Source organism: Confluentibacter lentus, assembly GCF_002806995.1.
Taxonomy (GTDB): Bacteria; Bacteroidota; Bacteroidia; order Flavobacteriales; family Flavobacteriaceae; genus Confluentibacter; species Confluentibacter lentus.
The window spans coordinates 115,344-173,014 of sequence record NZ_NIHE01000009.1; the positions used below are offsets into that span (position 1 = coordinate 115,344).

The window sequence follows — 57,671 nt, forward strand, 5'->3', positions numbered from 1 at the left end:
GAAAGGGATGGTTTAAACACGTTTCAAAACAAATGCGCATCATGTCATGCAACTGATTTGTTTTCTGATCAATCTTATAGGAACAACGGACTTTCAATTAATCCGCGACTTAATGATAAAGGGCGTTTTGGAGTTTTAGAAAACCCAGAGGATTTATACAAATTTAAAGTGCCCAGTTTAAGAAATGTTGAGGTGTCGTTTCCTTACATGCATGACGGCAGATTTGCCACTTTAGAAGCCGTATTGGATTTTTATGATTCGGGTATGACAGATAATGGCAATGTGGATGCATCCTTAAAACGAGAAGATAATTCTTTTGGTATATCCCTTTCAGCTTACGAAAAAGAAAGTGTCATTGCTTTCTTAAAGACATTAACAGATAACGAATTTTTAAATGATAAACGTTTTTCAGAATTTTAAAATAAAAACCATTTTGTTAAGCTTGCTTGGATTGTTTTTTTCACAACAACATCAAGCAGCCGTTATACCGCCACATGAGCACAGTCCGTTAAAAGTTTTTTGCGATTTGTGTGGTTGTTCCACAAGTAGCGGTAGTTCTGGTTTTGGCACTTTAGATAATCTAAGCTTTGTTGGTTTGAGATACATTTACCAAGATTATGAATCGAGAGATGGTATTTTTAGCAATTCGCCCACAAGCAACGAACGTTTTAACACTTATCAAGTTTGGGGAAGAGTTCCCGTAAATGAGAAATTATATTTTAATGCCATTGTTCCTTACCAAGATTTATATAGGCATTTTGAAGATAGAACCGAATATATTAATGGTCTTGGCGATATCACGGTAATAGGTTGGTACCAATTTAAATTTTTCAAAAAGCATAAAGACCACGAAGTAGATTTTAATCATGTGGAAGGTGAGGATGAAGAAAATGAATTATCTGGTCACCGATTGAATTTAGGTATTGGTGTAAAATTACCAACAGGTGAATTTGAAAATAGGTTAACAGATAGAATAAATCCAGGATTTCAAGTAGGTACCGGAAGTTTGGATGGCATTTTTTCTGTGTTGCATTCCTATTCAAAAAACAGGTTAGGTGTTAATTCATCAGCTACCTATTATTTAAAAACTGAAAATAAAAACGAGTATCGTTTTGGAAATCAGTTTAGTTTTTCATCGAATGTCTATTATAATGTGCCTTTAGAGAAATCGGCTTTTAGTCCGTTTTTAGGCATATCCGGCGATGTATATAATTCCATTAAGCAATTTAATGAAGCATTACCAGAGACTAATGGGAACATTGTAAATGGTGCTTTTGGCTCAGAATTTATGATAAATAAATTTATTGTTGGCGCCAATTATACGTTTCCCATAAGCCAGAATCTTTTTGGGGATAATGTAACGTCTAAAAATAGATTTATGGTCTATTTGAATTATGTTTTATAAAATTTAAAACCTATCAAAGTAAACTTTAATGTCAGTTTGAGCGCAGTCGAAAACCTTAATTAATTAGATTACTAATGCATTTCGACTGCGCTCAATGTGACATTTACTTCTAACAGTCTTTTTACTTTGCAGGCAGCGGACTAATAATTTTCACATTCTGAAACGCTATTGCTCCTCTTATAATTCCGGAAATAACACTTTGCATGGCCTCAATGATTTGAATTTTCAGTTCACTTTTATGGTAAATGATACTGACTTCCCTCGCCGGACTTGGTTCATTAAAATAGTGTAAATTCTTTTTGGCCTTATCGTTTAAATCCAATGTATGCAAATAGGGTAGTAGTGTCATGCCCATACCTTCATCCGATAATTTTATAAGCGTTTCTATACTGCCGCTTTCCAACTGAAAGGTTTCTTCGGTTTGATTTTTAAAAGCTTTACAAAGGTTTATAACACCATCTCTAAAACAATGGCCATCTTCCAATAAAAGCATATCATCAATTTCTAAATCAATGGTGTTAATTTTTTGCTTGGTATGCAATCTGTGGTTTTCAGGAATATAACCTACAAAGGGTTCGAAATACAATACGCGTTCTTTTATAAAGTCAATTTCCAAGGGTGTTGCAGCAATGGCGGCATCTAAGTGGCCTTCTTTTATTCTATTTATAATTTCATCAGTGGTTAATTCTTCAATTTTAAGCTTGATTTTTGGGTATTTTTTTATGAAGGCTTTTAAGAACATTGGTAATAAGGTTGGCATGACGGTTGGAATAATCCCCAGTTTGAATTCGCCACCTATAAATCCTTTTTGCTGATCTACAATGTCTTGTATTCTATACGATTCGTTTACAATGTTTTTTGCTTGAATGACTATTTTTCTACCAACATCAGTCAATTCAATGGGCTTTTTACTTCTATCGAAAATCTGGATGTTCAATTCATCTTCCAATTTCTGGATTTGCATGCTTAAGGTTGGTTGCGTTACAAAGCATTTTTCCGCAGCCTTTGTAAAGTTTTGGTTTTCTGCTACCGCCAAAACATAATATAATTGTGTAATTGTCATTGTGCATCGATTTAGACTATAAAAATATAAAAACTATCAATAAAACTTATGGTTATAATCGTTAATTATAAACTAAATTTGTAGTAATAATAAAATACAACATTATGATAGTTAATAGTATAGGTTTAGATACCTCAAAAACTAAAGATTTAGTAAAAGATTTAAACAATTTGTTAGCAAATTTTCAAATATATTATCAGAACCTAAGAGGTATCCATTGGAACATCAAAGGAAAGCGCTTTTTCGATTTACATGTTAAGTTTGAAGAACTATATACCGATGCCAATATGAAAGTGGATATGATCGCAGAGCGTATTTTAACGTTGGGTGAAACGCCTTTTCATACGTTCAGTGATTATGTTGAGAATGCCCAAATACCTATCGGAAAAAACATTTCACAAGATGAAAAAGCGGTTGCTTTGATTGTGGATTCCCTTTCGGGATTATTAAAAATAGAACGTGCGATTTTGGATAAATCTGACAAGGCCAATGATGAAGGAACAAACTCGATGATGAGTGACTTTATTACCGAACAAGAAAAAACCGTTTGGATGATGAAAGCTTGGTTGAACGAAACGGTTTAAATAAATTTGATTAATAGCTTTAAAGGCCTTCAATAATTTGGGGGTCTTTTTTATTAATATGCTTTTAATTTATAATTTCAACTTTCCGAATATAAATATTCTTCAAAGGCCAATCGCCATCATCTGTTTCCACTGCAGCAATCTTGTCAACAACATCCATGCCTTTGGTGACTTCGCCAAAAATGGTGTAATCGCCATCCAAAAAATGGGCACCTCCTTGTTGTTGCACAATAAAAAACTCATATGGAGAAGCTAGTTTATGAGGATTATCAATATCACTGCTGGGCATAGAAATCACTCCTCTATTGTGTTTGTAGCCTTTTTTAGTGTCGGTAGGTAGTAAGTATTGACCTATTTCAGAGCGCTTTTTGGCTGTTTTTTTATCATCGCTATTGCCTGCCTGTATCATAAAATTATCAATAACGCGATAAAATTGTGTGCCATCAAAATAATGGCGCTTTGTTAAATAGATAAAATTAGAGCGATGATACTTTGTGTCATTATATAGTAAAATATCAATAGTTCCGAAATCTGTGGTTATGCGTACCTTATTTTCTTTATGCTTTTTATTATATTCAGCAAAAAAGGGCACAGCATTTTTGTCATCTAAAATAGGGAAATTGGTTTCAGTTGCTTTGGATGTATTTTCAATGGGTATTTTAGAAAGCGTATCTTTAGTTTCAGTCACTTTCATATCCATTTTCTTTTTTGATTGTTTATCTTCACAATTCAGAAATAAAATAGAAACACATAACAATAAGATAACGCGCATAAAGAATGGATTTTAATGAATTTTTGGGATTATCTTCAAAAATAAAAAATATACAGCTTCCAGCCGAAGAATCCCATCTTAAAATGATACCGCCCTCTCGTAAGGCTTTGTTAAATGTTCAAATTGAAGCTGTTAATCTAGCTAAAAAAGCAGGTGTTTTGGCATTGTTCTATCCAGATGAAAACAACCAAACAAAATTTATTTTAATATTAAGAAAGACTTATGAAGGCATTCATTCGGCACAAGTCAGCTTTCCAGGAGGGAAGTTAGAAGTTCAAGATACCTCATTAAAAGAAGCAGCTATAAGGGAAACATTTGAAGAAGTTGGCGTTTCAAAAAATGCTATTGAAATTTTAAGGGCATTAACACAGGTTTACATTGCACCTAGTAACTTTTATGTGCATCCATTTATGGCAATTACGCCAAAAACGCCGTTTTTTAAACTTCAAGAAGATGAGGTTGAAGCACTTATTGAGGTGGATTTACGGCATTTTTTGGATGATAACATCGTTACGACCAAACGTGTCAAGGCATCCTATAACATTGATGTTGAAGTTCCTACATTCCTTTTAAACGATCACATTGTTTGGGGAGCAACCGCTATGATATTAAGCGAAATAAAAGACTTGCTAAAAGAATTAATGTAGTTTATAGATTTATTACATTTGTAATCTCTAACTAATTGAAGCATGATGCATGGGATTGTTTAAGCGAAATCCATTCGGACATATACTTTTTGTAAAAAAATGGCTCATACGCATTTTGGGTGCTATGACTCACAGACGCTTTCGTGGGTTCAATGAATTGCAAATTGAAGGTTCTGAGGTTATTAAAAATTTACCAGAAACCAACGTCCTATTTATATCCAATCACCAAACTTACTTTGCTGATGTTGTTGCCATGTTCCATGTGTTTAACGCTAGTTTAAGCGGTCGTACAGATTCCATAAAAAATGTGGGTTATTTATGGAATCCCAAACTTAATATCTATTATGTTGCTGCCAAAGAAACCATGAAAGCAGGTTTATTGCCAAAAATTTTAGCTTATGTAGGCTCCATTAGTATAGAGCGTACTTGGCGAGCCGAAGGTAAAGATGTAAACAGGCAAGTTAAAATGAGTGATATCTCCAACATTGCTAAAGCGTTGGATGATGGTTGGGTCATCACCTTTCCGCAAGGTACCACTACGCCTTTTAAACCTATAAGAAAAGGAACAGCGTTTATTATTAAAAACTACAGACCTATTGTGGTTCCTATTGTTATAGATGGTTTTAGACGTTCTTTTGATAAAAAGGGACTTCGAATTAAAAAGAAAAATATTTTGCAATCTATGGAGATTAAAGAGCCGTTGGTGATTGATTATGAAAACGAAACCACCGATGATATTGTAAAAAGAATTGAATACGCCATAGAACAACATCCTTCCTTTTTAAAAGTAATTCCACGAGAAGAAGTGGAAGCCCAAGAAGCTTTAAATAAACTCCGAGAGTGGTAGTAAAGCCTTGTTATTCCTAGAAAAATAAATAATAATCATTTTCTTTTTTTGATTCATCTTGCGTGAAATTTAACTAACTTCGTAATTAACTGATTCTTTATTTTAATAATTTGAATATCAGTAATTTAAAGTTATTTATTCCGCGATGAAAAAAGAATTTACCCCCAAATTATTTTCTCTTATAAAAGAAGGCATTTCTAAGGGAACTATTGTAAAGGATGTGCTTTCTGGAATTATCGTAGGTATTGTAGCGCTTCCTCTTGCTATTGCTTTTGCCATTGCTTCTGGAGTGTCACCAGAAAAAGGTATTATAACGGCTATTATAGCTGGAATCATCATCTCAACCTTTGGTGGTAGCCGTGTACAAATAGGTGGGCCCACAGGTGCTTTTATTGTCATAGTTTATGGGATTGTTCAGGAATTTGGAATCAACGGATTAACCATTGCCACTTTTATTGCTGGGTTTATAATTATAGGATTGGGCTTGGCACGTTTGGGTAATTTGCTGAAGTTTATTCCATATTCGCTTATTGTTGGTTTTACAAGTGGCATTGCTTTAATTATTTTTTCTTCTCAAATCAATGATTTTTTTGGTTTGCACATTGACAAAGTCCCTGCTGATTTCATAGATAAATGGAAAGTCTATTTTGAGAATTTCAATCATGTGAATTGGTATGCCATCGTCATAGCAGCCGGAACCATTCTTATTACCTTATATTTTCAAAAACTTATAAAAAAAATACCTGGATCTATTGTTGCTATTTTGGTGTCGACTATTATAGTCAAGCTGTTTGAAATCCCTGTTGATACTATAGAAAGTAACTTTGGTAATATTCCCAATCATTTTAGTTTGCCATCACTACCAAATGTAGATTTCGAAACAATAAAATTACTGATAGCACCCGCTTTTGCCATTGCTTTATTGGGCAGTATAGAATCATTGCTTTCGGCAGTCGTATCCGATTCAATGATTGGAGGGAAACACCGCTCTAATATCGAATTAATAGCGCAAGGTGCTGCAAACATTGTGGCATCATTATTTGGTGGTATACCCGCCACAGGTGCTATCGCCAGAACGGCAACCAATGTTAAGAATGGCGGCAGAACACCTATTGCGGGCATCACGCATGCATTGGTTTTATTATCCATTATGCTGTTATTTGCGCCTTATGCTAAATTAATTCCACTTTCCTGTCTTGCTGGGGTTTTAATGGTCGTGGCTTATCATATGAGCGAATGGCGGCAATTCAAATCCATTTTAAAAGGTAATAGAATGGATATCATCATTTTATTAACCACTTTTTTTCTCACGGTCATTTTCGATTTGGTCATCGCTATTGAAATTGGTATTGTACTTTCCAGCTTTATGTTTATGAAACGCATGAGTGAATCGGTGCTTGTTGAAAACATATCAACAGACCATATAAATGGCGAACATTTATTTGATGAAGAACAATTGGACTTGCCTAAAGATGTGTTGTTATATGAAATAAATGGGCCTTTATTTTTTGGAGCGGCACGCCAATTTCAAGAAACCATAACCAATACACATTTACAGCCCAAAGTTATTATTATTAGGATGCGTTACGTTCCCTTAATAGATGCTACAGGGTATCAAAGCTTAAAAGAAATCATTAAATCTTATCACACAAGAAACATAAAAGTTATTTTGTCTGGCATACTCGAAACATTAAAAATCGATTTCGAAAAAAATGGTATGTACGCCGTTTTAGATAGTCAATATATAGTAGGAGATATCAAAGAAGCCATTAGAATAGCAAGTGAACATTAAAGTATTTATGATGTGTATTGACCGTGCCGAGATTTAAATTTCTTAGTTTTATATATTTCTAATCAAACGAATGCCAACTAAAACCAATTAAGATGATTAAAAAAGTAAATCAAATTATATTTATGCTATGTGTATTAATAGCATTTATATCTTGTAAGGATAAATCTCAACCTCAATCAGAAACGTCTAATGAAGCACCTAAATATGAGGAGACTTGGAAATCGCTCGCAACCAACGATCGAGAGCCAGAATGGTTTAAGGACGCCAAGTTCGGTATTTATTTTCATTGGGGACTTTATAGTGTTCCAGCGTTTGATAACGAATGGTACCCAAGATGGATGTATGTGCCTGGGAGAACAGAATGGGGCGGAAAGATCTTTGAGCACCAACAAAAAACCTATGGGCCTTTGTCCGAATTCAATTATCACGATTTTATTCCCATGTTTACGGCGGAGCATTTTGATGCCAAGGAATGGGCAGATTTATTTAAAAAAGCGGGGGCTAAATTTGCAGGTCCCGTAGCGCAACACCATGATGGATTTGCTATGTGGGGCAGTAAGGTAAATCCTTGGAACGTTAAGGATATGGGGCCTAAAAAAGATATTTTAGGTGAATTATATGTCGAATTGAAAAAGAACGACATGAAAACCATTGCCACATTCCACCATGCCAGAGTGTTGCAACGTTACGCGCAAGATACGTTACAATGGGCTAAGAATTCATCTAATCCAGGATGGGATAGCCATTATCCATATCATCCAGATTATGTCACTTCTACAACCGACCCAAAACTCAGGATGCTTTATGGAAACATGCCAGAGGATGAGTTTCATGAGTATTGGTTAAATCAAGTGAATGAGGTGGTGGATAATTATGCGCCCGACATCATTTGGTTTGATTCGTGGCTAGATAAAATTCCAGAAAATTACCGTCAAAAAATGGTAGCACACCATTTCAACACAGCCGTTTCTAGAGGTCAACAACCCATTGCCGCTTATAAGCAGGAAGATTTACCTGCAAATGTTGGGATGTTGGATATAGAGCAAGGTGGAAAAACGGGTCTTTCAGACGATTATTGGCTAACGGATATTACCATAAGTAATTATAGTTGGAGTTATATTACAGGACAAACTTATAAAAAACCAGATTTAGTTATCAGAAACATGATTGATGTGTGGAGCAAAAGAGGTATCGTATTGCTGAATATTTCACCAAAAGCAGATGGTACCATTATAGATGAGCAAAGACAAGTATTGTTAGCTATTGGTAAATGGATTGATAAGCATAAAGAAGCTGTATATGAAACCAGGGCCTTTACCACATTTGGTTATGGTGAAGCAGCATTTGAAAAAGGGGAGTTTGGAGGACAATCGGCTACCATGGATTATAATGAAAAAGATATTCGTTTCATGGTATCGAAAGATAATAAGCATTTATATATTTTCTCATTAGGACTTCCTAAAGCCGAATCAAATATCGAAATTCGTACACCTATAACATCCAAAATAAAAAACGTATCCGTTGTTGGTAGTGGAGTAGATTTAAAATGGACTTTTTTCGATAACAAATTAACGCTTACAACACCAAGTGTATCACAAATGGATGATATAGCAACGGTGTTTAAGGTCGATTTTGAATAATGCGTTACAAATTGCTACCGCTAGCTGAAAGCTAGCGGTATATAGTACAAAAAGTAAAAAAACCACAATCATTTTTATGAAGATTGTGGTTTTTTACGTTATTAGACAAATACAATATTTGTGTTATAAGCATACGACTTCATCAAATTACCCTATGTTTTTTTACGAGATATTAAAAGAATTATAGTAAAAATAGCAATTAAGCAATACTGTTCATAAGCTTGGTAAGGTGTTAAAAAAAAACTATTTTTATTCAAAACTGACGGATTTCATTAAAAAGAAAACAACATTTTTTGTTCGGTTTATGTAATATTTAATTCAATATATATTTAAAATATATGATTCAGAAAGGTGCTGAAGCAGAGAGACTAGCTGTACCCGATACATACAAATACTGGAAAAAATGGGGGCCTTATTTGGCCGAAAGACAATGGGGAACCGTTCGCGAAGATTATAGCGAACACGGTACTGCTTGGGAATTTGTTGACCACGAAAAAGCACGTAGCAACGCTTACAGATGGGGAGAAGAGGGTATAGCGGGTTTTTGCGATACTCGAGAAATATTGTGTTTAGCGCCAGCATTTTGGAATGGTAAAGATGCCATTTTAAAAGAGCGCTTGTTTGGACTGACCAACAATCAAGGGAATCATGGTGAAGATGTTAAAGAGCTTTATTTTCATCAAGTGTCGTCACCCACTCATTCCTATTGCAAGTATCTTTACAAATATCCGCAAAATGAATTTCCTTATGGCGATTTGGTCAAAGGTAATCAGCGGGGTCGCGATCAATTTGAATATGAATTATTGGATACGGGAAGCTTTAAAAACAGCGCATATTTTGATTGTTTCATTGAATATGCCAAAGCTGATGTAGATGATATTCTCATGAAAATCACCGTAGTAAACAGAGGTTCTAATATGGCCGATATTCATGTATTGCCACATTTGTGGTTCCGTAATTTTTGGAAGCATAACAAGCGGCATACACGCCCCAATATGAAATCCATTTCCAATACCACTGTGCAATCCAGAAGCACCAGAAATGGTCGGTATTATTTATATCACGAAGAAGCTGAGCAGCTATTTTGTGAAAACGAGACCAACAATAAGCGTATTTATAATTATCCTAATGAAGTCGATTATGTGAAAGATGGTATCAACGATTATGTGGTACATAGCAAACCGACTGTAAACCCAGAAAAAAACGGTTCGAAATTCGCTGTGTGGCATCATTTTAAACTGAATTCAGGTGAAGAAAGAACCGTAAAAGTGCGCCTTAGCAAAACCAAATTAGAACAGCCTTGGGCAAATTTTGATACCGTTTTTCGCCAACGAATCACAGAATGCGAACAGTTTTATAACGAAACTATCAAAACCAACATTCCAGAAACCCATCAAGCCATTGCTAAAAGTGCGTTTTCTGGGTTGTTGTGGACCAAGCAATTCTATTATAACGATGTATTTAAATGGTTATTTGGTGGCCCAGGCGAACCCACGCCACATCGAGCAAACATGCGTAACCACAGTTGGCAGCACCTCACCAACAGACACGTAATTTCTATGCCCGATAAATGGGAATATCCATGGTATGCCGCATGGGATTTGGCCTTTCACATGGCGTCCTTTGTAGAAATAGATCCCTTTTTTGCCAAGGAACAATTGTTGTTGGTACTGCAAGAGAGCTATATGCACCCTAACGGACAAATTCCAGCCTACGAGTGGAATTTTAGCGATGTGAATCCTCCTGTCCATTCTTGGGCGGTTTGGAGCGTTTACGAAAAAGATAAAAGTCACACAGGTAAAGGCGACATACCATTCTTAGAAAAAGCCTTCCAAAAATTGCTCATTAATTTCACTTGGTGGGTCAATCAAAAAGATAAAAGTGGTACTGACCTTTTTGAAGGCGGTTTTTTGGGCTTGGATAATATTGGGGTGTTCGACCGCAACCACATGCCACCCGGTATCAAGCGCATGCAACAGGCCGATGCCACCAGTTGGATGGCGATGTTTACGCTCAATATGCTGCGCATGTCCTTAGAGCTTGCCAAAACCAATAAAATTTACGAAGAGTCCGCTGCCAAGTTTTTTAGGCACTTTTTAAATATTGCTTGGGCGATGCATCATATAGGTAAAAAGGATATTTCCCTTTGGGACGATGAAGATAATTTTTACTATGATGTTGTAGAAATGGCAACTGGAGCTACCGATCGTTTGCGGGTGCGCTCTTTGGTGGGCGTGATTCCTATGTTTGCGGTTGAAATCATTCATAAAGATCTTTTTGAGGAATTAAAGGAATTCAGGATTCGTGCCAACGAAATTATAAGGACCCGCCCAGACCTTGCTTCATTGATATCCAATTTAGATGATAGCAATATTGATGGCAATTATTTATTCTCCATCATGCGCGGATTTAGGTTGGAAAAATTACTCATACGCTTGTTGGATGAAAGCGAATTTCTATCAGATTTTGGAATTCGTTCCCTATCCAAATACCACGAAAAACATCCATTTGTGTTCCAACATCATGGTCACCATCAAATCCAGTACGAACCTGGGGAGAGCCGTTCCAATATGTTTGGTGGCAATTCCAATTGGCGAGGCCCTATTTGGCTGCCCATTAATTATATGATTATCCAGTCATTACGCAAGTATTACACCTATTACGGCAATACGTACACCTATGAGTTTCCAACGGGTTCAGGTAATAAACTTAATTTAAAGGACATTGCCAATCAGCTTACCAAACGCTTAATTAAACTATTTGAAGCTAATTCAGATGGTAAGTTTCAATACCATGCAGACGACCCCGACCATGTGTTTTCAAAAGACGAACACTTTAAAAATCTGCACTTATTTTACGAGTTTTTTGATGGCGACACCGGTAAAGGATTGGGCGCGTCGCATCAAACAGGTTGGACAGCCCTTATAGCCAATTTAATTATGGAAATGGAAGACAGTAACGCCAAGTAAGATGTTGGTTATCAAAAATATGGAATATTGAAAAGTTTGACTGCTAAATTCAAGTTTTGACGAATATACCTCATTAAATTTTTTTTAATCCTAAAAAAGATTTAGTTTCAGTCTCATTTTTTTTGTTAATAAATGAAAAGAAACCTGTGTTGTCTTTTTTTTGCTTTCTTGATGCATTCTATTGTTTTCTCGCAATGGGTACAAACTAATGGTCCAATTGGAGCTTACACAAACCACATAGTTAGGTCTGGATCTTATTTAGTTTTAAATGCAGGCAATGCAGGTATATTTAGGTCATCTGACAATGGGGCTACATGGGAATGGAGTGGTTGGGGCTTGCCTTGTGATGAACAAGTGCTTGCTTTGGCAGAATACAATACAACTTTATATACTTCAATTTCTAGAAGCGGCATATTTTTTTCTACAGATAATGGTGCTTCTTGGAGGCCTATAAATTCTGGTATTCAGGATAAAACATTCTATTCCTTATTTGTGGATAGAATAGAACTTTTTGCGGGAAATTCTCAAGGCGGTATGTATTATTCTGGTGATAATGGTACTACTTGGACTGATAGAAGTATAGGAGTTACAGATATGGGCTTCACCAGTTTTTTGTATTTTAACTCAAAGCTTTATGCTGGAGGTCGTTCATCTGCCCTTGACCCATCTCGTGCGCTATTTGAAACATCTGATAACGGGATATCATGGCAACCAGTAATCATTCCCGGTATTGGGCCTAATGGCGTACAATCCATGGTTGTGAAAGATGGGTTATTTTATGTAGCCAATGATGATACCGTTTTTATTTCTAGTGATGGTGTTAATTGGAATTCTACCTCAGTCAATACAAATGCTTCCATTGTAAGTATGGGCGTTACAGGTAATTCAGTGTATCTAACAACTTCAGCAGGGAGGTATTATATATCGCCAGATAATGGGGCCACCTGGAATTTGGTGCAAAACACGTCTACTAATGCCATGGCTAATCATCTTATTTTTTTAAATAATAAAATTATTATGAGCACCAATCAAGGACTTTACGAGTCCTTTGATTCTGGCGCTACATGGCAACTCAATAATACAGGAATTACGGGTTTGGAAATTGAATCATTTGGAGAAAATAGTGCCTATATATTTGCTGGAACAGATAATCAAGGCGTTTTTAGATCGTCTGATGGTGGACTAAACTGGGAGTTAATCAATACGGGCATTAATACATTTAATTCTTTACATGTTACTAGCATTATTAATGTTAATGACGATATGTATTTGGGAACAGGCGATGGGGTTTACAAATCCACAAACAATGGAAATAGTTGGGACTTTATATTTAATCCAGGATTAAATATAGCAACCCATGCTTTAGACTATGATAATGGTGTACTTGTAACAGGAGCTAGTGGTATTGGTATTTATATTTCCCAAGATTTTGGTGTGACATGGACCTTAACTTCAACAAACGGGATTAGTACCAATGTAGATTATGAGAGCATCGAAATTATTGGAAATACAATCATAGTAAGTACAACTAATAGTGAAATATTCGTTTCTGAGAATCTCGGTGCAAGCTGGAACAACAGATCCATTCCCGGAGGGTTTTCAACAACTTCAGATTTACAATTGATTAATAATAAATTATACGCAGCTACTAATAGGGGTTTGTTTATAAGTGATAATCTTGGAGTTAGCTGGCGTTTGTATAATACAGATATAAAATCAATTAATGGTATCGCGATTGATGGGGATAAAATATATGCGGCCACTAGCACTGGAGTATATGTTACTAACCAAACTTTAGGTGAATGGTATCCCTTATGTGAAGGTTTAGGGCTTAAATATACGAATGAAATCTACGTTAAGGAAAGTATCTTGCTGGCAGGAACTTTTTCATCCAGTGTATGGAGACGTTTTAAAATTATTGGAGGATTGCCTCCAATAGAGGATGAACGTACAATTGGTATTGATGATCTGGTTTTATGTCCCGACAGTGCAGAGGTAAATTTAGCCTCATACGTTGGTTTGTCATCTAGTGCTAGAGGACAATGGATGCCAAGCCTGTCAAGAAATGGGTTTTTCTCCCCAGGTATTGATGCTGAAGGAATCTATACGTTTGTCTATGAAAATGATGTATGTGGATGTGAAGCTTATATAAAATTAAATATTTCTCTTGAAGGGCTTTTTGCAGGTAACGATAATGATATCACATTGTGTACCGTAAGTGCCCCAGTCGATTTATTTGAAAGGCTTGGGCCATTTGCAGATCAAGGAGGTGTTTGGAGCCCGACCCTAGCAAGTGGAACTGGGGTTTTCGACCCGAAAATAGATGCTCAGGGCATATATACCTATACTGTTACAAATAATGGGTGTCCCAACGATTTTTCAGAAGTAAACGTTACTGTTACAGATAATTTTAATGTGGGTATTGGTGGGGACGTAGTTATTTGTTATTCCGATACACCAATAAATTTATTTACTTTATTAGGAGGAACGCCAGATGTTGGAGGCGAATGGATTCCGGAATTATCAGGCGGGATTGGTTTGTTCAATCCGGCCATAGAAAAATCAGGAACCTATACGTATTATTTTCCGGATTCAGAGTGTTCAAATGACAAATCAGAGATACGTGTTACTTTGGTAACTAAAGCAAATCCAGGGATAAGTAGTGGGTCTGTTCAGGTTTGTATCAATAGTGGAGGTATCGATTTGTTTAGTACATTAGGTGCAAGTCCAGATAGCGGAGGTGTTTGGAGTCCATCACTTGCTAGTGGCACAGGTTTTTTCAATCCTAGAACAGATGCCCCAGGAATGTATACGTATACTGTTGAAAATAGTTGTGGAATAGATATCGCCAATATAGAAGTTTCAATTTATGAATCTATTCAAATGGACAATTATTCCATTACTATTGAAGCATCCGAAAACAATAGAAATACGGTCAAAATAAATGTCGATTCAGCCTTAACTTATGAATTTTCATTAGATGGCATACATTTTCAAAGAGAGCCTGTTTTTTACAATGTTTCAGGTGGCGTATATACGGTTATGGGTAGGGAAATGGGTGGTTGTAGATATTTTGAAGATAAACTATTGCTTGTTGGTTATCCAAGCTTTTTTACGCCAAATGGCGATGGTGTGAATGATACATGGTTTATTAAAGGCACTTCCAATCAAAATTATAATTTATATATATACGATCGCTACGGCAATCTATTAAAAAGTTTGCTAACTGCCCAACGATGGGATGGCACATTTAATGGTCAGCCTTTGCCTTCCACAGACTATTGGTTTAAATTGGTTTTTGAAGATGGCACAAGTAAAATGGGACATTTTACTCTAAAAAGATAAAAGTCTCATTGGGAGCACCAAGCAATCTCATGATGTGTAACTAAAAACAAACAGATTGCTTCACATGACATGTCATTAACAATGTCAATCCCTATAATTGTATATCAAAATAAATTTCCTCAACTTTGAACTTCAAAAAATAAAATAAAAGTATGAGCAAAACAAAACTTATCATAAACAGCAACGGGTCAGTAAAAATAGATGGCGATTTCGAAATAGTAGATAGCCAAGGGAATGTGTATGGATTACAAGGTAGAACCATAGTAAGTATTTGCCGTTGTGGACTATCAAACAACAAGCCATTTTGCGATGGCGCGCACCGCAACCATTTTGAACACGATGCCAAAGCGTTTGATTTGCCACCTATGAAAACAAGTTAATAACTCCTAACAATTCCTTTTTAAAACCAACTTCTAAATTCCTATTTTGCATCCCCAATAAATAAGAATTTAATGAAAGTCTGTATTGCCGAAAAACCCAGTGTAGCCCGCGAAATCGCCTCCGTTTTAGGAGCGAACACCAAGCGTGATGGTTATTTTGAAGGCAATGGCTATGCGGTCACTTACACGTTCGGACATTTATGCACCTTAAAAGAACCCAACGACTATAAACCGCATTGGAAAAGTTGGGACTTAAATAATTTGCCCATGCTTCCCGAGAAATTTGAAACCAAAGTGGTAGCGAATTCGGGGATACAAAAGCAATTCAACATTGTAAAAAGTCTGTTTGCCAAAGCTGAAGTAGTCATTAATTGTGGTGATGCTGGGCAAGAAGGGGAACTTATCCAACGTTGGGTAATGAACGAAGCCAAATACAAAGGCGAAGTTAAACGGTTGTGGATTTCATCCTTAACTACTGAAGCCATCAAAGAAGGTTTTGAAAACCTAAAACCATCCAGCCAATACGATAATTTATTTTACGCCGGTTTTTCCAGAGCCATTGGTGACTGGTTATTGGGCATGAACGCCACCAGATTATATACTTTAAAACACGGTGCTAATAAACAAGTGTTGTCCATTGGGCGTGTGCAAACCCCAACTTTGGCGATGGTGGTAAACCGCTTTAAGGAAATAGAAAATTTTAAACCACAACCATATTGGGAATTACAAACCTTGTACAGGGATACGCTTTTTAGTTATGAAGAGGGTCGTTTTTTAGATAAAGAAGCGGGTGCCGTTTTAGCCAATAAGGTCAAGGAAAGTGATTTTGAAATTGTGTCCGTTGACAAGAAAAAAGGTAATGAATATGCACCCAAGCTGTTCGATTTAACAGGTTTGCAGGTGTATTGCAATAATAAGTTTGGATTTTCGGCAGACGATACGCTAAAAATTGTGCAAACATTATATGAACAAAAAGTAGTGACCTACCCAAGAGTCGATACCACGTTTTTACCAAACGATATCTATCCAAAAGTATCGGGTATTTTACAAAAGCTCACCAATTATACAACCTTAACGCAACCACTTTTAGGAAAAAAGATTAAAAAGTCGCCTAAAGTGTTTAACGATAAAAAAGTTACCGATCACCATGCCATCATTCCCACAGGCATGCAAACCAATTTGCAATACAATCAGCAACAAGTATATGATATCATCGTACGGCGATTTATTGCGGTTTTTTATGAGGATTGTGATGTGGCAAACACCACGGTGATGGGCAAAGCAGCAGAGGTTCCTTTTAAAGCTACTGGAAAAGAGATTTTGAAAAAAGGCTGGCGTGTGGTTTTCGAGGATGCGAACTCCAAAGAAAAAGAGCCAGATATCTTGCCAACTTTTGTAAAAGGGGAGACGGGACCACACGAACCCTCATTTTTAGAAAAGGAAACCAAACCGCCGAATCAGTTTACCGAAGCCTCGTTATTGCGTGCCATGGAAACGGCAGGGAAAGAAGTGGACGATGACGAGTTACGCGATTTAATGAAGGAAAACGGTATTGGGCGACCATCTACACGAGCCAACATTATTGAAACGCTTTTTAAACGCAAGTATATTGTCAGGAACAAAAAACAAGTCTTACCAACCCAAACGGGCATTCAGTTGATTGATACGATTCAGAATGATTTGTTGAAATCCGCTGAACTGACTGGCTCATGGGAAAAGCAATTAAAGGATATTGAAAAAGGCACGTTTACGGCGGGCGCGTTTATCAATAACATGAAACATATGGTGGATGCCTTGGTGTCTGATGTACGTCGAGAAGTGGTTCGTGCCAATATTTCGCATGCTGCTGCAACGCCAAAACAAGCGTTTAAAGAGGCGAAAACGAAAGCGACAGGTATAAGTACCGAAACATGTCCAAAATGCAAGCGAGCGACTTTATTAAAAGGGAAATCGGCTTATGGATGCAGTGCTTATAAGTCTGGTTGCGATTTTGTGTTGCCGTTTATCTATGCTGGCAAAAAAATATCGGAGAACCAATACATGAGATTGCTTCAAAAAGGCAGCACGGTCAATTTAAAGGATTTCAAAATCGATGCTGGAACGGTGGAAGGTTTGCTGCGTTTTGATCCTGATTTCAAATTGGTGTTAGAACCTAAGAAATCTTTCACGAAAGCGATACCTGAAACATTGGTTTGTCCGAAATGCAAAAAAGGAACGGTCATGAAAGGGAAAACCGCTTATGGGTGTAGCAACTATAAATCAGGATGCGACTTTAGGGTGTCTTTTGAAATAGTGCGACATAAAGTAAACGGACATATTCCAACTAAAGAGCTTGTATATAATATTTTAACCGAAAGCATTTAAAATAATGCATAAGCCAACGAATGTCGCTTCGAGTGGTTTTCGAAGTATGAGGAAATTGTATCGAGAAGCATCGTGACTTAAAAGGTTCTCGATACAAAATATTTCGTGCCTCAATATTTCACTCGAACTGACAACTGATAAATATTATAATGGCTTTTAATAAATCATGAGTTTAGATAAAATCAATCACTGCCACTTTATCATCTACAAGCCTTATGGTTATTTGAGTCAGTTTGCCAGTAACGCCAGCAAACAACAGTCGAAAAAATTCTTGGGTTTACTGCATGATTTTCCAGAAGGTATTATGGCGATTGGTAGGTTGGATGAAAAATCGGAGGGTCTTTTATTATTGACTACCGATGGTAAAATGAGTGATTTTATCAACAGTCAAAAAGTAGACAAGGAATATTATGCCTTGGTGAATGGTGACATCACACCAGATGCTATTGGGCAACTTTCAAAAGGTGTGGAAATTGGCTTTGAAGGCAAGAAATACCAAACCAAACCTTGTGCTGTTTTTAAGTTGGAACAAGATCCCAATTTACCCGAACGTTCTAAAAAAATACGTGATGCCCGTCACGGACCAACATCATGGATTTCCATAACCCTAAACGAAGGCAAGTTTAGGCAAGTCCGCAAAATGACTTCGGCGGTGGGTTTTTCAACCTTGCGGTTAGTTCGGGTTCGGGTTGGAACCATTCATCTAAACACGATGCAGGTTGGTGAAGTTATTGCCGTTAATGGATTTTAATTTATTCATCCAACTTCTGTAATTCCTTGTAATTTCTGTTTAAACGTTTTAATAATAAACCATAAACTGCCCAATAAAACAGTAGTAAAACCCCAATAGCAACAACTAGCAGTATAAGGACCGTTATTATAAACAAGACGTAGAATTTTAATGCTTGGCCATTGGCCGTGGCTTGATTTACTTGCTCTATGAATATAGAGTCTTTATTGAATTCAAAAATTAAGATGATTATGGTGGAGATTACTAAGTAAATTAAATTAAAAGCAACGTATTGTTTAACCGTTTTGCGGGTTTTAAGAATATTTTCCATGAGCACTTTGGCATTGTCGGTTGCCGAAATGGTTTTGTAGTTTTTAAAAAAACAATAAAAGAAATATGCTAGTATAACATAGCCGATAGCCATTAAGGGGATGAAAACAGCATCACTGTTAAATTGGTCAAAACGCTTCATGCTTTCAGTGTCTTTTAGCAATAGCGAGATGAATGTCCAGAAAATAAATTCTAGCAAGCTTATGATAAATATCCACTTAACAATGGAAGAAGACCTTTTTAAAATCATCTTATAAATTTCATTATAAGTTAATTTAGGATACTTATTATCTTCTTTATTCCAATCTTTTTTTAATAATTCTAATTCATCCATAAATTAAGGATTTAGTATGGTTTTAAGTTTTGTTTTGATCCTGTTCATTTTCACTCGGGCATTCACTTCGCTTATCCCCATGGTTTCACTAATTTCAGTATAGTCTTTATCTTCTAGGTATAAAAAAACCAGTGCTTTATCAATGTCGTTTAATTGGTGTAAGGCATTATATAATGTTTTAAGTTGTTGCTCTTCGGTATCATCATAATCTTCTGCCTTCATTTTGAATTCAACACCATCAAATTGTTGGGTATTGATGCTGCGTTTAGATTTTCTATAAAGTGTGATAGCGGTGTTCAAACCCACCCGATACATCCAAGTGCTAAACTTAGCATCGCCCCTAAATTTTGGGTAGGCTTTCCAAAGTTGAATAGTGATTTCTTGAAACAAATCGTTATGCGCATCATAATTATTGGTGTACAAACGGCACACCTTATGGATGATGTTTTGATGCTTTTCAAGCAATTCAACAAAGCTATGTTCTAGTTCTTTATTCAATGTTTTGGTTTGGTTACTTTATTAGTATTCTAAATGTTTTAAATGTTACAAATAGGAGTGGGGGTTAATCAAAAATAATCATTTTTTAATGGTGCATATTTCCGGATTTTTTACTTGCTTTTTTCGCATATTTAGTTGATATATTTTAATGATTTCTTTAGAATTTATGATTTCAGTATCTATTTTTAAAAATATAAACTAAAACTTTATATAAAACTTTTAAAATATTGATAATATGATTTTTAAATGTACAGTATAGATAAAATCTATATAGTGTTTTTTGATGTATTTTAGACTTAAATGTAAGTTTTTATTTGCTAATATAACAAAAATATAGTTACTGCAAATGATGTGTAAAAAATTGAAAAATCTATTGAAGAATGAGCTATTTTATAATTAATATTTTGCTGAAATATTTTCAAAAAATACCGGTTGAATCATTAAGGTTTTATAAAAATAAATTAAAATTTTTTGTCTAAAATTGAACCCTAAAACTAACATTCGGAGTAATCCCTAGAGATAGATTTTCAACTTTAGTAATCATATCGTCATTGTCTAAAGTGTAGTACGTATTGATGGTGTTTTTTTTGTTTAAAACATTCCAGATAGATGCACCGATGGTCGCTTTAGAATTTTCGGAAATATCAAACGCATAGGTTGCTGAAAAATCGGTTCTTAAATAATCATCTAAATTGGAACTGTTAGGCGATTCGTAATTTATGATGCCGTCGGTACTATCAATAGGCAATGTGGTTGGTCTTCCAGAATGCCAATTTAATCCTAAAGCGAATTTAATATCATTTATAGAGTAAGTGCCGGAAAGAGCCAACGTGTGTCTTAAATCGGCATTATTTGGGAAGGATTCACCATTGTTTAAGTCATCAAACATATAATCATTTTTGCTGTACGAATAACTTAGCCATGTACTAACAACATCATTGAATTGCTTGTTGATTAAAAAATCAAGACCTTTAATAGTGTAACTTCCTATAGCTTTTACAAATTGATATTGGTTTTGAAATCCTTGACTTCTGGTGGTGATGCCATCTACTTTTTTAACATACGTTTCGGCACTTATTAGCAGTTTATTTTTGTTGTAATGAAGTCCGATAGAAGCTTGTTTGCTTTTGATTACGGGAATATCGTTGTTGTTGCTTAAAATCCAACGGCGTTTTTCAATACCTAAAAAATCGTTTTGTAAGTCGATGATTTGTGAGGTGGTCTGGCTTTTTATTTCACCTAAAACTTCAAAACGAAAATCGTTCAAAAACCGTTGACTGAAACTTAAGCGCGGCTCCACCAAAAACATATCAAACTTATTAAAATAGTTTAATCGTGTTCCGAATTTTAATTTTGTTTTAGCATTGTTTGAAAGCAGTGACGTTTCGGCATAGAAGGCATGGCTTCTAATCACTTCTTTTATATAACTTCTGAAAATAGGGTTATTGACATCCTCAAGATTGCTGATGCCAACCTCGATAAATTGATAACCGGCATTTATTTTGAATTGGTTGTTTGGAGTGTAATCAATATCGAATTTTGCAGAACCATCATACACTTCATTTTCCTGTATTAAACGTTGGTCGTTTGAAATATCGTAATTGGTAGCATCTAAATCGTAATTAGAAACATATACTTGTGAGGTGGTGGATAAATATTCATTCCAACCTCTAATATAAGTAATGCCACCAGCCAGATTTTGTTGCGAAAGTTTGCTATTGAAAGCCTCACTTTGGTTATTGGCAGTTGATTGTTCTTCATAAACCAAATCATTATTGACATTTAGGAAATGAAATCGAACCTTATCTTTTTTAGTAATGTCATATAAAAATTTAGCGGCAATATCATAAAAATAAAAATCCTCGTTCTTGGAAATGGAGCTGCTATTTGATTTACTTAAATCGGAATCCTGAAAAATACGTTTGAAATATTGGTCGTATGTCGGCGTAATGAATAAATCGGTTACAGAACGACGCGCGGATAGTTGTAATTCGGTTTTATTTGATAAAGGTATTTTGGCATAGGCATCGGCATTTATTAAATTAAAACCCGCGCCAACTCTGAGTTCATTATCTATAGTATTTGAAAGTTGCATATCAATAATACTGGAAATACCATCACCATATTTTGCGCTTGTGCCATTTTTAGACACGTTAACAGATTTTGTGGTGTATGGATTGAAGGCAGAAATTAAACCGAAAAAGTGACCCGATTGATACATTTTGATGCCATCCCAAAGCAATAGGTTTTGGTCATGCGTGCCACCACGAACGTTAATATTGGAAACGGTTTCGTCTATACTAAAAACGCCAGGAAGCGCTTGAATGGTCTGTAAAATGTCAGGTTCTATAAGTCCAGGCAAAATGCCAAAGGTTTCTGGTTTTATAGAAATGGAACCATCATTTAATTTGGTAATACCAGAAGTCAGGTAATTTGTAACTACGACTTCTTCTAGACGTTGGGTTGTTAGAGTGGCTTCTTTATTATCAGATTCGTTTTTTTTTATTACAATAAAGCGATTGTTTAATATTTCAAAATCTAATTCGGTATTTCTTTTGATGCTATTTAAAGCGTCATTAAGCGTTAAATTTTCAGCAGGAAGCATCGCTTCTTTACCTTCAATGGCAGCATCAGCGTAAGAGAAACTAATGTTGTAACGTGTTTCAAGAATTTTTAAAATGCTACTAAGAGGTTGCTTTTCTTCTTGAATAATTTGGGAATTAATCTTGCCCATATTCAAAAAAAACAAGGAAATAAAAATAGAAAGAATCCCTTTTCTACTCACTTTTTAAAGTTATAGTATGGTTGGTTTTACTATATGTTAACTGTAAGGGTAAGGTAATGGATTTTAATGCAATATCAATATTCTCATGGGTAAAATTACCTGTGAATAACTGTTTGTTATCAATGTTTTGTTGATTAAAAGTAACGCCATATTGTCTTTCAAATTCAGCTAAAACTTCTTTATAAGGCATACTTTTAAATTGACTTTCGTTATTTAGCCACGAAGGTGTTGTGCGGTTTTCTTTTTCTTTAGCAATTATTTTCCCATCGATAATTAAAAAACTGTCGCCAGCTTTTAATTTTGTTTCTTCGGAATTATAAATAACGCCAACTAACCCTTCGTAGCAAATAACCTCAAAATAATTGTCCCGTTGTTTTACATTAAATTGAGTACCATAAACCGTCACGGTTCCTGATTTTGTTATAACATGAAATGTAGGGCCTTTAGCGACCTTAAAAAAAGCTTCGCCTTCAAGTTCTACATCGCGTTGGTTTTTCCATGATTTTTTATTGAAAGCCAAGAGGGATTTTGCATTTAAAATGGCGGTAGATTCATCTGGTAAATCTACCGTTGTTTTTTGGGCAACTTCTGTAGTGATGTTCGTATTTAAAGTGGTTGTGTAATAATATAAACTGAAACAAATAGCAAGAATGGCTGCAACACGCATGAATGGTTTTAACCAATGTGTTTGTTTTTTGGCGTCAACAGCTTTTTTGGCCTTTATGGTAGATAATATGTTTTCTAATTCTTTAGAAGTATCAAAATCATCTACCTTAAAAGCTTGTAAGCCATTATTTAACTTAACCAAATCATCATAGTCTTCAAGGTTTTTAAACGCTTCAAGTTCTTGATCATTTAGATTGTTATCAAGCCATTTCGATATGAGTTCTTCTCTTTTCATAATGCGTATTCATGTATATAACAGTTATGTTTTATTTTTTCCTACCCTCTTTTTTGAAAAAGTTTAAAAATTCAAGATTCAGGGTAATGGGTTCTAGGTTTAAAAGTTTAGTTTTCCAACACCTATCTACTAAAGCTCCTTAATATCCTGTCTCAATTTTTCCAAAGCACCATAAATACGTTTTTCGACCGCTTTGGTAGAAATATCTAAAATTTTGGCAATTTCCTTAAAACGTTTGCCTTCAACGCGGTTCATCATAAAGGCTTCACGTTGTGCTTCGGTTAAATTAGAAAGAGCTTTTTGGAGTTTATCCATATATTCGGTTTCCTGCATTAAAAACTCCGGACTTTCATTGGTGTGCATTTTTGGTTTGGTTTGTTGATGCTTTAAGATCACTTTTTGATGAGCGACATCATTCAGCATTAAATTATTGGCAGTGGTAAACACAAAGCTTTTTGCTTTATCTGGAGAAATCTTGGCGCAATTTTCCCATAGTTTTACAAATGCTTCCTGTACTTTGTCTTTTGGGTTTAACAATTCGCCATACCTATAATATAAAAAGTTGTGTAAATCTTTAGAGTATTTATTAAAGATGGAAGAAAATAGTCGCTCTTCACAAATATGCTCTTGTAGTTGTTTCTCCATAATCATGGGCAAGTTGGTAATGCTAAAGTAAAAAAAATGCGAATAAGGGGTAGGAATTTTTAAAGGTATCTTGTTTTATATACAAAATGCTATGTTGAACCCAAAACTAAATATCATGAAAACGAAAATGAAAACACTTTTACTACTACCTTTTTTTGCCCTTTTATTGTTTACATCTTGTCAAGATGAAGTTACGGACATTACGCCGCCAAGTGAGGCTGAAGCTTTAACGGCAAATTCTGAGTTAACCACATTTATTGGCGCTACTGCCAAAATGGACGGTTCTAAAGACAACATCATAGACAGAGCAAATTGTTTGTCTGTTGAATTGCCTGTAACGGTTATTGCAAATGGTCTTGAGGTTACTGTGGATTCCACCGAGGATTACAAAGTTATCAAGGCCATTTTCAATGAGTTTGATGATGATGATGACACTTTGGAAATTATTTTCCCAATTACAGTTATTATGTCTGATTACACCGAAGTGACAATAGAAAATAGAGATGCTTTGGAAAATCTTATTAAAGAGTGTAAAGGTGAAAATGAAGAAGATGACGATATAGAATGTATCGATTTTCAATACCCCATATCGTTTTCAGTTTATAATACACAATTTCAAGTCATTGACGTGGTTACTATTGAAAGCGATAGACAATTATATCTGTTTATTAAAAGAGTTAAACAAGGTGAAGTTTTTGCAAGTCTTAATTTCCCTGTAACCATGGAGTTGGCTGATGGTTCGACCATTGAGGTAAACAATAACCTAGAGCTACATAACACGATTAGGGAAGCTAAGGACATTTGTAATGAAGACGATGATAACAACTATAATGATGATGATTTTACTCAAGATCGTTTAGAGGAACTGTTAAAAACCTGTCCGTGGGTGGTTTATGAAGTTAATAGAAACCTAAATAATTTAACTGATATCTATTTAGAATATGTTATGGTGTTTAAAGAAGATGGTGTTGTTAAAGTTCACAAACGAGGAGGGGACATATTAACAGGTGCTTGGAGTACCCGTGTTACCGATAATGGTGTTGCTCTTAAATTAGAATTTGACACCTTGGTAGATTTCACTTTGGAATGGTTTGTTTATGAAATCGAGTATGGAAGAATCAAGTTGTATACCGAAGGTGGTAATAAAATCATCTTAAAGAAAAACTGTGATATTGTTGTAGATATCACAAAAGAGCGCATAGAAAACTATTTGCAACAATGTTTTTGGAGAGTTGCCCGTTTAAGTATCAATGGTACGGATAATGAAAAAGATTATATAGGAACACCTTTAAAATTCTTCCCAAACAACGAGGTTAAAATACGTGTAAATGGAGAGTTTGTTGTAGGTACTTATCAAGTACTTGTTAGAAATGTTGGTTTCATTTTACAAATAGATTTAGAAGGAAGGCCAGATTTAAAGCTGGAATGGTTAGTAACATTTTTGGAGCCTGGTTTAATTAAACTTGAAAATGCCAATAATAAAATGGTGTTGGAAAGACATTGTCCTGATGTTGATGATGACTTAAAGTTTATTGATGCATCACTTATTGCAGGAGCATGGGAAGTTGCAAAATACCAAGCTGGCGACATTGATAAAACTGAAAATTATGCCATGTACACTTTAGACTTCTTAATATCAGGAAGAGTTAAGGTTACAGATCCAAATTTTGGCACCATCAACGGTTCGTGGTTGGCTTACAGAAAAGAAGGCTTGTATTTAGGAATGCTTTTTGAAAATATTGCACCATTTAATGTGTTAAGCCATCGATGGAAAATAACAAGTATTACAGCTGGTAGAATTGAGTTAAAAGAATTCGGTACTGCTGGAACTATAGAGAGTATATTAGTCCTTGAAAAGAAAATTTAATACTGTTTTTGGTTAAAAGGAGAATTTATCTTCAGTTTTTAGGTTAGTTAGCTAAGTTTCCTTTATAAGCTGTCAAATTAATTTTTGACAGCTTTTTTTTATTTTCGTTTTTGTGATTTGATGCTTCTATAATAAACATCAAATCACTAAATTTTCATTCCCGTGAAAACGGGAATCTTTCTAAAGAAAAACAAAATATTTCTTTATTTTTGCGTCTTTGTTTATATGAGCAAAGGTTAGTTAAAATTTGAAGAAATATTATGTTTAATAATTTAAGTGAAAAGTTAGATAAGGCGTTACATGTTTTAAAAGGGCATGGTAGCATTACAGAAGTCAATGTTGCAGAAACACTTAAAGAAGTGCGTCGCGCTTTATTGGATGCCGACGTCAATTTTAAAATAGCAAAAGATTTTACCACAACCGTTAAGGAAAAGGCTTTAGGACAAAACGTATTAACAACGTTACAGCCAGGGCAATTAATGGTTAAGATTGTTAAGGACGAACTTACCGAACTTATGGGTGGTGATGCCGAAGGTATTAATTTATCGGGAACGCCAAGTGTTATTTTAATGTCTGGGTTACAAGGTTCTGGAAAAACAACCTTTTCTGGTAAACTGGCCAATTATCTTAAAACAAAAAAATCCAAAAAACCATTATTGGTAGCTTGCGACGTGTACCGTCCAGCGGCGATAGACCAATTACATATTGTTGGAGAACAAGTTGGTGTGGAGGTTTTTAGTGATAAAGGAAATACAAATCCCGTAGCTATTGCACAAGCGGGTATCGCTCATGCAAAAGCAAATGGTTATAATGTGGTAATTATAGATACCGCAGGTCGTTTGGCTGTTGATGAAGCGATGATGACCGAAATATCAAACATCCATAAAGCCATTAAGCCACAGGAGACTTTGTTTGTTGTGGATGCCATGACGGGGCAAGATGCCGTTAATACTGCAAAAGCGTTTAACGATGTCTTGAATTTTGATGGTGTTATCCTAACTAAATTAGATGGTGATACCAGAGGTGGAGCGGCAATTTCTATTAAATCGGTTGTTAATAAACCTATCAAGTTTATTGGTACAGGCGAGAAAATGGAGGCGATTGATGTGTTCTACCCATCCCGTATGGCCGATCGTATATTGGGAATGGGAGACGTGGTGTCTCTTGTGGAACGTGCTCAAGAACAATTTGATGAAGAAGAGGCTAGAAAACTTCAAAAGAAGATTGCTAAAAACCAGTTTGGATTTGACGATTTCTTGAAACAGATTCAACAAATCAAGAAAATGGGAAATATGAAAGACTTAGTAGGCATGATTCCTGGTGCTGGAAAGATGATGAAAGATGTTGATATTGACGATAATGCTTTTAAAGGTATTGAAGCCATCATCCATTCCATGACACCAAAAGAACGAAGCAATCCAGCTATTATTAATGCCAGCAGAAAAAAGCGTATTGGCGATGGTTCTGGAACCTCGGTGCAACAAGTGAATCAGCTTCTGAAACAGTTTGACCAAATGAGCAAAATGATGAAAATGATGCAAGGAGGCGGTGGCAAACAGATGATGCAGATGATGAAGAATATGCGTTAATTTTTTAAGTTAAAAGTTAAAAGTTAAAAGTTAAAAGTTAAAAGTTAAAAGTTAAAAGTTACCTCCACTAAACAACTAACACCCAACAACCAACAATGATAATTTTAGACGGTAAAAAAGTTAGTAACGATATTAAAGATGAAATTGCTGAGCACGTAAAAGCAATGATTTCCAAAGGTGAAAAAGTGCCACATTTGGCCGCTATTTTAGTAGGAACTGATGGTGCGAGTATGACTTATGTGAATGCTAAAGTGAAGGCTTGTGAGAAGATTGGTTTTAAATCTACGTTGATTGATTTACCTGAATATACTTCAGAAAAAGAATTATTGGAAAAAATAAATGAACTGAATACCAATGATGATGTGGATGGATTTATTGTTCAATTGCCGTTGCCAAAACATATAGATGAACAAAAGGTTTTAATGGCTGTGCATCCTGATAAAGATGTGGATGGCTTTCACCCAACAAATGTTGGAAAAATGGCTTTGGATTTGCCTACTTTTTTACCAGCAACTCCTTATGGCATTCTTGAATTATTGGAACGTTATCAAGTGGAAACCTCTGGAAAACATGTGGTTGTTATGGGAAGAAGCCATATTGTGGGTCGACCTATGAGCATTTTAATGAGTCAGAAACGAAAAGCGGGCGATGCCACGGTTACCGTTGTTCACAGTCGCACCAAAAACTTGACTGAGATTACCAAGCAAGCGGATATTATTGTGGCCGCCATTGGTATTTCAGAATTCTTGACGGGTGATATGGTTAAGGATGATGTTGTGATTGTTGATGTGGGTATTACGCGTGTTCCTGATGCTACAAAATCTACAGGGTATAGATTAGCGGGTGATGTGGACTTTGAAAGCGTTAGTAAAAAAGCGAGTTACATTACGCCAGTTCCTGGTGGTGTTGGTCCCATGACGATTGCTATGTTATTAAAAAATACACTATTAGCTTGCGAGAGAGGTAGTTCTAATTAGGAGTTAAAGCGTTTTGCTTTACTTGCAAACAAAAAGTTTAATTAAATTTTCTATTGGATTAATTGCCTGGTTCATCTTTTCTGTATTTTAGCATGGATACACCAGCAATAAAAAATACACCACCTAATATAGTTAATGCCCAAGGACTGAGTGTTACAAAGTTATTTCCAAAAATACCTAAAACTCCTAAAATTAAGGCTATCATACCACCAACGGTTAAAATCAATGCTAATATTCGTATCATAATTTCAATATTTATTATGATGCTAAAATAGAGGCAAAGGGTGTGATTGATATTATAGAATTAAGTGAGAGCTTTTTAAAATACCCATATTAGTTAAAGAATTTGTTTAATTGTTTGGTTTAACTTCGGCGAAATGTATTGGGTTTATACTCTTTTGTTGAATCACTAATCAGTCTGCTTAATTCGCTAAATTCTTCTTTGGTAAGTTCCCGGTATTTACCAACTGGCATATCCATTTTAATATTCATGATACGGACCCGTTTCAGTGTTTCAACTTCATAATTTAAATATTCGCACATGCGACGGATTTGTCTATTTAAACCTTGGGTCAATATAATTTTGAATTCATAAGTGCTCAATTTTTCAACCACACATTTTTTCGTAACTCTATCCAAATCTTCCAAGGGAATACCACCAGCCATCCGCTCCACAAACGTTTGGGAAATGGGTTTATCTACTTTTACAATATATTCTTTTTCATGATTGTTACTGGCACGCAGAATTTTATTTACGATGTCGCCATCGTCTGTTAGAAGAATTAGGCCTTCACTGGGTTTATCTAACCGCCCGATTGGAAAAATACGTTTAGGATAGTTGATAAAATCAATAATATTATCTTTTTCAACAGTGGTATCTGTGGTACAAACAATGCCTACAGGTTTGTTGAATGCTAAATAAACAAAGGATTTATTGGTGTTACTGATTTCTTTTCCATCAACATGAACCACATCATTTGGTGCGACTTTTGTGCCCATTTCTGGAATGACACCGTTGATAGTGACCCGCCCAGCTTCAATCAATTTATCGGCTTCCCTGCGTGAACAATAACCGACTTCGCTTAAATATTTATTGATTCTTTTTAAATCTGCTTCCATAGCCCAAAAATACAACAAACTATTGGTTGATAAAGTCTAAAATATACGTATTAATTTCCTTGGATTTTAAGCCATGACCCAACCCAGAAGTTGATATAAGTATAGAATTTTTATAATGTTTTTGATAATCTAAAGCATCATCATAAGGAATAACCCGGTCTTCTTCATCATGAATTATGAGGCCTTTTGGATGCATATTTTCTGAAAAATTACTAATATGATAATAGCTAGGTAAATGTCCGAAACGTTTAAGCACAAATTGCTCAATCCCATTAAAAACCTTTTTGTTATAACCCATCATGGTTTTATAACGATCAAAAATACCAGTGAAATTTGAAGGAGCACCCAGCAATACCAATTTTTTAACTGAATCCAGATTGTATTTGTGTTGAAAAATGACAGTCGCTATACCGCCAACGGAATGTCCTATAATAACAGTTGGATTTACTTTTTTTGCGACTATATGAATACATTCAGAATACAGTACCGTATTAAATAATGCGCCTCCAGAATTTCCATGCGCAGGAGCATCTAAAGCAATGATATTATAATCCAATTTTTTTAAAACATCAATTAATTTTTTCCATCTTGAGGTGTTACTCTCCCAACCATGAACCAGCAAAATGGTTTCCTTTTTCCCAATCCATTGGTAAGTCATAATATTTATGTCTTTATATGGTAATCCTTGTTGGATTGAGGTATTAAGAAATTCAGCATCCATTTTTTTAGCTTTTCCTTGGGGTCTGGAAAACAATTGAAAAGCCAAATGCACCGCAAATGGTGTTGATATATAACTGATAAAGTTTATGGAAGAACCAACAATTCTTGGTAGATATTTATTCATTTAAAAGAATGGATTCACTAATTACTAAATGCAAAGAGTTTTATATTATATATTTTTCAGCAACAAATTCATTAATCTTTATTACCCAGCACCCTAGATATAAGACCCAGCACCTATTTCAGCGGTTTCCTCTTAATCATTCCTCCTTTCAAATCTTTTACAATACCCATGATGATAAACGCCCTTTTGTCAATCTTATCAATTTCAGTCTGTAATCTTGCGAGTTCCAAGCGTGTCACTACGGTATAAATAATATCTTTATCATAGCTTTCACCATTTGTTCCAAAACCTCCTTTACCAGCATATATGGTACAAGCTCGTCTTAAATTCTTAATAATCATGTTCCTTAAATCTTCATGCTTTTCTGAAATAATGGTAACACCTACATATTCTTCAACACCATCTACCACAAAATCTACCGTTTTGGCTGCTGATAAATACGTTAATATCGCATAAAGCGCTGTTTCAACAGAAAGAATATAGGCACCCACAGAAAATATGAGAAGGTTAATTAAAAGTAGGACGTCTCCAATAGTAAGGGATAATTTTTTACTTAAAAAGATAGCTAGCACTTCCGTACCATCAATCACACTTCCGCCTCTCATAGACATACCGATACCCAGACCTAAAAAGAATCCTCCAAAAACAGAAATCAATAATTTATCATCGGTTACAGTTGGGTATTCTACAAAATGCACAACAAAAGCCAAAAGTGCAATGGCCGCAATACTTCGTATGGCAAATTTGATGTTGAGGGTTTTAGAAGCTAAAATGATGAAAGGAAGATTGACAAGAATTAAAAAATAACTTAAATCTAAATTGGTCACATTTTGAAGTAATAACGACATACCCGTTGCGCCACCATCAATAAACCGATTTGGCAATAAAAATCCTTTTAATCCAAATCCAGCCGAAAATACGCCAATTATAATAAAAATGTATTCTTTTATGGCATGCGATATTTCTACTTCAAATCTCCTAACTATAGGTACAATTTGCTTGTTACTAACAGGATTGTCAGTTTTTTGCTTCGATTTTATGCTCTTTCGAGCAATTTCTACTAAAATCTTTGATATAAAAGAATTCATGGGCAGGACTTATATGTTATTCCAAAATATTAAAGAGATTGGTGCTTTTTATAATTAACTGAATCATTAAGGCAAACATTATCTTTTCATAACTCTTGTTAAAATCCCAAACACACTACGAATAAACGTGGCACTTGTTAGCACTTTTACAACAGGATTCATAGCGGTGCTTTTTCTTGCTGGTGCAGACGTTTTTTGTTTAGAGGCAGCTTTTTCAAAAGCTTCTCGTTCTTGTTTCGCTTTTTCCTTGGCTTCTTCTGCTTCTGCCTGTTCTATTTTTTTATTTAAAAGTTCATAAGCACTTTCTCTATCAATGGTTTCATTGTATTTTTTTACGAGCTTGGATTGGGAAAGCAAGGTGTTTAATTCGCTTTCTGTTAGCACATCCATGCGGCTCATAGGTGCACGCATCATAGTTGCTGCCAATGGGGTAGGTCGACCTTTTTCATCTAATGCAGATACCAAAGCTTCGCCGATACCAAGCGATGTTAAAACAGTTTCCGTATCATAATACTCGGAATCGGGATAATTTTGAGCCGTCATTTTAATAGCTTTTCTATCGTTGGCAGTAAACGCTCTAAGTGAGTGCTGAATTTTTAAACCTAACTGACTTAAAACGGCTTCGGGCACATCAGTTGGGTTTTGGGTTACAAAATACAAGCCGACACCTTTACTTCTAATTAACTTGACAATACTTTCAATTTGGTTCAATAAAGCTTTGGACGCCTCATTAAAAATTAAATGGGCTTCATCAATAAAAATAACCAATTCTGGTCGGTCGCTATCACCTTGCTCAGGAAAGGTGGAATATATTTCAGCCAATAAACTCAACATAAACGTTGAAAATAATTTAGGTCTATCTTGAATATCGGTCAAACGGATGATATTTATATAACCTCTACCATCTCTATCAATTCTTAATAAATCGTCGACATCAAAAGAGGTTTCCCCAAAAAACAAATCAGCTCCTTGTTGTTCCAATTCTACTATTTTCCTTAAAACAGAGCCTGTTGAAGCTGTAGAGATATGACCATAAGCCTCAGCAAATTTACTTTTACCTTCTTGCGTGGCGTATTGCAATATTTTTTTGAAATCCTTTAAATCGAGAATCGGTAATTTATTATCGTCACAATATTGAAAAATAACCGCCACAACGCCAGACTGTGCTTCAGATAAATCTAAAATACGTGATAGTAAAACAGGTCCGAATTCACTAATAGTCGCCCTAAGTCTAACTCCATCTTGTTCCGATAAGGTTAAAATTTCAACAGGAAAACTTTTAGGTTCATAAGGCAAACCAATTAGCGCATGACGTTCATCAATTTTTGGATGGCCTGCACTGGCCTGCGCCAAACCACTTAAATCACCCTTAATATCCATGAGTAATACAGGAATTCCTTTATCGCTCAAATTTTCCGCCAATACCTGCAACGATTTTGTTTTGCCAGTACCTGTGGCACCAGCAATTAAACCATGACGATTCAGGGTTTTTAATGGAATTTTTACATAAGCGTTTGTAATGGTTTCACCGTCTAACATGGCGGCACCCATAGGGATAAAATCACCTTTGGTAGTGTTGCCTTCATTGATGTAATTAAAAAAGGTTTCTTTTTTATCCATGGGTATTTATTTTGCATAAAAATACACGAAAAATGAAGAAGAAAAAAATAAGGCTTCATTTTATAAAATGGGTTTTATGTTTTTCTTTTCTAACTATTCTAAACAAGAAATTAAAATTTTGAGTTGAAAATGTTTCGGGTAACTACCAAAGGAAATTTAAAAAAACCTAAATCAAAAATCGTAAATCGTAAATTTTAAAAAGTATCTTTGCAAACTATGAATAATGACTTGCAAATATTGGTTGATAAAGGTGAAATGTTGCCTTTAATGGAGGAGTTTTATACCATACAAGGGGAGGGTTTCCATAAGGGAACGGCCGCTTATTTTATAAGAATTGGAGGGTGCGATGTGGGTTGCCATTGGTGTGACGTTAAAGAAAGTTGGAATGCTAATTTACACCCACCGACAGAAGTTTACAAAATCGTTGAAAATGCCAAAAAACATAGTGATACCATTGTGGTTACGGGTGGCGAACCATTAACTTGGGACATGACTATTCTAACAAATGCACTAAAAGCTGAAGGTTTGCAAATACATATTGAAACCTCTGGGGCTTATAAATTAACTGGTATTTGGGATTGGATTTGTTTGTCACCAAAAAAGATGAAATTACCGACTCAAGAAGTTTATGAAAAAGCAAATGAGCTGAAAATGATCATTTATAATAAAGATGATTTTCGTTTTGCTGAAGAACAAGCTGCTAAAGTTAATAAAGATTGTATTTTATATTTGCAGCCTGAATGGAGCAAACGCGATAAAGTGATTCCGGAAATTGTAGCTTATGTGATGGCGAATCCTAAATGGAAAGTGTCTTTACAAACGCATAAGTATTTGAATATTCCTTAAAAAAAATACCCTTGAAAAACTTCAAGGGTATTTTTTTTAAGGAATATTCAAATAAAATGAATCTTATTTACTAACTGGTACAGCAACTCTAGTTGTGCCCCAAGCTAAGTACATGTTATTGTTTTCAAAAACAATTGAAAAATCATCAACAGCTTCTCCAGTACTTGCAGGAACATTGACTCTTAAAACATCATTCGCTTCTTTATAGCTAAAAGCGCCCCAAACATCTAAGTCACTATTTAAAATGATAGTCCATTCTGTTTCACCTGGGATAGAAAATAAGGAGTAAGTGCCAGCTTTTACTGGTTTTCCACCAAACGTCATGTCTTGAAAAAATTTAATTTCCGTTGCTTCATTAGCGCCAGTTCTCCAAACTTTACCGATAGGTGCCAATTTACTTAACTCCCTTCCGTTAAGTTGAGGTCGGCTATAAATAACTTTAATCATTGGCGGAGCAGTTCTTTCGGTTCTATAATAGGTAATGTCTAAAGGACTTTTGTCCACACTAGCAAATTTTTGTGCATGGGTATTTATTGAGAATAGCATACCAAAAACTAAAGCAATAGTTGTTAAGAAAGTTGTTTTTTTCATTTGTCGAATTATGGATTAATTTTTTTTAAAATTAATATAAATAATCTTAATGATAATATAAAAGTTGAATGGGAATGTTAAAATTTAAGATTTGATGGATTGTTTTCTCGGTTATTCAATTCGTTTAGCCATTCCATATTTCTTTTATCCATGGCTTCTTGAGAAATTAATTTCCCTTTTTTGATATCCTGCTCACTCATTTCCAACATGGTTTTTTGCTCATTTGTCAATTCAACGATTTCAGATTTATATGAATTTAATGTTGACATTTGTGTTGATTTTGATTTTAAATATCTGAAAAATTAGTTGTTTTTCCTAATTGCATAAAACGTTTTTCTTTTGGAAAGGATTCGCACGGCAGCAGGGTAATTTATAATTTCTGCTCATGTTTACTTTTATTTAAAAATATAAAATATTTCTTTTAAGCAAGAACCACGCGAAAGGATTCGCGCGGAAACCGGGGTACTTGATGGCTTTATTCTTTTATTTCCTTTAAATATTTATAATCATTTCCTTGTTTTAGCAAAACATATTGATTCCAAAATTTTTCGTCATTTAGGTTGTCAACAGAAAAATTCCATTCGGTTAGAGAACCAATTTGGTCAACAACTTCGCTTCCAAATAAATTACCTTGAATAGCTAAAGGTTCAAAATAGTTCCATTCATAAATTTTTTTGGAATCATTAAAAGCTACAAAATAGTGAAGTTTTTTTATTCCTTCCTTATCGGTTACTAATACGGGATTAATTGCTAAATCTCTGTTTTCTGAATATATTAAGGAATGAACGGATAATTTTGAATAACTGTCAGGATTATTTTTCTTTAAAATTTCATATTTTGGTTTAAAAACATTCTCGTTTAGTTGTTCTTCAAAAGAAGTGTTTTTTGATTGCTTTTCTCTCCTTAAAGAGTCTGCGATAATTTCGTATAGTCCAATATAATTTCGATTATTAACTTCATCTGTTTTCCAAATAGATTCTCCATATTTATCCCAATCTGGGTCTTTTTTTAAGTCAGAGACTTTTTCAAATAAGTTAGTCTCCCAAAAATCAGGATTTAATTCTGTTGAATTTTCTTTGAAAAAATTCCATTTTTGAAGATTATTAAAATATTGTTTTTCTCCTTCATTTATTGAGTTTGCTTGAAAATAAGTGACTTTTGATTTTTCGTAATACCATTTATCATTGTATTTCACGGCTTTTATGATGTAAGCATAAGTTCTTGGAATTTCTTCCAGAAACTCCTTGTCTTTAATGTCATTTGGTGAAATGATTTTTACGTTTTTATCTTTTTTATTTTTAGTTAAATCTTTAAAGTCTTGAGAAGAAGCTTGCTCAATAAAAAAAGCTACAAATTTTGTTTTGTCATCATTTAGCAATAATTGAAAAGGCTTATCATTACTATTAGATAAAATGGTTCTTAAAAATTGTTCATCAAAATCTTTTCTTAAATATTTATTTGAAAGAACATTTAATCTTTCTTGACTTAATTGTTTTTCTTTTTTTAATGTCGGGCTATTAATTGCAATTGTATGAATAATATCACTCAATGCTTTGGACAAAGCATTATTAATTGTACAATTAATTGATTCATTTGCACAGGCAAACTCAAATCCTGGATTATTCCAATCTCCTATATAAGATTTGTCTATTGCTATTGAGTTTGATATGTTGTCAAATAATTGAATTTTAATTTCTGCATAAGCAACATTATCTTTTTTGTACAACTCAATTTTTGAGAAATTAAGGACATATTGAAATTTCTCGTTTTCAGATATATTTTTTAAATTAGTTAAAGAACCATCACTTTTTTGGTCTTTTAGAATAATTAATAGATTTGGGAATTTTTCAAAAAAACGATATGCTAAAAATTGCTCGGAAATGGAACTTGCATTTTTGAAAAAATCTATATTTTTAGCAAATTCTATTTCACTTTTTATCATTTCTCGGATGTTTTCGGGTTGTGATAAAAAATCTTCAGATTTAAGGTAAGTTTCTGTTTCTAAAGTATTGTTTTTTTTAACAATACTGTCGTTGTATTCCGTTACTTCTTTCTTGAATGATTTATCGTATTTTATTTCATTTGGGGAAAGTATTAGAATCGTTGGTTCAAGTTTTTCCTGTGCAAAAGTTAAGATTGAAACAAATAGGATTATTAAAGTAAATAATTGTTTTTTCATTTGTGTTTTGTTGAGTTTAGCTTGCTGGTAACAAGTAAATATAATCAATATTTCCTACGAAAATAAAAATCCCGACAGCTACCTATCGGGATTTTGTAAATCTATTTTTTATAGTCCAAAGTCTCTAGTCTCCAGTTTAGAGTCTTTCATCTATCGTCTTTTATCTTACTTCTTAAGTACCCTCACATTCATTTCCTCAATCTTTTTATCGGATAGGATGGAAGGTGCTCCAAATAATAAATCGTCGCTCGTGCCTGTTTTTGGGAATGCCATCACTTCACGTATGGATGCTTTTTTCTCTAAAATCATCATCAATCTATCTACGCCCCAAGCAATACCGCCGTGTGGTGGCGCACCATAGTGGAACGCTTTGTACATGGTACCGACGCTTTTTAGCATCTCCTCTTTGTTGTAGCCCATGTTTTTATAGGTGGCTTCCAAAATTTCGGGTTTGTGCGCACGAATAGATCCACCGCCGATTTCATAACCATTTAATATTAAATCGTATTGTTGGGCAATGATGCTGCCAATTTCTTCTTCTTTGCCGTTCATGTGTTTTTCAATATCATAAACTGCTGGCATGGAGAATGGGTTGTGGGTAAACGTCCATCGGCCTTCATCCGTTTTTTCAAACATGGGGAAATCAATCACCCACGCCGGACGTAATTCCTTCGGATTGATTAAATGCAACATACTACCCAATTCTTGACGCACCGCATCCAAAGCTTTGTTGGACGTGGCGTAATCAGCAGCCGAGAAAAATACGATATCGCCCACTTGAGCATTGGTGGTTTTTATGATTCCTGCTGCAATATCTTCACCTAAAAATTTAATAATAGGTGATTGCAAATCGGTTTCATTAACAATGATATATGCCAAACCACCTAAGCCATGTTGTTGCGCTGTGGCCGTTAATTTTTCAATTTGTCCTTTGGATAAACGCTTGTTGCCTTGTTCTTCAGCAGACACTTTGATACATTTTACAATACCGCCTTCTTCAATCGGTTTGCTAAATACTTGAAACGTCGTGTCTTTTACAATATCCGTAATGTCTTGAAGTTTTAATCCGAAACGCAAATCGGGTCGATCGCAACCATAATAATACATGGCATCTTGATAGGTAATGACTTCAAACGGACGCAATATCCATTTGTTACCGTATATTTTAGTAACCACTTCGTTAAACATTTTCGTGTTTAAATCGATGATTTGTTGCATGCTGGCATACGCCACTTCCATATCCAATTGGGTAAATTCCGGTTGACGGTCGCCACGGGAATCTTCATCCCTAAAACAACGTGCAATTTGGAAATACTTTTCGTAACCACTTACCATCAACATTTGTTTAAATTGTTGCGGTGCTTGTGGTAAGGTGTAAAAAGCGCCAGGCTGTTTGCGGGTCGGTACAATGAATTCACGAGCCCCTTCATCGGTTCCGGCACTTAAAATCGGCGTTTCAATTTCCAAGAAATGTTCTGCATCCAAAATATCACGCAGTAATTTGATAACTTTGTGGCGGTTGACAATCACACGTCGCACATCATCATTTCTGTGGTCTAAAAATTTATATTGAAAACGTATGGTTTCGTTGGTTTTTGTCGCACGTTTTATTTCAAAAGGAAGTGTTCTGGATAGGTTTAAAATATCCAATTCATTAGCTTCCAGTTCTATTTTTCCTGTTCGTAAAGCGGCGTTATAATCATCTTCTTTACGTTGAACAATTGCGCCAGTAACCGTTATAACCGACTCTGGTTTTAGCTTCACCAGTTCATCTAAATTAGGAAACGATTCCCTACTTAAACGCACTTGGAAAATCTCGGTACTGGAATCGCGTAAATCAATAAAAATCAATTCACCATGATCACGAACACTAGAAACCCAACCCGCAAAGGTTACTTTTTCGGAAATATTAGCTTCTGAAATAGCGGTGATTAGGTGCGTTCGGTATTCCTCTTTTATGATGATGGGGATTTGTGGTAATACTTCTTCTTTGGTTGTTGGTTGTTGGTTGGTTGGTGTTTGTTGTTGAGTCGTTTGTTGTTTAGTTGTGCTTCCGTCTTCGGTCTTCTGTCTTCGGTCATCTCCAGCAAGCATATTTAAAATGCCTTCACGAACTACTTTTCCAGACGCGCCTTTTCCAATAATTTCAATCACTTTACCGACTAAAATACCTGCTTTTCCTTGGTTTCCAGCTTTAATATCGTTGGCAGTCGCTTCGTTTTCTGAAATGACTTTAGCGATGGCATCTTGAATTTTTTCTTCGGAAATGCTATTGTCTTCGAAATAGGTTTTATAGTCGAAACTAGCATTTTCAAGTAACGATTTAATAGCATTTTGAACCAATACCACCGTTACTTTTTCATCTTTAAATAATCTGAAAATGGTACTAAAATCCTGAATATTTTCGATTTTAGAATAGTCTTCAGGTTTTATATTATTTGCCAAGGTTTTTGCAACAAACGAGGCGTCATTCAATTCGTTATTAATAGTCACAAAGGTTTCCGAACGTAAGGAATCTGCCGTAAAAAATTTAGCATCTTGGGGCAATACTCCGCCTTGAATTAAAATAGATTCCACCGCAAAAGGAAGCGTTTTGGTATCCACGTGAATGGCTTCCACCGCACTTTTAATATTGACGAAAGGCAAATCGGGCTCGGAAATAAAACGGTAATCCGCCTCAAATTCCTTTTTACGCATGGTTTTGGTTTGCTTTAAATCGGCATCCCATAAAACCGTGGTTTGATCAGGTCTAAATTCTTTATGCTCAATATAATAATTGAATTGTTTTTCAACTTCCTCCTTTAAGGCATCGACCATAAACTTAAAGGAGTTCAAGTTTTTGATTTCGGTACGTGGATTTAAAGTATAACTATGTTTTTTACGAAGCGATACAGAAACATCCGATTTAAATTCCCCTTTTTCCAAATTGGCTTCAGAAATTTTTAAATTTTGAACAATACGTTGAATGTATTGGGCATAAATGGAAGCATCTTCAATATGTCGAATACAAGGTTCGGTGACAATTTCAATCAACGGCACGCCAGCTTTGTTGAAATCGACTAGCGACACCGTTTTTTCGTGCATCAATTTAGCGGCATCTTCCTCAATATGAACTTGCGTTAAATTGACCGTAAACTGACTGCCATCATTTCTGAAACACGATACTTGTCCGTCAGGAATAATCGGGTTATGAAACTGCGTAATTTGAATATTCTTCGGGTTATCCGGATATTCATAATGTTTTCTATCCCACGAAATAATCTCGTTTTCAAAAGAAGAATTCACTGCTTTTCCAAAATAAATGGCTTTGGTAATCGCTTCTTTATTAATGGCGGGCAAAACACCCATTTGTCCCGTACAAACAGAGCAGATGTTTTGGTTTGGGATGTCTATTTCTTGATTCGGACAAGAACAGAACAACTTGGTTTTTGTGTTCAACCGAACGTGTGTTTCCAATCCGATAACCAACTCTAAATCGTGCGCTTTTAATGCTGCGTCTAATTGTTCCAGTTCCATTATATCATGTCTTTTAAGAAGTTAGCAAACTTCAAAACAAGTTCGTCATTATTTTTTGCGGCCGTTATTTGCAAGCCAGTTTCTGTGCCTTGTGGGATGGTTAACGTCGGTAACTGTCCTAAACTAAAACCAACGGTGTATGCATCACTTAAATACATGGCATGTGGGTCTTTTAAACTATCACCAATTTTAGGCGGTGTGCCTGGTGTTACAGGGGATAAGATGATATCGACTTCCTTAAAATCCTTTTCAAAATTTTCGGAAATAGCATCTCTTAAAGTCAATCCTTTCAGATAAATTTCATCTGAAAACCCTTGGGATAACACTTGATTTCCTCCAACAATGCGTCGTTTTGTTTCTTCTGAAAAATTTTCAGAACGCGTGATGGCATACGATTCTTTAAGGTTTTTATCTTCAATACGATTACCGTAATTGCTTCCATCCAATCGAGATAAATTGGAAGCCGTTTCAGCCATTGCTAGGGTATAATAAGTTGAAACCAAAATATCGGATTTAAAGAAATCAAGTTCTTTGACTTCAATGCCTTTGGCTTTTATTTTTTCGATGGTCGCTAAAAAATCAGCTTTTATTTTAGAATCAATCGCATCATTTTCAATAAAGTTTTTGAAATAGCCGATGGTTTTAATACCTTCGGAATTTGAAATGCTATCCTTACTAATTTCCGCGGAAGCGTAAGTCGTTTGATCTTTGATATCTTTTCCGCTCATCACATTCAAGACAATACGAATATCCTCAACCGATTTGGCAATAGGACCCACACAATCTGTTGATGAGGCATACGCCATCAATCCGTAACGCGAAATACGTCCGTAAGTCGGTTTTAAACCATAAACATGGTTGTAACCTGCGGGTTGGCGTACCGAACCGCCTGTATCGCCTCCAATGGAAAATACGGTGTAATCTTTGGCAACATTTACTGCTGAACCACCGCTAGAACCACCACCAACTAAATCGGGGTTGTTAGCATTTTTTACAGCTCCAAAAATGGTGTTTTCGCTGGAAGACCCATGTCCGAAACTATCACAATTCTCTTTCACGATAGGAATAGCACCAGCATCCAATAATTTTTGAATCGCCGTCGCCGTGTAAGCTGATTTATAGTTTTTCAACAAATTGGAACTTGCTGTGGTGTACGTGCCTTGAACCATATACACATCTTTAATCCCAAACGGAATGCCTTCCAATAAGCCGATAGACTCTCCTTTAGCAATTTTAGCATCCACTTTTACTGCCAATTGCAACGCTAAATCATCTAATAATGAATTAACGGTGTTGTTCGTGTTCTCTTTTAAAGCGGTTAATTTTTGCTGAACCAATGCCGCGCAAGATATTTTCTTATCCGCCAATTGCTGATGAATTTTATGTATTTGAGAGTCCATAATTATTCTTCTATAACTTTAGAAACTACCAAATAGCCGCCTTTTTCTTTAGGGAAGTTTTCGATGATGATTTGTTTTTCAATTGTAGAACTTTCAATCACCACATCATCTCTTAGATCGTTTAAAGACACGTAATTATTACGATTATTATTAAAAGAGTTATTATTTGTTGGCTGTGCATTTTTAATCACATCAAATAATTTGTTCACAGCCTCACTGGGCTGGGCTCCTTTAATACTCGACAATACGTCGACTGTCATAATTTTACTCATGTTTTAAAATTTAGATTAAAAAAAGCCTTCCAAACTTGGAAGGCTTTATATTTTATTTTTAAACAATAACCTTCCCTTCCTAAAATTTAGGATTATTGAAATTATTATTGTTATTATTTATCATAAATACTTTTTTATGCTGCCAAATATATATAGAAATTATAAATCAAACACTATTTTTTATAACTATCCTATTCTGTATTATCAAATTAATAAAAAACGCCAAGATATTTTAGAGGTTTTGGTTTAATTACATATTTTTTATCGAAACAAATGTATATTTATATTATGAATTTGACCATTACAGCAAAACATTTTAAGCTTCCATTAAGGCATCTATTTACCATTTCAAGGTACAGTGTAGAAACGCAAAGTACCGTGATTGTAAGCATGAGTTATGGGGAATTTACAGGTTATGGGGAAGCCACGGTGAATCCTTATTATGATAGCACTGTCGAGAAAATTGAGAGTTCCATTGAAAAAGTGAAAGACATTATTGAAACGTCTGATTTAAAGCATCCCAAGGAATTTTGGTTGGATGTTGAGCCTCATTTAAAAGATGATTATTTTACCCTTTGTGCCATCGATTGTGCTTACTGGGATTTATATTCTAGAATTCACAACAGAACTTTACGAAGTTATTTTGATATTCAATCGAAACAATTACCATTGACCAATTATACCATCGGCATCGATTCCATTGAAAATATGAAAGCCAAAATTCTTGAAAAGCCCTGGCCGATTTATAAAATAAAGTTAGGAACAGAGCACGATGTAGAGATTGTAAAATCCTTAAGGAAAATAACAAATTCCGTATTCAGAATAGATGCGAATGCCAGTTGGACCGCAGAAGAAACGTTGAGAAATATTGAAGAATTAAAATCTTTGAATGTCGAATTAATTGAACAACCATTAAAAGCGGATGATTGGCAAGGGATGACACTTTTAAAAGAAAGGAGCGAACTCCCCATTATAGCCGATGAAAGTTGCCAAAGATTGGAAGATGTTGATAGATGTGCTGAGGTTTTTCACGGTATCAATATAAAGCTGATGAAATGTGGAGGCCTAACGCCAGCATTAAAAATGATTGAAAAAGCCAGAAAACATAATATGTTAGTTATGGCGGGTTGTATGACCGAATCATCCATAGGAATTTCAAATCTAACCCAACTTGCCAGTTTACTGGATTATATGGATGCTGATGGTGCGATGTTATTAAAAAAAGACATTGCCGAGGGTGTGTCTTTTGAAAACGGTAAAATTATGTTTTCTAAAGCAAATGGTTCAGGTACAAACATGCTTTAATTAACCATTATTCCTATAATTATTATGCTTAATTTAAGTTTGTAAAATTCGAAATATTCGATTTAAGACATTTTCTTTAAAATCCATTTCACAAACAGATAAAAAAACATCCGAAATCCATTTTAAGCCACTTTTTAGGCGATTTAAGACATTTTATAGTAATTAACAAATGTTGATAATTATAAAGGTAAATCGATAAAATACTTTTAAATCACTTTTAAATTTCGTATATTTGTCTGTATTCAGAAGGATGCGCTAAGCATCTTTTTTTATGTGATAAACTAAACTATAATTTAATATAAAATAGTAATAATGAGCGAACCGAAAGAAGAATTTAACAAACACAATTATTCCGCAGATAGTATTCAGGCTTTAGAGGGCATGGAGCATGTGCGTATGCGTCCATCTATGTATATTGGAGATGTTGGGGTTAGAGGACTTCACCATTTGGTGTATGAGGTTGTAGATAACTCCATTGATGAGGCACTTGCCGGGCATTGTAATAATATTACCGTCATAATAAATGAAGATAATTCCATTACGACTGAAGATGATGGTCGTGGTATCCCAGTAGATTTACACAAGAAAGAAGGCGTTTCTGCCCTTGAGGTGGTCATGACCAAAATTGGGGCAGGTGGAAAGTTTGATAAAGATTCTTATAAAGTTTCAGGAGGTTTACACGGTGTTGGTGTGAGTTGTGTGAATGCCTTGTCAGAACATTTGCGTGCTACAGTTTACAGAGATGGGAAGATTTATGAGCAAGAATACGAACGCGGTAAAGCGATGTATCCTGTGAAGCAAATTGGTGAAACCGATAAACGTGGTACAACGGTTACTTTTAAACCAGACCAAACTATATTTACCCAAACGGTGGAGTATAGTTATGATACCTTGGCTAGTAGATTACGAGAATTGTCTTATCTAAATAAAGGTATTACGATTCATTTAGTTGATAAAAGAGAGAAAAAAAGTGATGGTACTTATGAAGGTGAAACATTTCATTCTACTGAAGGTTTAAGAGAATTTATAAAATTCTTAGATGGAAATAGAGAGCCTTTAATGAAAGATGTTATTGCTTTTGAAGGTGAAAAAAATGGCGTTCCAGTGGAAGTGGCGATGGTTTATAATACATCGTATGCTGAAAATTTACATTCGTATGTTAATAACATCAACACACATGAAGGAGGAACGCATTTAGCGGGTTTCCGTCGTGGATTGACGATGACCTTGAAAAAGTACGCGGATGACTCCGGCATGTTGAAGAATTTGAAATTTGAAATTGCTGGGGATGATTTCCGAGAAGGCCTAACAGCTATTATTTCAGTAAAAGTTCAAGAGCCACAATTTGAAGGTCAGACCAAAACAAAATTAGGAAACAGGGAAGTATCGGCATCTGTAAGTCAGGCCGTATCTGAAATGTTAACCGATTATCTAGAGGAACATCCAGACGATGCTAGAACCATAGTTCAAAAAGTGATGTTAGCAGCGCAAGCACGTCACGCTGCCCAAAAAGCCCGTGAAATGGTTCAGCGTAAAACCGTTATGAGCATTGGTGGTTTACCTGGAAAATTAAGTGATTGTTCTGAGCAAGATCCTTCAAAATGCGAAGTTTTTCTTGTTGAGGGAGATTCCGCAGGTGGTACAGCAAAACAAGGTCGTGATAGGGCATTTCAAGCTATTTTGCCATTAAGAGGTAAAATTTTGAATGTTGAAAAAGCCATGACACATAAAGTATTTGAAAACGAAGAGATTAAAAATATTTTTACGGCTTTAGGTGTTACCATTGGAACGGAAGAGGATAGTAAAGCACTTAACCTTTCAAAATTAAGGTACCATAAAGTAGTGATTATGTGTGATGCCGATATTGATGGTAGCCACATTGCTACCTTAATTTTAACATTCTTCTTCAGATACATGAAAGAATTAATTGAAGGCGGACATATTTACATTGCAACGCCACCTTTGTACTTAGTTAAAAAAGGAAATAAAAAAGCATATGCTTGGAGTGATAAAGAACGTGATGCCATTGCAGAGGAATTTGGTGGCAGTGTGAATATCCAACGATATAAAGGTCTTGGTGAAATGAATGCTGAGCAATTATGGGACACGACCATGAATCCGGAGTTCAGGACCATGCGTTTAGTGCAGATAGATAATGGTATTGAGGCCGATAGGATTTTCTCGATGTTGATGGGTGATGAAGTGCCACCTCGTAGGGATTTTATAGAAAAGAATGCCATTTATGCCAATATCGATGCATAAAGATTTTTAAGATATTCTTTGAATTTATTGAAGAAAACCGTTAGCAATATAAAATTTGTTAACGGTTTTTTTCTGTTTATTGTTTATTGTTGATAATAACATAAAAAGGACAGGAATATTTATTATTTAAGTAATGTATTTCAAATAAATTTATAATTTACACATTCTTAAAAATTCAGGAATAATATAAAATAATTATGATACGGTTTAAATTAAGGCACCTCTTTATTATCACTATTCTCACAGGATTTCACAGTGTCAATGTAAATTCTCAATCTGGGAACGATGGATGGATTTCCCTTTTTAATGGCAAAAATCTGGATGGCTGGAAGCAGATTAATGGTCAAGCAGAATACAAAGTTGAGAACGGAGAAATTATTGGAAAATCAAAATTGAACACACCAAATAGTTTTTTATGCACCACAAAAAATTACTCCGATTTTATTCTTGAGTTTGACGTTATGGTGAGTCCGGAAATTAATTCTGGAGTTCAATTTAGATCTAATTCAAACCCTAATTATAGAAAAGGAGTTGTGCATGGGTATCAATTTGAAATTGACCCTAGCTCCAGAAGTTTTAGTGGTGGTATTTATGATGAGCAAAGAAGAGGTTGGTTATATCCAATGTCCATTAATAAGAAAGGGGCTAAAGCTTTTCAAAACGGAGTTTGGAATAGTTGTAGAATCGAAGCTATTGGTAATTCCATTAGAACATGGGTTAATGGTGTTGCGTGTGCTAATTTAATTGACGATATAACGCCTGAAGGATTTATAGCTTTGCAGGTTCATAGCATTGGAGAAGATAAAAATCTTGCTGATAAAGAAATTAAGTGGAAAAATATAAGAATTAAAACAACCAATTTAGAATCTGAACGCAAGTCATCAGACCCCGAAGTGGTTGAAATGAGTTATTTGGTCAATCAAATAACCCCTGACGAAAAACGAAAAGGTTGGCGTTTGCTATGGGACGGTAAAACAACTACAGGTTGGAGAAGTGCGAGAGCTAGTAGTTTTCCAAAATCCGGTTGGGAAATAAAGGATGGGGAGTTAACTATTTTAGCAACGAATGGCGGAGAATCTACAGGGCCAGGTGATATTGTTACAGAAGACCTTTTTAGCAGTTTTGAATTGGAATTGGAATTTAAAATTACCGAAGGCGCTAATAGTGGCATAAAATATTTTGTTGATGCCGATTTAAATAAAGGTCCTGGTTCTGCCATTGGATGTGAATTTCAAATATTGGATGATGTCAAGCATCCGGATGCCAAGGCAGGTGTTAACGGTAATAGAACTATAGGTTCGCTATATGATTTAATACCTGCGGAAGGGCTTTCATCGCCCAATCGCCCAAAACAATTTAAAGGAATAGGAACTTGGAATAAAGCAAGAATAATAGTTAAAGGAGGTAAAGTTGAACATTGGTTAAATAATGAGAAAGTTGTTGAGTACGATCGATTTTCCCAAATGTTTAGATCGCTTGTGGCGACTAGTAAATACAAAACATGGCCGGCTTTTGGTCAATGGGCAAGTGGTTCTATTTTATTGCAAGACCACGGCAATACAGTACATTATAGAAGTATAAAAATAAGAGAATTTAATTAATATATTATGGCATCAGATAGAAGGGAATTTATAAAAAAATCCGCATTAGGAGGCATCGCAACAATAGGTATGGCTATGTTGCCTAAAATTGGTTACGCTAGTATTTTAGGTTCTAACGAACGTTTAAATGTTGCTGTAATTGGTGTAAATGGCAGGGCTAAAGCATTGACCACGGGTATACACAATTATACTGATGCCAAAATTATATATACTTGTGATGTTGATGATTTGATTATAGATAGAAACAACAAGTATTTAGAAAGAACCATTGGGTATGTTCCTAAAGTAGAAAAGGATTTTAGAAAGATATTGGAAGATAAAGATGTTGATGCCGTATTTATTGCTACACCAGAACATTGGCATGCACCCATGGCCATTATGGCATTACAAGCAGGAAAACATGTGTATGTAGAAAAACCTTGTAGTCATAATCCGCACGAAACCGAGTTATTGGTAGCGGCACAAAAAAAGTATGGAAAAGTGGTGCAAATGGGCAATCAGCAACGCTCGGCGGAATCCAGTATTCTGGCGGTTCAAGAAATAAAAGACGGTATAATTGGAGAAGTTTATAAAGGGGAAGCGTATTATTCAAACAACAGAGGTTCCATAGGAATAGGTAAAGAGATTGAAGTGCCTTCAACTTTAGATTGGGAACTTTGGCAAGGACCAGCTCCAAGACAAAAATATAAAGATAATATCCATACCTATAATTGGCATTGGTTTAGAACATGGGGAACAGGGGAAATACATAACAATGGAACTCATGAAATTGATGTTTGTAGATGGGCCATGGGATTGGGATTACCAGATAGTGTCACGTCTTTTGGAGGGAAGTTTACATATAATGATGATTGGGAATTTGTAGATAACCAACAAGCAACATTTAATTATAGAGATGGAAAGTTTATTACATGGACGGGACATAGTCGGGGTTTAATTCAGCCAAATCAGCCAGATAGAGGTGCCACCATTTATGGAAGTAAAGGAGTTATTACATTAAGTCGCAATGAATATAAACTTTTCGGATTGGATGGAAAACTTATCAAAACCGTTGAAGAAAAAGCTAAAAGCGAAACTATTAATACTGTTGGTGCTGGAGCTTTAGATATTTATCATGTGGCGAACTTCTTTGATGCTATCCGATTGAACCAAAAGCAAAATTCACCAATAGACGATGCTAGCATCAGTACACAAATGTGTCATTTAGGAAATATTGCCCAAGATGTTAAAAGAACAATATATATTGACAAAGATTCAGGCAAGATTAAAAATGATAAAGAAGCTATGAAATACTGGTCAAGGGAATATGAAAAAGGTTGGGAGCCAAAATTATAAAAGCAACCATATTAAATTTGAAAAACTGGATTAGCATATTTTATTAAAATGAAAAGGAAAGATTTTTTAGCCAAAAGCGCGCTATTGTCTGTAAGTGTTATTTCTGCAACTTCAGTCTTCGGTGTTATTTCTAAAAACATCAAAATTAATAAAACGATAAAGTTAGGAGTTATAGGTACTGGAGACAGAGGGTCGGGTCTTATATCGATACTTAATGATATTGAAGGAATTGATGTTGTTGCTGTTTGTGATATTTTGGATTTCAGATTAAAAAACGGTCTGCAAAAAACAAATAATAAGGCAAAGGCTTATATCAATTACAAAGATCTTTTAAGTGATAAAGAAATAGATGCGGTACTTATAGCGGCACCTTTTAATACACATGCGCAAATAGCTATGGATGCTATTGATGCAGGTAAACATGTGTATTGTGAAAAAACAATGGCGAAAGGCTTAAAGGAAATACAAGCGCTTGTTAGTAAAGTTTCAAATTCCAAACTAACTTTTCAAACAGGACACCAATACCATAGTTCTAGACTTTATAAGCATATTGTAAAGCTTATTAAAAGTGGGGAGATTGGTGAGGTAGTTAGTTTTGAGTGTCAATGGAATAGAAATGGTAATTGGCGTAGGCCCGTGCCCGATCCTGCGCTAGAGCGAGCTATAAATTGGAGAATGTATAAAGAATATTCGGGAGGGTTAGTCGCCGAATTATGTTCGCATCAAATTGATTTTGTGAGTTGGGTCCTTGGGGAGAATCCAAAGAAAATCATGGGTACAGGTGGCATTGATTTTTGGAAGGATGGCAGGGAAACATACGATAATGTACATTTATTATATGAATATCCTAGCGGTGTAAAAGCGACGTTTAAATGTTTGACAAATAATTCTCTGAATGATTATCAAATTAAAGTTCAAGGAAGCAAAGGTACCATTGTAATAGGTGCGGAAGAGGCTTGGATTTATTATGAAAAAAACGGTAAAAAGGAATTTAATGATGTTGATGGAGTCTCTGGAGCAACATCGCAAAACTATTCAATTGCCAATGGGAAACGTATTGATTCATCTCACTTAGACCCGAGTAAGCAAGCTTTAATAGATTTTAGGGATGCTATTATAAACAATCATCAACCCATTTCAAATTTATATACGGGCGCCCATACTGCCATTGCAGTTCAAATGTCTCTTGATGCGATGTATAACAATACCATTGAGTATTGGAAAGAGGCATATAATTTTTAAAAACAAATTTATTTACCCCCATTAGCCTGTAAATCTGCAATGCATTGAGCATCTAATTGTGGAGGTGAATTTCCATTCATAATATCAGATAATCCAGATGGGGATACGGCTTCCCAATACATTAAGCAACTTGTTACATTACAATGTCTTGTATGTTCTGGGTCTTCATGTGGTGATTGTAAATCAGTTCCAAAATTGGTAAGCCCCAACAAGTGACCAAATTCATGATTTATAACCGTAGCTTCTAGCAAGCTTCTATTGGGTTCAAAAGGGCTATTACTAAAATTTCTAACGGTTTCTTCAAAAATAACAAAGGAAGTATTTCTATAGGCAGTTCCTAAAACTACAGTTTCATTATCATCTTTATCGGATTTTCCATCAGTAAAAAATACCCAAACGGCGATTTGTTGGCCATTATTGTATTTTGTTCTATTGGTTTCTTCAATATCAGCAATTTCTTCAATCGTGTATTCTGTATCTCCAAGAGAGGGTATGGATTTTTTTATAACACTAATACCTTCGGGTTTGTTAGATGTCGTATTTATAAAATTTTTAAAATTATCAATAGCATTTGTTGTGGGTTCAAAACCTTCTACATAAACCAATTCAATTATAATGCTTTTAAATTTTGTGTCTGATAATATATCATTGGCAGAACTTCCAGTAGTTTGTTTGTTGCCAATCTTATTTATGCCATTAGCAACATTATCAATATCGTCATCTTTGCTACAAGATTGAAGGACGATTAATGCAAATAATAACGTTACTAAAACTTTATATTTCATATCTAAGAATTTCAGTTTACTAAGCTACAGACTTTTTATTAAATATTGTCCCAAGATAATAATCATATATGTAACGATTTACCAAATAAAGTTCCCATTCATTTCTTAATATTATTTAGTAAAAATCATACAAATATCGATAAAATGCATTTTTTTTAGATAAAAAGTTGTTTTGTGTAGTTTTTTATATATATTTGTATAACCAAATTTATTAAAGAATGAAAAAAATAGCCTTACTTATATTATTATTTGTAGCAACTATTTCTTTAAAGGCTCAAAATGATTTAGATGCCTTACTTGCGGCAGGTGTAGATGATGCCCAACGTTTTGCCAACGATTATTTAGCACCAGGAACTAATGGACTCATGTATAGCATGAATTCAAACTGGTTTAATACTGCAGATGCCAAGCCTTTGGGAGGTTTCGAAATATCCATTATTGCGAATGCCGCATCTGTTAAAAACGAAAACAAATCTTTTTTAATGAATACAGATTTGTACAATAATGTACAATTTGTTCAGGGGCCAAATTCTCAAATGGTTTCAACGGTATTAGGAGAGAACAATCCAGATATAGATGTTATATTAACTTATGACGATCCAATTTTCGGTCAGCAAACCGAACAAATTACCTTACCGAGTGGTATTGGTTCAGAAAATATAAATTTAATTCCAACAGCATTTATTCAAGGTGCTGTAGGTCTTGGTAAAGGCATTGAAGTAAAGGGACGTTTTGTGCCTAAAATAAAAACAGATGACGTTTCATTAAGTATGTATGGAGCTGGTTTACAATTTGAAGTAACCAAATGGTTGCCGGCGGATAAAGTGTTACCTGTCGCCATATCTGGATTGGTTGCCTATACACATTTAGACGGTTCATATAATTTAGATGAATCTTCTAGCGTAGGGGGTGAAAATCAACGCTTGGAAACTGCAACAAATACGTGGTTGTTTCAAATGATAGCATCAACAAAATTACCTGTCATTAATTTTTATGGTGGTGTTGGCTATATCAAAGGAAAATCAGAATCAGATTTATTGGGAACTTACAGGATATCAAATGGAATTATAACTTCTGAAGATATTGTAGATCCATTTTCAGTTTCAAGTGAGGTATCTGGCGTAAGAGGCACTATAGGTACAAAGTTGAAATTAGGATTTTTCAGATTGAACGCAGAATATCATTTAGCCGAATTCAATGCTTTTTCAGTAGGTATAAATTTTGGATTTAGATAAGAAAATATTAAAGAGTCATATTATAATTGTTTGAATTAGTTTATTTTTAGTTATTAGTTGGATGTTAGAAAAGTGCGGGATTTAATCCCGCACTTTTTTTATTAAGAACTTTTTAATTTATACTTTTGTGCTACATAATTTTATATGTTGATTTAACCAAACAAAAATCATATTTTTAGTTAAAAATAAATCCCAATTTTGATTAAAATTTATATCAATAAAAACTTTTAAAAATAATAAACTTATGAAAATTACAGTAGTTGGTGCAGGAGCAGTGGGTGCAAGTTGTGCAGAATATATTGCTATTAAAAATTTTGCTTCGGAAGTCGTTTTGTTAGACATTAAAGAAGGCTATGCAGAAGGTAAAGCCATGGATTTAATGCAAACCGCATCATTAAATGGTTTTGATACAAAAATCACAGGTATTACAAATGATTACAGCAAAACAGCGGATAGTGATATATGTGTCATTACTTCAGGAATTCCTCGTAAACCGGGCATGACTCGCGAAGAATTAATAGGCATTAATGCGGGTATTGTAAAAACAGTATCATCTAGTTTAATACAATATTCTCCAAATACCATCATAATCGTTGTAAGCAATCCTATGGATACTATGACGTATTTAGTTCATAAATCCACCAATTTACCTAAACATAAAATTATAGGTATGGGAGGCGCTTTAGATTCTGCTCGTTTTAAATACAGATTGGCAGAAGCTCTTGGAGGCCCCATTAGTGATGTTGATGGAATGGTTATCGCTGGCCACAGTGATACGGGAATGATTCCTTTAACACGTTTAGCTACAAGAAATGGCGTACCTGTTTCAGAATTTTTATCTGATGAAAGATTAAAACAAGTCGCGGAAGATACTAAAGTTGGAGGAGCAACACTTACCAAATTATTAGGAACATCGGCTTGGTATGCACCAGGTGCAGCAGTTTCTGCCATGGCTCAAGCTATTGCTTGCGATACCAAAAAAGTATTTCCTTGCTCAGCATTATTAGAAGGTGAGTATGGGTTTAATGATATTTGTCTTGGTGTGCCAGTGGTTTTAGGGAAAAACGGTATAGAAGAAATCATTAAAATAAAACTAAATGACGCTGAAATCGCTAACATGAAAGAAAGTGCAAACGGTGTTAAAAGCGTGAATGATTTATTGTAATTATAATATTCAATATTTATAAATTCATTTTTATTTAAAGACTGCTAACAAGCAGTCTTTATTTTTTTATATTTGGCGCATGAAATTGAGATGGGGCATTTTATTGGGTGTAATAACCTTGATTGGTATTGCCAGTCAGCAGCAAGTTTATTTGCCAAATCAGGAAATCGTTTTACGATTTGCTAATGATGAGGTAACATCAAACGAGGCTCAAAATGCCATTTCGATTGTGAAGAGGCAATTGCTGAATATTGGCGCTAGCAACATTTATGTGAAAAAATCCCGAAAAGGAGATTTAAAAATTACGTATTACAGTCATAAAGATGTTCACAGTATAAAAAAACTTCTTTCCAAAGAAAAAGATTTGGAACTTGATTATATTGCTTCTAATCAAGAAAATAACCATTCTGAAACGCCATCGAAAGAAAATACTAAATCTTATGATATTGATGTTTTTGAGATTAAAAAACAAGATACGGGGTTTGATTTAGGCGGAACATGTGCCATAGAGCGTAAACTGGAAAACACGCGATTTTTTATTCCTAATTTATTAACTTCAAATAATGAAATTGGTTTTAATGGTTTAGATAGAGTTTTAAAAGAAACCTACAAGTTTAGAAAAGATAGTTCCATAGCCATAGAAATTACTTCAAACAAAACCCCTGACGGCAGAGCAGGACCAGATATTAAAGGGGTTCCATATAATAGCTAGTTTAATAATAAATTCAGCTATTTTAATTAGCTTTTATTATTCATTTAAAAGCGATTCAAACATTTATAATCATAAAAAATAATTGTCAAATCATCGGTAAATTCTATATTTGCTCGTTTAAAAAATTTGACCAAAAAAACAATAAATAATGCAAAATAAAGGACTAGTAAAATTATTTGCGATCTTGTTTGGTTTGGTAAGTATTTACCAATTATCATTCACATTTAAAGCAAATCAAATAGAGAGCAATGCCGAAGCGGTTGCTATAAGTAAAATTCCAGATACTGAAGCGGACTATAGGGAGAAGCGAAGTATTGATGAAGCCAGTTATTTAGAATCTATTTCCAATGATACTGTATTTAATATGGGTATTGCAAAATATACCTATGATGAGGTGAAGCAAAAGGCGATGAACCTTGGGTTGGATTTAAAGGGAGGTATTAATGTTATTTTACAAATATCTGTAAAAGATATTTTGAAAGGATTGGCGAATAATACCAAAAATCCCATATTCAATAAAGCGTTAGATGATGCCAGTGAGCTTCAAAAGAATAGTCAAAACACCTATTTAGAGGATTTCTTTATCGCTTTTGATAAGATTAAAGGTAATACCAAATTGGCATCTCCAGATATTTTTTATACTAAAGAATTAGATGGTGAGATTGACGGTAGTATGACCGATGATCAAGTTAAAAGTATTGTAACTACTAAAATTGATGAATCAATTACTTCAGCGTTTGAAGTATTGCGAAAACGTATTGATGAGTTTGGTGTAACATCTCCAAACATCCAACGTTTAGGAAATTCTGGGCGTATTTTGGTTGAATTGCCTGGAGTAAAAGATATAGAACGTGCTTCAACTTTATTGCAAAGTACAGCACAATTGGAATTTTGGCATGTATACAAAAGCCAAATTATATATGATTTTCTAGACCAAGCTAACGAACTATTAAAACAGTCAGAAGTTATTTCTGAGACTTCCGAGGCTGAAAGTCAAGATGAGGAAGAAGCTGAGAGTTCTGCAATAGACGATTTATTGGGAGAGGCCACTACAGATTCTACAACTGTAGCTAACGATAATCCATTGACAAGTTTATTATTTCAATCTTTAAATCCATCAGCAATAGCAGCTATAAATATTAAGGATAAAGAAAAAATCCAAGAATATTTAAACATGCCTAGGGTAAGGGCTCTATTGCCAGCAGAACAACGTTATGTTAAGTTTGCTTTTGGTAAAGCCGAAAACAAAAATAGTGAAGTTATTGATATTTATGCTTTGGAAGGTAATAGGGAAAACATACCCGAGCTAAGTGGAGCAGTAGTCATTGATGCCAGAAATGTTTATGGGCCAACAGGAAATCCAGCAGTATCTATGCAAATGAATGCCAAAGGAGCCAAGATATGGGAGGAAATGACAGGTAGGGCTTTTTCTCAAGGCGGTCAGATTGCCATTGTTCTAGATAATGTAGTTTATTCTGCACCTGGTGTAACTACGGGGCCTATATCTGGAGGAAGCTCTGAGATTTCAGGAAACTTCACATTAAACGAAGCCATAGATTTAGCAAATGTATTACGTGCCGGTAAATTACCAGCAAGAGCAGAAATTATTGCTAGTGAAGTTGTAGGGCCATCTTTAGGTCAAGAGTCCATTGATAGCGGCACCATGTCTTTTATGATTGCTTTAACCTTAGTATTAATATGGATGATTGTTTACTATGGTAAAGCAGGTGGTTTTGCTGATATAGCCATGGTATTCAATATAGTGTTGATTTTTGGTGTGCTATCTGGATTGGGAGCCGTATTAACATTACCCGGTATTGCTGGTATCGTACTTACTATAGGTATGTCGGTTGATGCGAATGTTATCATTTTTGAACGTATTAGGGAAGAATTAGCAAAAGGCAAAGGACAAAAAGAAGCCATTCAAGATGGGTTTAGTAATGCCTTGTCATCCATTTTAGATGCCAACATTACAACAGGTTTAACCGCCTTGATTTTATTTGTTTTTGGAACGGGTCCTATTAAAGGATTTGCAACTACGTTATTAATTGGTATTCTAACCTCGTTATTTACGGCCATTTTCATTACAAGATTGTTAGTTGATTGGTATATCAATAAAGGTGGAAAACTAGAATTTTCAACAGCAGCTACTAAAAACCTTTTCAGAAATATAAATATTCAATTTTTAAGGAAACGAAAAGTAGCTTATATCATTTCTGGTATATTTATTTTGGTAAGTTTAGGATCGTTGTTTACCAATAGTTTGGATCAAGGTGTGGATTTTGTAGGTGGTAGGACGTATCAAGTACGCTTTACACAAGATGTTAGTCCAACAGAAATTAAAAATGCACTTTCTAGTGCTTTTGGAAGTGCTGATGCCAAAACATTTGGAACGGCCAATCAATTAAAAATAACTACCAAATACAAAGTTGATGAAACTAGTGCGGAAGTAGATGAGGAAATTAGAAGTAAATTGTACACCGTTTTACAACCTTATTTAAGTGGTATGACTTATGAAGATTTCATTAGTGATTCAGAAACAAAAACGGTTGGACTTATGCAGTCGTTTAAAGTAAGTCCAACAATTGCAGACGATATAAAACAATCATCTTTTTGGGCGATACTTGGGTCATTAATCGTTGTGTTTCTTTATATATTATTGCGTTTCAAAAAATGGCAATTTTCTTTTGGAGCCGTTGCAGCCTTAATTCACGATGTATTGATTGTGTTGGGCGTTTTCTCATTAACCTACAAATTTATGCCATTTAGCATGGAAGTGGACCAAGCGTTTATAGCTGCAATCCTAACGGTAATTGGATATTCATTGAATGATACGGTAATTGTTTTTGATAGGGTTAGGGAATACGTTAATGAGCATACCACATGGGATTTAGGAAAAATAATAGATACATCGTTAAGTAGTACTTTAAGTAGGACCTTAAATACATCGGCAACCACATTGGTAGTGTTATTGGCAATTTTTATTTTTGGAGGCGAATCTATTAGAGGATTTATGTTTGCATTAATAGTGGGAATTGTTGTAGGAACCTATTCATCATTGTTTATTGCAACGCCTGTAATGTATGATACTATTAATAAATTAGAAGAAAAAAAGAAGAAAAACTAACTCAAAATTTTTTCTTTTCACTAAGCCTATCATGAAAATTGATAGGCTTTTTTATTTTAAAATTTAGCATACCAAATGAATAATAGATATGTTATTTGCATAAATTCGCATATAGATTACAAGATTATAATAGTACCCAAATCATGAATAATTTCAGTATTTTTTCAGGTGAAAATAAAAGAAACTTCCGGTAAAAAATTCCTTTTCATCTCAAAATGGGGTGAATCTTTAGATATCGCATATACAATCTTATTAGAAGGGAATGAGGTTAAATTGTTTATTGAAGACAAATCTTCTAAAGAAATTGGACTTGGTTTTGTTAAAAAAATCAAGAAGTGGGAAGAGCATGTTGATTGGGCCGATGTGATTATTTTTGATTACACAGGCTATGGTAAAATAGCAAGCCAATTAAGGGCGGCTGGTAAATTGGTCATTGGCGGAACGGAATATACCGATAATTTGGAACTTGACAGAAACTTTGGTCAAGCCGAATTGCGCAAGCATAAAATTAAAGTACTACCCTCAAAAGAATTTACGTCGTTTAAAGAAGCCATTATATATATTGAGCAAAATCCGAATTCATACGTACTGAAACCTTGTGGGGAAACCCAAGAACTAAAACAATTGTTATTTGTTGGAAGTGATGATGAAGGGTTGGATGTTATTAGGGTTTTAAAGGCCTACGAAAAATCTTGGGGAGATAACTTTGGTAATTTCCAATTGCAGCGAAAAGTTAAAGGTGTAGAAATTTCCATAGCGGCTTTTTTTAATGGCAATGAATTTATTTACCCAATCAATATCACATTTGAACATAAAAAACTTTTTCCAAAAGAGCTGGGAGTTTCCACAGGAGAAATGGGAACTAGTATGTTCTGGACCAAAGATTCTCCCATTTTTGAAGCTACACTTTTAAAGTTTCAGAATACCTTGGCAAAGCATAATTTTATTGGACATATAGATATC

The 57,671-nt window shown here is 34.9% G+C and carries 45 protein-coding genes (2 of these 45 cut by a window edge); 26 read left to right on the forward strand and 19 right to left on the reverse strand.

Going from position 1 to position 57,671, the window contains the following annotated elements; all coding sequences use genetic code 11:
• A protein-coding gene (locus CDH50_RS13675; RefSeq protein ID WP_100612852.1) for a cytochrome-c peroxidase crosses the window boundary here: on the forward strand, positions 1-420 show its 3' portion. The gene continues 627 nt to the left of window position 1, outside the view; 420 of the gene's 1,047 nt are visible here — the last part of the coding sequence; its start codon lies off the left edge, out of view; the stop codon is at positions 418-420.
• The gene (locus CDH50_RS13680) at positions 395-1,405 is read left to right on the forward strand and encodes a transporter family protein (RefSeq protein ID WP_100612853.1); all 1,011 of its coding nucleotides are present in this window, start codon (positions 395-397) and stop codon (positions 1,403-1,405) included. The genes CDH50_RS13675 and CDH50_RS13680 overlap by 26 nt, the downstream gene beginning before the upstream one ends.
• 121 nt (positions 1,406-1,526) lie before the next feature.
• Here CDH50_RS13680 and CDH50_RS13685 read toward each other — a convergent pair whose 3' ends face one another.
• Positions 1,527-2,468: a LysR substrate-binding domain-containing protein gene (locus tag CDH50_RS13685; RefSeq protein WP_100612854.1), complete on the reverse strand. Its 942-nt coding sequence runs from the start codon at positions 2,466-2,468 to the stop codon at positions 1,527-1,529.
• Between the two features lie 104 nt (positions 2,469-2,572).
• On the opposite strand from CDH50_RS13685, the gene CDH50_RS13690 reads away from it, so the two are divergent.
• Positions 2,573-3,052: a Dps family protein gene (locus CDH50_RS13690; protein WP_100612855.1), complete on the forward strand. Its 480-nt coding sequence runs from the start codon at positions 2,573-2,575 to the stop codon at positions 3,050-3,052.
• 64 nt (positions 3,053-3,116) lie between these two features.
• Here the strand turns inward: CDH50_RS13690 and CDH50_RS13695 are convergent, their stop codons facing one another.
• Entirely contained in the window at positions 3,117-3,824 is a 708-nt protein-coding gene (locus tag CDH50_RS13695; protein ID WP_100612856.1) for a peptidylprolyl isomerase, read from the reverse strand.
• A 5-nt stretch (positions 3,825-3,829) separates the two neighbouring features.
• Between CDH50_RS13695 and CDH50_RS13700 the strand changes: the two genes are divergently transcribed.
• The 9 genes from CDH50_RS13700 to CDH50_RS13740 all read left to right on the forward strand — a co-directional run bounded on the left by CDH50_RS13700 (position 3,830) and on the right by CDH50_RS13740 (position 18,559).
• Positions 3,830-4,471, forward strand: coding sequence for an NUDIX hydrolase (locus tag CDH50_RS13700; RefSeq protein WP_100612857.1), 642 nt, complete (start codon positions 3,830-3,832; stop codon positions 4,469-4,471).
• A 49-nt stretch (positions 4,472-4,520) separates the two neighbouring features.
• Positions 4,521-5,318, forward strand: a complete 798-nt coding sequence (locus CDH50_RS13705; RefSeq protein WP_100612858.1) for a lysophospholipid acyltransferase family protein — start codon at positions 4,521-4,523, stop codon at positions 5,316-5,318.
• Positions 5,319-5,463: 145 nt separating this feature from the next.
• Positions 5,464-7,110, forward strand: a complete 1,647-nt coding sequence (locus CDH50_RS13710; protein ID WP_100612859.1) for a SulP family inorganic anion transporter — start codon at positions 5,464-5,466, stop codon at positions 7,108-7,110.
• 92 nt (positions 7,111-7,202) lie between these two features.
• Positions 7,203-8,750 (forward strand): alpha-L-fucosidase, encoded by a 1,548-nt coding sequence (locus CDH50_RS13715; protein ID WP_198513500.1) that lies wholly within the window; start codon positions 7,203-7,205, stop codon positions 8,748-8,750.
• Between the two features lie 338 nt (positions 8,751-9,088).
• Positions 9,089-11,719, forward strand: a complete 2,631-nt coding sequence (locus CDH50_RS13720) for an MGH1-like glycoside hydrolase domain-containing protein (RefSeq protein WP_100612860.1) — start codon at positions 9,089-9,091, stop codon at positions 11,717-11,719.
• Between the two features lie 171 nt (positions 11,720-11,890).
• Entirely contained in the window at positions 11,891-15,064 is a 3,174-nt protein-coding gene (locus tag CDH50_RS13725) for a T9SS type B sorting domain-containing protein (protein ID WP_157804998.1), read from the forward strand.
• Between the two features lie 152 nt (positions 15,065-15,216).
• Positions 15,217-15,444, forward strand: a complete 228-nt coding sequence (locus tag CDH50_RS13730) for a CDGSH iron-sulfur domain-containing protein (protein WP_100612862.1) — start codon at positions 15,217-15,219, stop codon at positions 15,442-15,444.
• A gap of 72 nt (positions 15,445-15,516) precedes the next feature.
• Positions 15,517-17,808, forward strand: a complete 2,292-nt coding sequence (locus CDH50_RS13735) for a type IA DNA topoisomerase (protein WP_100612863.1) — start codon at positions 15,517-15,519, stop codon at positions 17,806-17,808.
• Between the two features lie 166 nt (positions 17,809-17,974).
• Positions 17,975-18,559: a pseudouridine synthase gene (locus tag CDH50_RS13740; protein ID WP_100612864.1), complete on the forward strand. Its 585-nt coding sequence runs from the start codon at positions 17,975-17,977 to the stop codon at positions 18,557-18,559.
• Position 18,560: 1 nt separating this feature from the next.
• Here CDH50_RS13740 and CDH50_RS13745 read toward each other — a convergent pair whose 3' ends face one another.
• The 5 genes from CDH50_RS13745 to CDH50_RS13765 all read right to left on the reverse strand — a co-directional run bounded on the left by CDH50_RS13745 (position 18,561) and on the right by CDH50_RS13765 (position 24,031).
• A complete protein-coding gene (locus CDH50_RS13745) occupies positions 18,561-19,202 on the reverse strand; it encodes a hypothetical protein (RefSeq protein WP_100612865.1) in 642 nt (213 codons plus the stop codon).
• Between the two features lie 3 nt (positions 19,203-19,205).
• Complete coding sequence (locus CDH50_RS13750) at positions 19,206-19,700, reverse strand: RNA polymerase sigma factor (protein WP_100612866.1); 495 nt, start codon at positions 19,698-19,700, stop codon at positions 19,206-19,208.
• A gap of 475 nt (positions 19,701-20,175) precedes the next feature.
• Positions 20,176-22,485 (reverse strand): TonB-dependent receptor plug domain-containing protein, encoded by a 2,310-nt coding sequence (locus CDH50_RS13755; RefSeq protein WP_232732018.1) that lies wholly within the window; start codon positions 22,483-22,485, stop codon positions 20,176-20,178.
• The gene (locus CDH50_RS13760; RefSeq protein WP_100612867.1) at positions 22,478-23,386 is read right to left on the reverse strand and encodes a FecR family protein; all 909 of its coding nucleotides are present in this window, start codon (positions 23,384-23,386) and stop codon (positions 22,478-22,480) included. The genes CDH50_RS13755 and CDH50_RS13760 overlap by 8 nt, the downstream gene beginning before the upstream one ends.
• A 129-nt stretch (positions 23,387-23,515) precedes the next feature.
• Positions 23,516-24,031 (reverse strand): RNA polymerase sigma factor, encoded by a 516-nt coding sequence (locus CDH50_RS13765; RefSeq protein WP_198513501.1) that lies wholly within the window; start codon positions 24,029-24,031, stop codon positions 23,516-23,518.
• A 115-nt stretch (positions 24,032-24,146) separates the two neighbouring features.
• On the opposite strand from CDH50_RS13765, the gene CDH50_RS13770 reads away from it, so the two are divergent.
• The 3 genes from CDH50_RS13770 to folD all read left to right on the forward strand — a co-directional run bounded on the left by CDH50_RS13770 (position 24,147) and on the right by folD (position 28,464).
• The gene (locus CDH50_RS13770; RefSeq protein ID WP_157804999.1) at positions 24,147-25,898 is read left to right on the forward strand and encodes a hypothetical protein; all 1,752 of its coding nucleotides are present in this window, start codon (positions 24,147-24,149) and stop codon (positions 25,896-25,898) included.
• 260 nt (positions 25,899-26,158) lie between these two features.
• Entirely contained in the window at positions 26,159-27,487 is a 1,329-nt protein-coding gene (gene ffh, locus CDH50_RS13775; protein WP_100612870.1) for a signal recognition particle protein, read from the forward strand.
• A gap of 95 nt (positions 27,488-27,582) precedes the next feature.
• Positions 27,583-28,464 (forward strand): bifunctional methylenetetrahydrofolate dehydrogenase/methenyltetrahydrofolate cyclohydrolase FolD, encoded by an 882-nt coding sequence (folD, locus tag CDH50_RS13780; protein WP_100612871.1) that lies wholly within the window; start codon positions 27,583-27,585, stop codon positions 28,462-28,464.
• A gap of 58 nt (positions 28,465-28,522) precedes the next feature.
• On the opposite strand, the gene CDH50_RS13785 is transcribed toward folD, so the two are convergent.
• The 5 genes from CDH50_RS13785 to CDH50_RS13805 all read right to left on the reverse strand — a co-directional run bounded on the left by CDH50_RS13785 (position 28,523) and on the right by CDH50_RS13805 (position 33,135).
• Complete coding sequence (locus tag CDH50_RS13785) at positions 28,523-28,708, reverse strand: hypothetical protein (RefSeq protein WP_100612872.1); 186 nt, start codon at positions 28,706-28,708, stop codon at positions 28,523-28,525.
• Between the two features lie 119 nt (positions 28,709-28,827).
• Positions 28,828-29,583, reverse strand: a complete 756-nt coding sequence (gene rluF, locus CDH50_RS13790; protein ID WP_100612873.1) for a 23S rRNA pseudouridine(2604) synthase RluF — start codon at positions 29,581-29,583, stop codon at positions 28,828-28,830.
• Between the two features lie 19 nt (positions 29,584-29,602).
• Entirely contained in the window at positions 29,603-30,427 is an 825-nt protein-coding gene (locus CDH50_RS13795; RefSeq protein ID WP_100612874.1) for an alpha/beta fold hydrolase, read from the reverse strand.
• Between the two features lie 113 nt (positions 30,428-30,540).
• Positions 30,541-31,515, reverse strand: a complete 975-nt coding sequence (locus CDH50_RS13800) for a YitT family protein (protein WP_100612875.1) — start codon at positions 31,513-31,515, stop codon at positions 30,541-30,543.
• A 78-nt stretch (positions 31,516-31,593) separates the two neighbouring features.
• A complete protein-coding gene (locus CDH50_RS13805) occupies positions 31,594-33,135 on the reverse strand; it encodes a helicase HerA-like domain-containing protein (RefSeq protein WP_100612876.1) in 1,542 nt (513 codons plus the stop codon).
• A gap of 216 nt (positions 33,136-33,351) precedes the next feature.
• On the opposite strand from CDH50_RS13805, the gene CDH50_RS13810 reads away from it, so the two are divergent.
• Positions 33,352-33,981: a 7-carboxy-7-deazaguanine synthase QueE gene (locus CDH50_RS13810; protein ID WP_100612877.1), complete on the forward strand. Its 630-nt coding sequence runs from the start codon at positions 33,352-33,354 to the stop codon at positions 33,979-33,981.
• 63 nt (positions 33,982-34,044) lie between these two features.
• On the opposite strand, the gene CDH50_RS13815 is transcribed toward CDH50_RS13810, so the two are convergent.
• The 6 genes from CDH50_RS13815 to CDH50_RS13840 all read right to left on the reverse strand — a co-directional run bounded on the left by CDH50_RS13815 (position 34,045) and on the right by CDH50_RS13840 (position 41,939).
• Positions 34,045-34,572 (reverse strand): DUF2911 domain-containing protein, encoded by a 528-nt coding sequence (locus CDH50_RS13815; protein ID WP_100612878.1) that lies wholly within the window; start codon positions 34,570-34,572, stop codon positions 34,045-34,047.
• Between the two features lie 77 nt (positions 34,573-34,649).
• Positions 34,650-34,841: a hypothetical protein gene (locus CDH50_RS13820; protein WP_100612879.1), complete on the reverse strand. Its 192-nt coding sequence runs from the start codon at positions 34,839-34,841 to the stop codon at positions 34,650-34,652.
• A gap of 206 nt (positions 34,842-35,047) precedes the next feature.
• Positions 35,048-36,751 (reverse strand): hypothetical protein, encoded by a 1,704-nt coding sequence (locus CDH50_RS13825; protein ID WP_100612880.1) that lies wholly within the window; start codon positions 36,749-36,751, stop codon positions 35,048-35,050.
• Between the two features lie 165 nt (positions 36,752-36,916).
• Complete coding sequence (gatB/aspS, locus tag CDH50_RS13830; RefSeq protein ID WP_100612881.1) at positions 36,917-40,267, reverse strand: bifunctional amidotransferase subunit GatB/aspartate--tRNA ligase AspS; 3,351 nt, start codon at positions 40,265-40,267, stop codon at positions 36,917-36,919.
• On the reverse strand, positions 40,267-41,667 hold the full coding sequence (locus CDH50_RS13835; protein ID WP_100612882.1) for an amidase family protein: 1,401 nt from the start codon (positions 41,665-41,667) through the stop codon (positions 40,267-40,269). The genes gatB/aspS and CDH50_RS13835 overlap by 1 nt, the downstream gene beginning before the upstream one ends.
• A 2-nt stretch (positions 41,668-41,669) precedes the next feature.
• On the reverse strand, positions 41,670-41,939 hold the full coding sequence (locus CDH50_RS13840) for an Asp-tRNA(Asn)/Glu-tRNA(Gln) amidotransferase subunit GatC (RefSeq protein ID WP_198513502.1): 270 nt from the start codon (positions 41,937-41,939) through the stop codon (positions 41,670-41,672).
• Between the two features lie 288 nt (positions 41,940-42,227).
• On the opposite strand from CDH50_RS13840, the gene CDH50_RS13845 reads away from it, so the two are divergent.
• The 5 genes from CDH50_RS13845 to CDH50_RS13865 all read left to right on the forward strand — a co-directional run bounded on the left by CDH50_RS13845 (position 42,228) and on the right by CDH50_RS13865 (position 49,684).
• Positions 42,228-43,244 (forward strand): dipeptide epimerase, encoded by a 1,017-nt coding sequence (locus CDH50_RS13845; RefSeq protein ID WP_198513503.1) that lies wholly within the window; start codon positions 42,228-42,230, stop codon positions 43,242-43,244.
• A gap of 312 nt (positions 43,245-43,556) precedes the next feature.
• Positions 43,557-45,506, forward strand: coding sequence for a DNA topoisomerase (ATP-hydrolyzing) subunit B (gene gyrB, locus CDH50_RS13850; RefSeq protein ID WP_100612884.1), 1,950 nt, complete (start codon positions 43,557-43,559; stop codon positions 45,504-45,506).
• Between the two features lie 197 nt (positions 45,507-45,703).
• Positions 45,704-47,107, forward strand: coding sequence for a 3-keto-disaccharide hydrolase (locus tag CDH50_RS13855; RefSeq protein WP_100612885.1), 1,404 nt, complete (start codon positions 45,704-45,706; stop codon positions 47,105-47,107).
• Positions 47,108-47,113: 6 nt separating this feature from the next.
• Positions 47,114-48,442, forward strand: coding sequence for a Gfo/Idh/MocA family protein (locus CDH50_RS13860; protein ID WP_100612886.1), 1,329 nt, complete (start codon positions 47,114-47,116; stop codon positions 48,440-48,442).
• 48 nt (positions 48,443-48,490) lie between these two features.
• On the forward strand, positions 48,491-49,684 hold the full coding sequence (locus CDH50_RS13865) for a Gfo/Idh/MocA family protein (RefSeq protein ID WP_100612887.1): 1,194 nt from the start codon (positions 48,491-48,493) through the stop codon (positions 49,682-49,684).
• 8 nt (positions 49,685-49,692) lie between these two features.
• Here the strand turns inward: CDH50_RS13865 and CDH50_RS13870 are convergent, their stop codons facing one another.
• The gene (locus CDH50_RS13870; RefSeq protein ID WP_100612888.1) at positions 49,693-50,469 is read right to left on the reverse strand and encodes a membrane metalloprotease; all 777 of its coding nucleotides are present in this window, start codon (positions 50,467-50,469) and stop codon (positions 49,693-49,695) included.
• Between the two features lie 218 nt (positions 50,470-50,687).
• On the opposite strand from CDH50_RS13870, the gene CDH50_RS13875 reads away from it, so the two are divergent.
• The 5 genes from CDH50_RS13875 to CDH50_RS13895 all read left to right on the forward strand — a co-directional run.
• Complete coding sequence (locus CDH50_RS13875) at positions 50,688-51,704, forward strand: DUF6588 family protein (RefSeq protein WP_100612889.1); 1,017 nt, start codon at positions 50,688-50,690, stop codon at positions 51,702-51,704.
• Between the two features lie 244 nt (positions 51,705-51,948).
• Positions 51,949-52,869 (forward strand): malate dehydrogenase, encoded by a 921-nt coding sequence (mdh, locus tag CDH50_RS13880; protein ID WP_100612890.1) that lies wholly within the window; start codon positions 51,949-51,951, stop codon positions 52,867-52,869.
• Between the two features lie 79 nt (positions 52,870-52,948).
• The gene (locus CDH50_RS13885; RefSeq protein ID WP_100612891.1) at positions 52,949-53,581 is read left to right on the forward strand and encodes a hypothetical protein; all 633 of its coding nucleotides are present in this window, start codon (positions 52,949-52,951) and stop codon (positions 53,579-53,581) included.
• 148 nt (positions 53,582-53,729) lie between these two features.
• Positions 53,730-56,708, forward strand: a complete 2,979-nt coding sequence (gene secDF / locus CDH50_RS13890) for a protein translocase subunit SecDF (protein WP_100612892.1) — start codon at positions 53,730-53,732, stop codon at positions 56,706-56,708.
• Between the two features lie 168 nt (positions 56,709-56,876).
• On the forward strand, positions 56,877-57,671 hold the 5' portion of the coding sequence (locus CDH50_RS13895; RefSeq protein WP_100612893.1) for a hypothetical protein. Its footprint extends 501 nt past the window's final position; only the first 795 of its 1,296 coding nucleotides appear in the window; its start codon is at positions 56,877-56,879; the stop codon falls past the right edge of the window.

What these genes read in the sequence shown, in the direction of transcription:
- CDH50_RS13680 (WP_100612853.1), top strand. Translation starts at nt 395, where the DNA reads ATGATAAACGTTTTTCAGAATTTTAAAATAAAAACCATTTTGTTAAGC.
- CDH50_RS13685 (WP_100612854.1), bottom strand. Translation starts at nt 2,468, where the DNA reads ATGACAATTACACAATTATATTATGTTTTGGCGGTAGCAGAAAACCAA.
- CDH50_RS13690 (WP_100612855.1), top strand. Translation starts at nt 2,573, where the DNA reads ATGATAGTTAATAGTATAGGTTTAGATACCTCAAAAACTAAAGATTTA.
- CDH50_RS13695 (WP_100612856.1), bottom strand. Translation starts at nt 3,824, where the DNA reads ATGCGCGTTATCTTATTGTTATGTGTTTCTATTTTATTTCTGAATTGT.
- CDH50_RS13700 (WP_100612857.1), top strand. Translation starts at nt 3,830, where the DNA reads ATGGATTTTAATGAATTTTTGGGATTATCTTCAAAAATAAAAAATATA.
- CDH50_RS13705 (WP_100612858.1), top strand. Translation starts at nt 4,521, where the DNA reads ATGGGATTGTTTAAGCGAAATCCATTCGGACATATACTTTTTGTAAAA.
- CDH50_RS13710 (WP_100612859.1), top strand. Translation starts at nt 5,464, where the DNA reads ATGAAAAAAGAATTTACCCCCAAATTATTTTCTCTTATAAAAGAAGGC.
- CDH50_RS13715 (WP_198513500.1), top strand. Translation starts at nt 7,203, where the DNA reads ATGATTAAAAAAGTAAATCAAATTATATTTATGCTATGTGTATTAATA.
- CDH50_RS13720 (WP_100612860.1), top strand. Translation starts at nt 9,089, where the DNA reads ATGATTCAGAAAGGTGCTGAAGCAGAGAGACTAGCTGTACCCGATACA.
- CDH50_RS13725 (WP_157804998.1), top strand. Translation starts at nt 11,891, where the DNA reads ATGCATTCTATTGTTTTCTCGCAATGGGTACAAACTAATGGTCCAATT.
- CDH50_RS13730 (WP_100612862.1), top strand. Translation starts at nt 15,217, where the DNA reads ATGAGCAAAACAAAACTTATCATAAACAGCAACGGGTCAGTAAAAATA.
- CDH50_RS13735 (WP_100612863.1), top strand. Translation starts at nt 15,517, where the DNA reads ATGAAAGTCTGTATTGCCGAAAAACCCAGTGTAGCCCGCGAAATCGCC.
- CDH50_RS13740 (WP_100612864.1), top strand. Translation starts at nt 17,975, where the DNA reads ATGAGTTTAGATAAAATCAATCACTGCCACTTTATCATCTACAAGCCT.
- CDH50_RS13745 (WP_100612865.1), bottom strand. Translation starts at nt 19,202, where the DNA reads ATGGATGAATTAGAATTATTAAAAAAAGATTGGAATAAAGAAGATAAT.
- CDH50_RS13760 (WP_100612867.1), bottom strand. Translation starts at nt 23,386, where the DNA reads ATGAAAAGAGAAGAACTCATATCGAAATGGCTTGATAACAATCTAAAT.
- CDH50_RS13765 (WP_198513501.1), bottom strand. Translation starts at nt 24,031, where the DNA reads ATGGAGAAACAACTACAAGAGCATATTTGTGAAGAGCGACTATTTTCT.
- CDH50_RS13770 (WP_157804999.1), top strand. Translation starts at nt 24,147, where the DNA reads ATGAAAACGAAAATGAAAACACTTTTACTACTACCTTTTTTTGCCCTT.
- ffh (WP_100612870.1), top strand. Translation starts at nt 26,159, where the DNA reads ATGTTTAATAATTTAAGTGAAAAGTTAGATAAGGCGTTACATGTTTTA.
- folD (WP_100612871.1), top strand. Translation starts at nt 27,583, where the DNA reads ATGATAATTTTAGACGGTAAAAAAGTTAGTAACGATATTAAAGATGAA.
- CDH50_RS13785 (WP_100612872.1), bottom strand. Translation starts at nt 28,708, where the DNA reads ATGATACGAATATTAGCATTGATTTTAACCGTTGGTGGTATGATAGCC.
- rluF (WP_100612873.1), bottom strand. Translation starts at nt 29,583, where the DNA reads ATGGAAGCAGATTTAAAAAGAATCAATAAATATTTAAGCGAAGTCGGT.
- CDH50_RS13795 (WP_100612874.1), bottom strand. Translation starts at nt 30,427, where the DNA reads ATGAATAAATATCTACCAAGAATTGTTGGTTCTTCCATAAACTTTATC.
- CDH50_RS13800 (WP_100612875.1), bottom strand. Translation starts at nt 31,515, where the DNA reads ATGAATTCTTTTATATCAAAGATTTTAGTAGAAATTGCTCGAAAGAGC.
- CDH50_RS13805 (WP_100612876.1), bottom strand. Translation starts at nt 33,135, where the DNA reads ATGGATAAAAAAGAAACCTTTTTTAATTACATCAATGAAGGCAACACT.
- CDH50_RS13810 (WP_100612877.1), top strand. Translation starts at nt 33,352, where the DNA reads ATGAATAATGACTTGCAAATATTGGTTGATAAAGGTGAAATGTTGCCT.
- CDH50_RS13815 (WP_100612878.1), bottom strand. Translation starts at nt 34,572, where the DNA reads ATGAAAAAAACAACTTTCTTAACAACTATTGCTTTAGTTTTTGGTATG.
- CDH50_RS13820 (WP_100612879.1), bottom strand. Translation starts at nt 34,841, where the DNA reads ATGTCAACATTAAATTCATATAAATCTGAAATCGTTGAATTGACAAAT.
- CDH50_RS13825 (WP_100612880.1), bottom strand. Translation starts at nt 36,751, where the DNA reads ATGAAAAAACAATTATTTACTTTAATAATCCTATTTGTTTCAATCTTA.
- gatB/aspS (WP_100612881.1), bottom strand. Translation starts at nt 40,267, where the DNA reads ATGGAACTGGAACAATTAGACGCAGCATTAAAAGCGCACGATTTAGAG.
- CDH50_RS13835 (WP_100612882.1), bottom strand. Translation starts at nt 41,667, where the DNA reads ATGGACTCTCAAATACATAAAATTCATCAGCAATTGGCGGATAAGAAA.
- CDH50_RS13840 (WP_198513502.1), bottom strand. Translation starts at nt 41,939, where the DNA reads ATGAGTAAAATTATGACAGTCGACGTATTGTCGAGTATTAAAGGAGCC.
- CDH50_RS13845 (WP_198513503.1), top strand. Translation starts at nt 42,228, where the DNA reads ATGAATTTGACCATTACAGCAAAACATTTTAAGCTTCCATTAAGGCAT.
- gyrB (WP_100612884.1), top strand. Translation starts at nt 43,557, where the DNA reads ATGAGCGAACCGAAAGAAGAATTTAACAAACACAATTATTCCGCAGAT.
- CDH50_RS13855 (WP_100612885.1), top strand. Translation starts at nt 45,704, where the DNA reads ATGATACGGTTTAAATTAAGGCACCTCTTTATTATCACTATTCTCACA.
- CDH50_RS13860 (WP_100612886.1), top strand. Translation starts at nt 47,114, where the DNA reads ATGGCATCAGATAGAAGGGAATTTATAAAAAAATCCGCATTAGGAGGC.
- CDH50_RS13865 (WP_100612887.1), top strand. Translation starts at nt 48,491, where the DNA reads ATGAAAAGGAAAGATTTTTTAGCCAAAAGCGCGCTATTGTCTGTAAGT.
- CDH50_RS13870 (WP_100612888.1), bottom strand. Translation starts at nt 50,469, where the DNA reads ATGAAATATAAAGTTTTAGTAACGTTATTATTTGCATTAATCGTCCTT.
- CDH50_RS13875 (WP_100612889.1), top strand. Translation starts at nt 50,688, where the DNA reads ATGAAAAAAATAGCCTTACTTATATTATTATTTGTAGCAACTATTTCT.
- mdh (WP_100612890.1), top strand. Translation starts at nt 51,949, where the DNA reads ATGAAAATTACAGTAGTTGGTGCAGGAGCAGTGGGTGCAAGTTGTGCA.
- CDH50_RS13885 (WP_100612891.1), top strand. Translation starts at nt 52,949, where the DNA reads ATGAAATTGAGATGGGGCATTTTATTGGGTGTAATAACCTTGATTGGT.
- secDF (WP_100612892.1), top strand. Translation starts at nt 53,730, where the DNA reads ATGCAAAATAAAGGACTAGTAAAATTATTTGCGATCTTGTTTGGTTTG.